We start from the raw sequence: 56,018 nt of genomic DNA on the forward strand, positions 1-56,018 counted from the left end.
GCGCCTTCGAGGATGGGCTGCACAAGCAGACGGGCGACGTCGTGATTGCTCCGGCCAAGGCGACGCTGCATCTGGGCGACCGCTATTATTTCCTGCCCGCCGAGGATGCCAAGAAGGTGCTGACCCAGGTCTGGGGCAACCCGGCCGACGCGGTCAGCGACGTGCTGGGCCTGGTGCTGCCCAAGGGAACGACGGCGTCGGACAATGTCTGGGGCGCGGTCGTGACCTATGAAGACACCGGCTATGTCAGCGACAAGGACGCAGCCGATCAGGATTACGACAAGGTCCTGTCCGATATGCGCGATGCCGCCAAGGAGCGGAACGAGGAGCGCAGGAAGCAGGGCTTTTCCGCCGTCCAGATCATCGGCTGGGCGCAGCCGCCCTCTTATGATGCGAAGGACCATTCGCTGGTCTGGGCACGCCAGTTGAAGTTCGACGGCAGCAAGGGGCCGGATTCGCTCAACTATGATGTGCGCCTGCTCGGGCGGCGCGGGGTGCTGAGCCTCAACATGGTGTCGGACATGACGCATCTGGCCGAGGTGCGCGCGGCGGCGGCCGAGTTCGGGCGGGCGGCCAGCTTCGATCGGGGCGAGACCTATGCCGATTACGACGCGTCGACCGACAAGACTGCCGAATATGGGCTTGCGGGGCTGGTCGCGGCGGGAGTCGGAGTGGCGGCGGCCAAGAAGCTGGGGCTGCTGGCGATCGTCCTGGGCTTCGGCAAGAAGTTCCTCGTCCTGATCGTGGCCGGGGGCATGGCCGTGATGCGCTGGGGCCGGAAGCTGTTCGGCCGCAAGGATACCGAGCCGGAGGCCGCGCCCGCGCCCGCCCATGCCGCCGAAGCCGAGCATGTGGCCGAGCGCGTCTCGGACGCGCCGGTCATGGCAAAGCCAGCCGAGGATCAGCCGCCAGTCGGCTGATGCACCTCGACCGGCTGGACCTGCGGATAGGGCATGACCAGCGTTCCGTCCGGTGCGGCGGTATAGGTGGTCTGGGTGGGGTAGGGGATGGAAATCCCTTCTTCGGCAAACCGCTTCATAAGCGTCACCAGCACCCGGTTGCGCGTGTCGTGCGCCGTCGGCCAGTCGTCGCCCGGCACGTCGAATTGCAGCACGAAGTCCAGGCTCGACGCGCCGAAACTCTCGAAGCTGGCGCGCGCGACCTTGCTGCCCTCGCCCTCGACGATCTCGGTCAGCATCTGCGGCACGCGGGCCAGAGTCTCGGGCGGGGTTTCATAGGCGACGCCGATGGTCAGCGACAGGCGGACATGATGGCGAACCGTCTGGTTCTGGATTTCCTTGTCGAGCAACTGGCGGTTGGAGATGATCCGCAACTCGCCAGAAAAGGCGCGGATGCGGGTGGATTTTAGGCCGATCGCCTCGATGATGCCGGTGGTATTGTCATAGGCGATCTTGTCGCCGCGCCGGAAAGGGCGGTCGAAGATGATCGCGAGCGCGGCGAACAGGTCGCCAAAAATTCCTTGCGCGGCCAGACCGATGGCGATGCCGCCGACGCCCAGACCGGCGACCAGGCCGGTGACGTTGACGCCTAGATTGTCGAGCACCACGACCAGCGCGACCGCGAACAGCACCGCCGTCACCAGCAGCCGGATCAGCCCCATCGCCGAGAGCAGTGCCTCGCCCGAATAATGTTCGGACTGGGTGCGATGCTCGATGGTGCCCAGGATCAGTTCACGCGCCCAGATCGCAGCCTGGAAGGCGCTGGCGATGGTGAAGAAGAACTTGATCGTCTTGGCCACTTCGCCCGGTGCACCGGCATAGCCCGCCACCAGTTGGGCCGCGAGTGTGACGATGAAGAACATGTTCGTGCGCGCAATGGCATGGCCGAGGACCGCGCCCCATCCGCCCGCGAAGCCGGGGCGGTTGCACAGGCGATCGCCGAGCTTGCGCACCCAGAGCAGCGCCAGCACGATGATCGCGCCGAAGCCGATCGCGATCAGGACCTTCAGCCAATAATGCTGTATCCACCAGGATGTCGCATTGACGATGCCGCCAACCTGGTCGGGGATGCGGGAGCCGTCGAAGATCGGCGCCTTGGGCGAGGAATTCGCCATGGGGACTCCTTGAATTCGGGGCGGTCAGGCCGCCTTGCTGGCCGGGGTTCCAGCCTCCAGAAATGCGATCAGCCCGCATTCGACGCGGGACAGTCCGGCACGCGCGCGGGGCAGGCGCAGGGTCTTGCGAAACGCGTCCTGGCCGTCCTTGACGAGCGCGATCAGCGCGGGGTGGACATAGGATTTGCGCGCGATGGCGGGCGTGTTGCCGAGCTTTTCAACGACCGGCTCCAGCATCGCCTTCAGGCTTAGGTCCGCCTCGGCGAGCGCCAGCGCCTCGAACGCGGCAACGCTGGCCGCCCAGGTACGGAAATGCTTGGCGGTGAAATCACACCCCGTCGCCTCGCGGATATAGGCGTTGACGTCGGAGGAGGAGACGGGGTTCGCCTCGCCATCCTCGTCCACCCAGGCGAAGAGATGCTGTTCGTCCAGGTCCTGGCACCGCTTCACGAAGCTGGCGAGCGAACGGTCGGTCAGCGTCAGGTCGCGCATCTTTCCCGACTTGCCACGATAGCGCAGGCGCAGCGTCGTACCCTTCACCTGCCCATGGCGCTTGCGCAGGGTGGTCGCGCCGAAACTCTTGTTGGTGGCGGCATAGGCCTCGTTGCCGACGCGCAAATGCCCGTTGTCGAGCAGCCGGACGACGGCGGCGACGGCGCGCTCCTTGCACAGGCCGCGCTTCTTCAGGTCGGCCTCCACCTGCTTGCGCAGCGCGGGGAGCGCATGGCCGAACTCGGCGCAGCGTTCATATTTGGCGGCTTCCTGCGCCTCGCGGAAATCGGCGTGGTAGCGATATTGCTTGCGACCCTTCTCGTCCCAGCCGACCGCCTGGATATGGCCATTGGCGCGCGGACAGAACCAGGCGTCCTTATAGGCGGGGGGCAGGCCGATCTTGTTCAGCCGATCGATCTCGTCGGCGTCGGTGATCCGCTCGCCCTTGGTCGTCCAATAGGCCCATTTCCCCCGCACCTTGGTTCGGGTGATGCCGGGCTTGCTGTCGTCGCAATAGACTAATCGGGTGGCCATCGCTCTCTCTCGGGTCATCTTTGCAAATGCGTCGCTGGTCGCTTCGTTCCGGAACGGCCGATGCGGTCGGTGGTTCTGGTTCCGGCATCCCCAAGCCATCCCCCCGATAGGAGTTTTCCATCATGGCCGATCTTTCCCAGGCACGCGTCCTGATGCTCGCCGCCGACGGCTTCGAAACCGTCGAGCTGTTCGAACCACGTAAGGCATTGGAAGCCGCAGGCGCCAAGGTTCAGCTCGCCTCGCTCAAGGCCGACCCGATCCAGGGCATGGAAGGCGACATCAACAAGGCCGAGACCGCGACCCCCGACCTGACCGTCGATGAGGTCGACACCGACGATTACGACGCACTGGTCATCCCCGGCGGCACCTGCAACCCCGACAAGCTGCGCCTGAACGAGCGCGCGGTGGAGATCGTCACCGAGTTCATGGAGGACGACAAGATCGTCGCCGCCATCTGCCACGGCCCCTGGCTGCTCGCCGAGGCGGACGTGATCGATGGTCGCCGCCTGACCAGCTATCCCTCGATCCGCACCGACCTGTCCAATGCGGGCGCGGATGTGGTGGATGAGGAGGTCGTGGTCGACGGCAACCTTATCACCAGCCGCAAGCCGGACGACATCCCCGCCTTCAACAAGGCCATCCTGACCGCGCTGGAAGAAGAGCTGGCCGACGAGGAAGAAACCGAAGAGGCGTAACGCCGGAATCCTCCCCAAGCGAGGTTGGGGAGGATTTAGGTCGCATCCCGTCACGGGACGATCACGGGCGTCGCATCCTGGCCCCATGCGTGGCAGGATGCGACGCCCGCTTGCTATTTCAGGATATGTTGATGCGTCTGCTTCCGCTGCTGCTGATCGGTTTGACCTCCGGCGTCGCCCTGGCGCAGGCCAGTGTGCAGCCCTTCATGGTCGGTAGCCGCGGCTTTGCCACGCTTCAGGAGGCGGTCAACGCGATCGGCGATGGCGAGGGCACGATCCGCATCGCACCGGGCACGTACCGCGAATGCGCGGTCCAGGGGGCGGGACGTATCGCCTATGTCGCGACCGAGCCGGGCAAGGTGATCTTCACCCGCATCGCCTGCGAGGGCAAGGCGGCCCTGGTGTTGCGCGGGCGGGGAGCCTCGGTCCAAGGCATCGTCTTCAGCCATATCGAGGTCGGCGACGGCAACGGCGCTGGCATCCGCATCGAAAAGGGGCCGCTCAGCGTCAGCAACGCGATGTTCCTCGACAGCCAGTCGGGCATCCTATCCGCCGAAGACCCCAATGGCACCGTGACCGTCGACCATTCGACCTTTTCGGGCCTGGGCCATGATCCGACCGGCAATGGCGCGCATGGCATCTATATGGGCCGTTACAAGTCCTTGCGCGTCACCGCCTGCCGCTTCGAGCGGGGGCAGGGCGGGCATTACGTCAAGACGCGCGCACCCTATGTCGAGATACTCGACAGCAGCTTCGACGACAGCCACGGTCACATGAGCAACTATATGATCGACCTGTCCAACGGCGCGAAGGGGCGGATTGCGGGCAACGAGTTCGTCTTCGGTCGCGACAAGGACAATCACTCGACGCTGATTACCGTCGCGCCGGAGGGGGCCAAGAACGACTCATCGGGGCTGGTGGTCGAGAACAACCGGGCTCGCCTGGCCCCCGGTGTCGACTTCAAGCCGGTCTTCGTCGGCAACTGGTCGGGCGAGCCGCTGGTGATCCGGGGCAATATCCTGGGCGCCGGGATCACGCCGACGGCGCGGAGGTTCTGAATAGCAAAGACCGGGACGGATTCACCCCTCTGCTCCAGGGGTACCTTTGCGAAACTCTCTCTCCACCATCACGGCCAAGGCCGGGATCCAGTTACGGGGCGATTGTAAGCTACTCTGACGGTTGCCCAACTGGACCCCGGCCTCCGCCGGGGTGAAACATGTTCTTAAGGCTACGTGCCGACTTTCGCAGAGGAATCCTGAAGGGGAGGGGCTTGCTTGGATGAAAGTCCAAGGCGGTCGGGCACCTGTTTCACCCGCGCCTCGCGCGAGCGCCGCGATAGGTAGGTATCCAGCCCGATCTGGGCGGCGATCATCTGGTACAGGAAGGGGTTGTAGGCGATTCCGACAAAGGCCGCGCCAAGCAGATAGATCAGATGCCCGTGTTGCAGCGCCCCCGCCAGTTGCCCACCCCAGTGCAGCGGGTCGTCAGGCTGGCGATAGCGTCGTCGCAATGCCTCCATCCGCACCAGCCCCGCGATATTGATGCCCAGCCACAGGAACAGTCCCGGCCAGCCCTGTTCGCCCAGCATCTCGAAATAGCTGGAGTGATAGGCCCGGGCGCGGTCGGTCGTGACCTTCTGCTGGATCCTGCTGTCATGGGCGGAGCCCTCGACGAGCGTCAGGTCGTAGCGGAAGCTGTTCTGCAGATAGGCATTGAACCCGCCGCCGAACGGATTGGACGCGACATAGCCCAGCGTCCATTTCCACACTGCCAGCCGGGTCGAGGCGGACTCGTCGCCCTTATAGCCGCGAATGGTCTCCATCCGCTGGGTGTAGGATGAGGGTAGCAGCGGTACGACCGCCACGCCCGCCACCGCCAGCATCCCGATATAGAGCAACCGCCGCTTCACATCGCGCAGCATCAGGACCGCGAGCAGGCCGATGCACAGCAACCCCGTCCGCGCCGAGGTGCCGACCGGAATCAGCAGGCAGGCAAAGATCAGCCCGATCCCGAACACGCGCACCCGCCAGTCGGGGGGATAGATGGTACCGAAGCGCATGAACCACAGGATGATCGGTATCACCGCGATCGAAACCGTCGAGATGATGCTGCCTTCGTAAAGCCCGGCATTGTTGCTGACCATCAGGTTCAGCTCGCCATAGCCGCCGCCCGAGAACAGCGTCTTGATCCCGCCGATGATGACGATCGATGAAACCGACAGCGTCATGAACAGCAGCAGTGCCTCGACCCGTAATTTCGTGCGCAGGGTCAACGGCAGGAACACCGCAAAGGCCAGCGCCTTCCACACCCAGTCCCATTTCTCCTTCGCTTCGGTCGGAAAATCGGCGCCGAAAAAGGTGGTGAGCGCGCAATAGGCCAGCAGCAGCAGGATCGCGCCCTGCCGCACGGTGAACCGGCTGTCGCGCTTGTCGTCGAAAAAGGCCCATCCGCCGACCGCCGCGATGACCGCGATCAGCGAGATCGGCACCGTGTTGAGCAGATGATAGGTCAGCCGCTGCGGCGCGACGATATCGATATAGATATAGGCGAGGACCATCAGGAACGGCCGCCGCATCCCCAGGGCGAACAGGCTGAACAGGAATCCGATCAGGAACAGGTCACGCATCGTCGCGCCGCCTGCCGATGCCGGACCTGGCCCGGGACGTCATGGGGCCGGGGGCGGCGTCGCCCTCCTGGTCGAGCTCGCGTCGGCCGAACAGCCGCCATGCCGCGACCAGCATCAGGCCATGGCTGAGGAGAAGGGCAAAACTGTCGATCATCGCCCGTTTCCTCAAACCCTTAACGCCGCTTGCCTGCCCTGCTTATAAACCGGCGGTTGACGCGGCGTTAAGGGCTGGCATGACAGACCTTCTCCCGATGCGTATCCTGCATATCCTCGACCATGGTCTGCCCCTGCAAAGCGGCTACACCTTTCGCACTCGCGCCATCCTGAAGGCGCAGGAGGGGGCGGGGCATGTGGTCGCGGCGGTGACCGGGCCCCGGCAGGGCACCGGACAGGCCGAGGTCGAGACGGTCGACGGCCTGACCTTCCATCGCACTCCCATTTCCTTGCGGCAGGGGTTGCTCGGGGAAGCCGCCGGGCTTGCCGCGCATATCCGTGCGATCGACCGGGCGGTGGCGGCGTTCCGGCCCGACATCCTGCACGCGCATTCCCCGGTTCTCGACGCGCTGGCCGGGCTGGCCGTGGCACGGCGGCGGCGGTTGCCGCTGGTCTATGAGATTCGCGCCTTCTGGGAGGATGCGGCGGTCGGCAACGGCACGGGCACGGCGGGAAGCGCCCGATACCGGGCGACCCGCGCGTTGGAAAGCTGGGCGTGTCGGCGGGCCGATGCGATCGCCGTCATCTGCGAAGGGCTGCGCGGCGACCTGATCGCGCGGGGGCTGCCGCGGGACAAGATCACCGTCTCGCCCAACGGCGTCGACCTCGGGCTGTTCGGACAGCCGTTGGCCCGCGATTCGGCGCTGGCCGAGGAACTGGGGTTGGCGGAGGCCGAGGTGATCGGCTTCATCGGCAGCTTTTACGATTATGAGGGGCTGGACGACCTGATCGCCGCGATGGCGCGTCTGGTTGCGGCACGACCGAAGGCGCGGCTGCTGTTGGTCGGCGGCGGGCCGATGGAGGTGGCGTTGCGCGCGCAGGCGGAGCGCTCGCCCGTGGCGGCGGCGATCCGCTTCGTCGGACGGGTGCCGCACCAGCAGGTCGAGCGCTATTACAGTTTGGTCGATATCCTGGCCTATCCCCGCAAGAGGATGCGACTGACCGATCTCGTCACGCCGTTGAAGCCCCTGGAGGCGATGGCGCAGGGCAAGCTGGTCGCCGCGTCCGATGTCGGCGGGCACCGCGAATTGATCGAGGACGGCCGAACCGGCACCCTCTTCGCGCCGGACGATCCGGTCGCGATCGCCGATGCACTGGCCGGCTTGCTGGCCGATCGAGGCGGCTGGGAAGCGCGACGGGCGGCGGGCCGGGATTTTGTTGAAACGGAACGGAATTGGGCGTCGAACATCCGACGTTACGAACCTGTTTACCAACGATTGCTAGATCGGGCGAAGACATAGACCCATGACCTTCACCGCCACGCCCTCTCGCCGACGCTTCGGACCCGCCTGGATCGGCGGGGCCGTCGGGCTGCTTTTCGCCCTTTTGATGATGATCGTGCCCGATTGGCGGCTGAACGCGCTCGTCGCCAGCCTGAGCCTGGGCGATATCCTGGCCGCCGCACGACCGCCGCTGGGCATGAAGGCGCGGCTCCTGCTCGCGTTGGTCGCGGGGCTCGGGGCAGGGGCGGTAACATGGGCGACCGCATATCTCCTCTGGGGGCCGGGCGGTCTGCTCGCCCGGCGGGCCAGGCCCGTGACGGAGGACGACGAGGATTATGTGCCGGTGGTCCGCCGGTCGGATCGCCACCCGGACGCGCCCCCGCGCCGCCCGCTCAACGCCGCCGAACTCGGCGCCCCGCCGCCGCCGGTCGACGAAGAGGCGGTCGAGCGCACGCTGCCCGCCGATCTCGACCAGCCGCTTTCGGCCTATGACCCGGATGCGATCCTGTCGGCGCCGCGCGAACCGCTGCGCCCCGCGCCGCCCCAGCCCATGCCGATCCCGCCGATGCGTGAGCCCGAGCCTGAGGATCGGGGCGCCGCGCTGCCGCTGCCGGATCGGCAGGACGAGTCGATAGAGGCCCTGCTCGCCCGACTGGAACGCGAGACGGCCCTGCGTAAGGCTCAGCAGCGCAAGATTTGATGCGGGGGGAGGGGATTGCCCCTCCACCACTCGCTGACGCGAGCGGTCCCCCTCCCCGTGCTCCGCACAGGGAGGAATAGGGACATGCCAAATCCTCCCCGAGCTCGCTTGGGGAGGGGAACCGCCGCGAAGCGGTGGTGGAGGGGCCATCGCCCGCGCGATCCAAACAAAAAGGGCCCGCCCGGATCGCTCCGGACGGGCCCTTTTGCTTGACCGTAAGGGCGGACATTTCGGCCCGCCCTCATGGGTGACTTACGCCGCCAGGTTGCGCAGCACGTACTGCAGGATGCCGCCGTTCAGGAAATATTCCAGCTCGTTGACGGTATCGATGCGGCACTTGGTCAGGAAGGTCTCGGTCGAGCCGTCCTTGCGGGTCAGGATCACTTCGACGTCCTGACGCGGGCGAAGGTTCGCCACGCCCTGGATGGTGAAGCTCTCGGAGCCGTCCAGCTTCAGCGTCTCGCGGGTCACGCCCTCGGCGAACTGCAGCGGCAGGACGCCCATGCCGACCAGGTTCGAACGGTGGATACGTTCGAAGCTCTCGGTGATGACCGCGCGCACGCCGAGCAGGTTGGTACCCTTCGCCGCCCAGTCGCGCGACGAACCCGTACCATACTCCTTGCCCGCCACGATGACGAGGGGCGTGCCGTCGGCCTTGTGACGCATCGCGGCGTCATAGATCGGCATCACTTCGCCCTCATATTGGGTCATGCCGCCTTCGACGCCGGGCACCATCTCGTTCTTGATGCGGATGTTGGCGAAGGTGCCGCGCATCATCACGTCATGGTTGCCACGACGCGCGCCGTACGAGTTGAAGTCCTTCTTGGCGACCTGATGCTCCTGCAGGAAGGTGCCTGCCGGGCTGTCGGCCTTGATCGAACCGGCCGGGCTGATGTGGTCGGTGGTGATCGAGTCGCCCAGGATGGCGAGCGGCTTGGCCTCGATGATGTCGGTGACGGGCTTCGGCGTCATCTCCATGCCCTCGAAATAGGGCGGGTTGGCGACATAGGTCGAAGCGGCGGGCCAGGCATAGGTGTCCGAGCCGGTGACGTCGATCGCCGACCACTTGGCATCGCCCGCATAGACGTTGCCGTAGCGCGAACGGAACATTTCGTCGTCGATGTTCGCATCCATCAGGCTGCGGACTTCCTCGTTCGAGGGCCAGATGTCCTTCAGATAAACGTCCTGGCCGTCCTTGCCCTGGCCGATCGGGGTTTCACGCATGTCCTGCGTGACCGTGCCCTTCAGCGCATAGGCCACCACGAGCGGCGGCGAGGCGAGGAAGTTGGCGCGCACGTCCGGCGACACGCGGCCTTCGAAGTTGCGGTTGCCCGACAGGACCGAGGCGGCGACGATGTCGTTGCCGTTGATCGCCTTCGAGATCGGCTCGGCGAGCGGACCCGAATTGCCGATGCAGGTGGTGCAGCCATAGCCGACCAGGTTGAAGCCGATCGCGTCGAGATCGGCGGTCAGGCCCGCCTTGTCGAGATAATCGGTGACGACCTGCGAACCCGGGGCGAGCGAGGTCTTGACCCAGGGCTTGGGCTTCAGGCCCAGCGCGTTCGCCTTGCGGGCGACCAGACCGGCGGCGACCAGCACGCTCGGGTTCGAGGTGTTGGTGCAGCTGGTGATCGCGGCGATCACGACGTCGCCGTCGCCGATGTCATGGCCACGATCGTCGACCGAGACGCGGGCGGGGGCGTCCTTCTTGTACACCTTGGCGAGGTCGGCGTTGAACACGTCGTCGACTTCGGTGAGCACGACCTTGTCCTGCGGACGCTTCGGACCCGCCAGCGACGGCACGACCGTCGACATGTCGAGTTCCAGCGTGTCGGTGAAGACGGGGTCGGCGGCATCGTCGTGACGCCAGAAGCCGTTCGCCTTGGCATAAGCCTCGACCAGGGCGACATTCTCGTCCGAACGCGCGGTCAGGCGCATATAGTCGAGCGTCTTGTCGTCGATCGGGAAGAAGCCGCAGGTCGCGCCGTACTCGGGCGCCATGTTGGCGATCGTCGCACGGTCGGCGAGCGTCATCGACGACAGGCCCGGGCCATAGAACTCGACGAAGCGGCCGACCACGCCCTTGGCGCGCAGCATCTGGGTGATGGTCAGCACCAAGTCGGTGGCGGTGATGCCTTCCTGGAGCTTGCCGGTCAGCTTGAAGCCGACGACCTCGGGGATCAGCATCGACACCGGCTGGCCGAGCATCGCGGCTTCCGCCTCGATCCCGCCGACGCCCCAGCCGAGCACGCCCAGGCCGTTAATCATGGTCGTGTGGCTGTCGGTGCCGACCAGCGTATCCGGGTATGCGATCGTCGCGCCGCCCTTGGCATGCTCGCCGCTTTCGGTCGAGGACCAGATGGCCTGGCCGATATATTCCAGGTTCACCTGGTGGCAGATGCCGGTGCCCGGCGGAACCACCGAGAAATTGTCGAGCGCCTTGGAGCCCCACTTCAGGAACTCGTAGCGTTCCATGTTGCGCTGATATTCGAGGTCGACGTTATCCTCGAAGGCCTGCGGCGTACCGAATTCGTCGACCATGACCGAGTGGTCGATGACGAGGTGGACGGGGACCTGCGGGTTGATCTTGGCCGCATCGCCGCCCAGCTTGGTGATCGCGTCGCGCATCGCGGCGAGGTCGACCACGCAGGGAACGCCGGTGAAGTCCTGCATCAGCACGCGGGCCGGGCGATACTGGATCTCGCGATCCGAACGCTGCGTCTTCTGCCAGTCGACGATCGCCTGGATATCCTCGCGCGTAACGGTCTTGCCGTCCTCGAAGCGCAGCAGATTCTCGAGCAGCACCTTCATCGAGAAGGGCAGGCGGCTGATGTCGCCGAGCTGCTCGGAAGCCTTGGCGAGGCTGTAATAATCATAGGTCTTGCCGTCGACGTCGAGCGTCGAGCGGGTGTTCAGGCTGTCCTGGCCTATCGCAGTCATGGGCGTCCCTTCATGGTCGAGCCGGGCACGCCCAGTGGGACACGGCAGCATGCAGCCGCGAGCAGGCGCGCCGGGGAAATCTCCGGTTGACGCCAGCGGCCTTAGCAAGGGGTTGCCCGACAGGGAAGGGTGCAGCGCAGTGAAAGCGGTTCGCAACTACGCGGTGATGCCGGACTTGTCTCACCGCACGGAGGACACGGCAGGCCACTGGTCGCAAGCGTGGAAAATACGTGGAACAGCCATGGTCGATAGCGGGTTCAGACGGTCATGATTGGAGTTCGGACCATGCGTGCCCTGAAGAATGACCGGCCAGCCCCCTTTTGCGTCCCGCGGGGACGGCCAGGATCGGCGGTCGGGCACGCGCTTCCCGTTCCTGGCCTGGGGTGGCGGCGATGACCGGGGTGTCGGGCAAGGATCGCCGCCGTCCCGATGCGATCGTAGCCGTCGGCCTGCTGACCCAGCGCGATCTCGACGTGCTCGGTTCCGGCTTTCGCCGGTCCTTTCCGGTTCAGGAGGATACCGCCTTCGACGACCTGCTTCAGGCGCTCGATTCGATAGAGGCGATTCACGTTCCACACCGCAAGGATTGAGCATTAAGGCCCGTTAACCTTGTTTATTAATGACTCATCGCCCCCGGATTGGAGACGGAACGGCTTGGCGAGCCCCCATCGACCCGGCTAGGGCTGTCGGCATGGCTGGACGGATCATCCGGCGCGACCGGAAAATGAGATGACGCCCGAACGTTTCGCCCTGCTTACCCGCCGTCATCGCGAATGTCTTCGCGGGGTCAAGGCGCTCAAGGGCTCCAAGGAAATCGCCATCGAACTCGGCTTGGGAAAGTCGACCGTCGACAGCTATCTGGCGGAGGCCGTTCGGCTGCTCGGCGCACGCAATCGGCGCGAGGCGGCGATGGCCCTGGCCGAATACGAAGCCCAATCGATCATCGAGCCGAACTACCAAGTCGTTGAAGAACAACAGGAAGATACCCCCAATAAAATCATACCCGATTCTTCGGGGCTGGTTCCCGAGCCGTCGGCCATGCCACTTCCGATGGCACCGGATGGGAGTACGGTCGGTGGGGCGGTGCAGGACGGCCATGTCCACGCATCGCCCCGCTTGTCCCTCCCGGTTCGGCGGCAAGGGCAGACCCGTAACGACATGAGCGTGGCCGAAAGGCTGCTTTGGGTTCCCACGATCGCCGTCGCGCTGGCCATCGGCTTCGGCATGCTGGCCACGGGACTCGACGTGATGACTCGCGTGATCGGACGATTGTCGAACCTTGCCGGTTGACCATCTTCATGCCGCCCGGCGCGCATGGAAGACACATCAGGGGGCACAGGCGATGACGACGGAACATGAGGCGGCACTTCAGGTGACCCAGCTCCTCTGGAAGCTGGAGAACGAACTCGACTCGGCCTTCGCCACGGCGGGCGAACTGGCGATGGCGCTGCCCCGTGCGCGGGCGGAAGCGCGTCTGTCGGCAGTGGTCGGGCAGCATGCTTTCGAAATGCTGGGCCAGGCGATGATGGCGATCGGCCAGGCGCGCGGCCATGCGGTGCAGAGCCACCGTATCCTGGAAAAGGTCGGCCAGACGATCGGCTTCGACGCGGACAATTATGGCGACAACCGCCCCAAGCCGCCCGAGGTGACCGGCACCGTGGCCACCATGCCGCTGCGCGCGGCGGCCTGATCGCGGGGCGGCGCGGCGTGTCTATGCCATCCTTCATAGCGCGGGGCACGCCGTGACGCATGTTTACATCTTCAACCTGATCCAGGCGCTGGTCTGTCTCTACGCCCTTACCATGGGGGGCTGGCCCGAGCGGGCGACGGCCGTGATCCTGCTCTTTGCATCGGTGGCGACCATCGTCCTGCCGTTCGATCCCTCGACCAGCTTCCATAGCGTCGAGACGCTGGAGCTGGTCATCGATCTGACATTGATGTTCGGGTTGATGGCGATCGCCCTGCTGGCCAACCGATTCTGGCCCTTATGGCTGGCCGCGCTGCATCTGCTGGCCGTCGGCATTCACGGGGTCAAAGGACTCGACCCCATGTTGGTGCCGTGGATGTATGCGGCCGCCGGGGGCAAGCTGGCCTATCCCATGCTGCTGCTGCTGGCGGGGGGCGTCATGCGGCATCGCTGGCGCCTGGCACGATATGGCAGCGATCCCGACTGGACCTTGCCCTGGCGGGATATCCGATGACCAGCGAAATCCGCCTTCTGCACTGGCCTGCCGAGGACCGGGCGAGCTTCGGCCGTTTCACCGCGGTCATGGCGGATGTGCAGGCGCGTATCCACGCCATTTCGGGGGAGAGCAGCGGCGTGCCGGTGCCGCGCCCGCCCCGCGTACCGACGCCGCAGGAATGCGCCGCGATGATCCTGAAGCATCGCCGTGACATGCGGGCCATCGCAGGCCCTGACGGCGACTTGTTCGGCGACCCCGCCTGGGAAATCGCGCTGGCGGTCTTCCAGACCGACGGCAGGGAAAGCGATGCCGCCTTGCTGGACAAGGCCGGGCTGTCGGCGACCGGGATCGTGGGGGCGCGCTGGATCAGGTTGCTGCTGGCGCGGGGCTGGGTCGAGCGGGACGAAGATGGTTATCTGCGCGCGACCGAAAAGATGGTCGCGGCGCTGAACCGCTATTTCAACGGTCTCTGATCGCCCTGCTCACGGCGACAACGCCGTGCAACTCCTCAGGCCCCCAGGGGTTCAATGGTCAAGGCACAACCACAGGAGAAGACGGACATGGCCGAGGATATCGGAACGGGCGGCGGTGCGGGTGCGATCGGCGGCGACATGGGCGCGGGCGCTTTTGCCGATCGCATGAAGGGCGCGGGCGAGGCGATGCAGGCCTCGGGCCAGAAGATGGCCGAGGGCGGTTCGCAGGTCACCCTCAAGATGCTGGAACAGGCCGAGACCAACACACGTGAAGCCTTTGCCGCGATGCGTTCGGCCGCGTCCGCCAAGGATCTGGGCGACGTCATGCGTATCCAGAGCGAATTCCTGCGTGAACAGGGCAACCGCTCCATGTCGCAAGCGCGCGAGATCGGCGAGATGATCGTCCAGTTCGGTCGCGACGCGGTCGGCGTGGCGCGTGGGGCCAAGCAGGACTGACGGGTTTTTCCGTTCCAGAGCATGATGACATGAGATGAACTCACCCCTCCCCTTCAGGGGAGGGGCCGGGGGCGGGGCGCCTCCGCAAGCGTACAGCCCGTGGCGAGGCCCCACCCCAACCCCTCCCCTGAAGGGGAGGGGCTCTCCTTGGTTCAACGCAACGCCATCACGGTCTAATTACCAGGGCTGAGCGCCACCGGGCCGCTCGGCGCGGCCTCCAGCAGCGAATCACCCCCCAGCACGCGGTATAGCGTGACCCGGTTGGTCGCCGCCGTCAGCTGGGTCGCGATCACCGTCCGCTGCGCCGAATAGAGCGAGCGCTGCGCATCCAGCGTATTGAGGAATGGCGTCACCCCGCCGCGATAGCTGGCCTCGGTCAGGCGATAGGTGTCGGTGGCGGCATTCAGGAAGCGGCGATTGGCGCCGAGCTGATCGGCGATCGTGCCCTGCCGCGCCAATGCGTCGGCGGTTTCCTGAAACGCGGTCTGGATCGTCTTTTCATAGGTCGCGAGAGCGGCGTCGCGCTGCGCCTTGGAATATTCGACATTCGCCACGCCCGCGCCCGCCTGGAAGATCGGATAGCTGACCGACGGCGCGACCGAGTAATTGAAGCTGCCGCCCGAGAAGAGTGACGACAGCGCGGTGCTGGCGAACCCGACCAGCCCGGTCAGCGAGATGCGCGGGAACAGTGCCGCACGCGCCGCGCCGATCTGGCCATTGGCGGCGCGCAACAGATATTCGGCCTGCACCACGTCCGGACGACGCAGGAGGATGCCGGAATCGAGTCCGGCGGGCAGCGTCGCGACGGTGGGGGCGGCTTCCTCGATCGAGCGGGGCAGGAGTGCGGTGTCGATCGGCGCACCGACGAGCAGTTGCAGCGCGTTGACGTCCTGCGCCACCGCCGTCTTCTGCTGTGCCAGATCGGCCTGGGCGGTCGCCAGCACCTGTTCGGCCTGCCGCAGATCGGTACGCGGCGAAATTCCACCCTGCAGCCGCGCGCGGGTCAGCGCGACGCTGCGCTCGGCATTGGCGGCGGTCTGCTGCGCGATGGCGAGCAGGCTCTGGTCCGCACCATAGTTCAGCCACGCCTCGGCGATGTCGCCGACCAGCGTCAGTCGGGTCGCGCGCGCCGCCGCCTCGGTCGCGAAATAGCGGTCGAGCGCGGAGCCGGTCAGTGAGCGAATGCGCCCGAACAGGTCCAGCTCGAACGCGTTGACGCCCAGATTGACCGACCAGGCGCTGCCGCTGCCACCGGCACCCGTAACGATGCCCCCGGCTCCACCGCCGGTGTCGACACCGCCATTGCCGACGCCGGTACCCGTGCCGCCACCGATGGTGCCGTTGCCGGTCCCGGTGCCACCGTTATTGCCGGTGTTGGTGCCCGTGCCACCTCCCCCGACCGCGCTCGATCCGGCGCCGCCCGATCCGCGATCGGTGTAGCTGTACCGGCCCGTGGCGCTGACATTGGGAAGCAGATTGGCCCGCTGGATGCGATATTGCGCGCGGGTGGAGGCAATGTTGGCCGCCGCGATCCGCAGATCGCGATTGTTGGCCAGCGCCTGCACGATCAGCTGCTGCAACCGCGCATCGCGGAAGATGTCGCTGTAACGCACCGTGGGCAGCGCCGCCTCCGACTGGCGGAGATAGGCGTCGCCGACCGGCCAGGAGGGCGGCACCGGCGTTGCGGGCCGTTCATATTTCGGATTCATCGAGCAGGCCGAAAGCGCGGTCGCGCCGAGCAGCAGCGCGAGGGCCAGCGAGCGAGAGGGGGACTGGATACGCATCAGGCCTTCTCCGCTTCGCCTTCGGGGGCCGGGCGATGCCCCGCGCCGTGTTCGCTCATCGGCTTGCCGCGCAAGCGGGCCAGGCCGTTGCGCACCGACCGGCGCACCAGCACGAAGAACAGCGGGATGTAGAAGATCGCCAGCACGGTGGCGGTCAGCATGCCCCCGATCACGGCGGTGCCGATCGCGATGCGGCTGTTGGCGCCCGCACCCGTCGAGATGGCGAGCGGCAACACGCCGAAGATGAAGGCGAAGCTGGTCATCAGGATCGGGCGCAGACGGATCTTGGCGGCCTCCAGCGCGGCGTCGATCACGCGCTTGCCCTGTTTCTCCGCCTGTTCGGCGAACTCGATCATCAGGATGGCGTTCTTCGCCGCCAGCCCCATCGTCGTCAGCAGGCCGATCTGGAGATAGACGTCGTTGGTCAGCCCGCGCAGCGTCACGAAGGCGACCGCGCCGATCAGGCCCAGCGGAATGACGAGCAGCACCGCGAACGGGATCGACCAGCTTTCATAAAGCGCGGCCAGGCACAGGAACACGACCAGGATCGACAGGCCGTAGAGGATCGGCGCCTGTCCGCCCGACAGCCGTTCTTGATAGGACAGACCCGCCCAGGCGATCGAGGTGCCGGGGATTTGCGAGGCGAGCTCGGTCATCCGCTGCATGGCATCGCCCGAGCTGTAGCCCGGCGCGGCCGATCCCTGAAATTCATAGGAGGAAATGCCGTTGAACCGCGACAGGGTGGTCGGCGCCACGCCCCAGTTGATCGTCGAGAAGGACGAGAAGGGCGCCATCTGGCCGCTCGAGCCACGCACGAACCATTGCTTCAGGTCCTCGGGCTCGGCGCGATAGGGCGCATCGCCCTGGACGAACACGCGCTTGACGCGGCCGCGATCGATGAAGTCGTTGACATATTGCCCGCCCCAGGCGGTCGACAGGGTCGAGTTCACCTGTTGCTGGGTCAGCCCCAGCGCCGCCAGCTTCTGCTGGTCGAGGTCGACGCGCAGCGTGGCGATGTCGGGCAGCTCGGTCAGGCGAACCGAAGCCAGCATCGGGTCGGCATTGGCCTTGGCGAGCAGCTCGTCGCGTACCGCCTCGAACTTCTCCAGCGGCATGCCGGAGATGTTCTGAAGCTCCATGGTGAAGCCGTCCGACTGGCCCAGGCCGCGAATGGCGGGGGGCACCAGCGCGAAGACCTGCGCATCGCGAAGCCCCCGGAACGCGGCGGAGGCGCGGCCGGTGATGGCGTCGGCGCTGTTCTCCTTGCCCTTGCGATCGGCCCAGTCGGTGAAGTTGATGAAGCCCTGGCCGGTATTCTGGCCGCTGGTGCCGCCCCCGCCGCCCCCGGCGACCGAGAACAGCACCTTGACGTTCTTGCCCTCATGCTGGGCGAAATACTGCTCGACCTGGCGCTGCACCTCCATGGTGCGCCCCTGGGTCGCACCGGCGGGCAGGCGGAACTGGACGATTGCCGATCCCTGATCCTCGGTCGGCAGGAAGCCGGTCGGCAGGCGCAGGAAGAGGATGGCCAGCAGCGCGACCACGCCCGCATAGATCAGCAGGAACAGCCATTTGCGGTCGACCACCGTGCGTACGGCCGAGGTGTATTTCTCGACCGTCCACTCGAAGCGCGTGTTGAAGCCATCCTTGGCACGCTGGAGCCCGTGCGCGACGCGCGGGAACTTGCGGTCGAGCCAGCCGCCTTCTTCCCCTTCGCGTGCCTTCTGCTTCAACAGCGTCGCGGTCAGGGCGGGGCTGAGGATCAGAGCGACCGCGACGGACAGGATCATCGCCGAGACGATGGTGATCGAGAACTGGCGATAGATGACGCCCGTCGACCCCCCGAAGAACGCCATCGGCAGGAACACCGCCGACAGGACGAGTGCGATGGCGATCAGCGCTACGCTGATCTCCTTCATCGACTCGATCGTCGCCTCGCGCGGCGTCATGTCGGGATTTTCCTCGAGCAGACGCTCGACATTCTCGACGACCACGATGGCGTCGTCGACCAGCAGGCCGATCGCCAGCACCAGCCCGAACAGCGTCAGCGTGTTGATCGAGAATCCCGCGATATAGAAGATGGCGAAGGTGCCCAGCAGCACCACCGGCACCGCGATCGTCGGGACCAGTGTCGCGCGCCAGCTTTGCAGGAAGACGAACATGACGATGACGACGAGGATGATCGCCTCGATCAGCGTCTTGACCACCTCGTCGATCGACAGCTTGATGAAGGCGGTCGTGTCGTTGGCATAGGCGACCTTCAGACCGGGCGGGAAGGTCTTGGCGACGCGGTTGACCTCGGCTTTGACCAGTTCGGCGGTCTTCAGCGCGTCCGCGCCAGGGGCCATCAGCACGGCGATACCGGCGCCGGGATGCTGGTTGATCCGGCTGACCGCGGCATAGCTTTCCGCGCCGAGTTCGATCCGCGCCACGTCGGACAGCTTGACCGTCGCGCCGTTGTTCAGCGTCTTGACGATGATCTCGCGGAACTGCTCGGGCGTCTGGAGCCGCGACATGGAGGTCACGGTCGCATTCAGCATCTGCGTCGTCGGCGACGGCGTGCCGCCGACCTCACCGGCCGCGACCTCGGTATTCTGGTTCTGGATCGCAGTGACGACGTCCGACGGCATCAGCTGATAAGAGGACAGCTTTTCCGGATTCAGCCAGATACGCATCGCATATTGCGAACCGAAGACGTTGGTGTCGCCGACGCCCTGGATACGGCCCAGCGGGTCCTGGAGGTTGGAGACGAGGTAATCGGCGACGTCCTGGTTCGTCATCCGGTTCGTCTCGTCATAGACGCCCGCGATGAGGAGGAAGTCGGGGTTCGACTTGCGGACGACCAGCCCCTGTTGCTGCACCTGCTGCGGCAGGCGGGCGACCGATTGCTGGACTTGGTTTTGAACCTGCACCTGCGCGATGTCGGGGTCGGTGCCCTTGGCGAAGGTGGCGGTGATCGTCACCGAGCCGCGGCTGGACGAGGACGACTGGAAATAGAGCAGGCCGTCGATGCCGGTCAGCTGCTGTTCGATGACCTGGGTGACCGAGTTCTGCAGCGTCTGCGCGGACGCGCCGGGGAAGGTGGCGCGGATCGACACCTGGGGCGGTGCGACGTCCGGATATTGCGCGATGGGCAGACCCATGATCGCGCCGACGCCCGCCAGCATGACGATGATGGCCAGAACCCAGGCGAAGATGGGACGATCGATGAAGACGCGGCTGATCATGGTCTGGTCAGCCCGCCTTGCCCTTGGCGGCCTGCATCTTCTTCAGCTGTTCGGGCGAGGGCGGCTGGACCTTTTGCGGGGTGTCGGCCGGCACCGCACGCACGCTCTGGCCGGGGCGCAGCGTGCCCAGGCCCTGGGTCACGATCTTGTCGCCGGGCTTCAGGCCGTCGGTGACGACCCAAAAGGCACCCTGCGTCCGCTCGGCCTTGACCTTGCGTTCCTGAACCTTGTCGTTCGGGCCGACGATGAACACCGTCGCATTGCCCTTCGGATCGCGCGACACCGCCTGCTGCGGCACCATATAGGCGCTGGTGTCGATCGCCTGCGCGAAGCGGGCACGGACGAACATGCCGGGCAGCAACAGGCCTTGCGGATTGGGGAAGCGCGCGCGCAGTGTCACGGTGCCGGTCTGCGGATCGACCACGGCCTCGGCAAATTCGACCGTGCCGGTCTGGCCGTAATCGGTGCCGTCTTCCAGCCGCAGCGTCACGCGCGCGCTGGCGGGGATCACGCCGTCCCGCGCCGACAGGCTGCGCCGCAGCGACAGCAGGTTGGTGGCGGACTGCTGGATGTCGACGAAGATCGGGTCGAGCCGCTGAATCTGTGCCAGCGGATCGGTCTGCCCGCTGCTGACCAGGGCGCCGACGGTGAACAGCGATCGGCCGATGCGGCCCGAGATGGGGGCGGGGACGGTGGTGAATTGCAGGTTGACGCGCGCGGTTTCCAAGGCGGCGCGGGTCTGTGCGACCTGTGCGGCGGCCTGGCGCGCGCTGGCCTGGGCGTTGGTGTAATCCTGCTTCGAGATCGCTTCGATCTGCGCCAGCGGGCGGTAGCGTTCGGCCAGCGTACGGGTGGCCTCGGCATTGGCCTGTGCGCTTTGCAGATTGGCGGCGGCCTGGTTGGCGGCGGCGCGATAGAGGCGGGGGTCGATTTCGTAGAGCGGCTGGCCACGCTTGACGAGGCTACCCTCGGTGAACAGGCGGCGGCGGATCACGCCAGTGACCTGCGGCCGCACGTCCGAGCTTTCAAAGGCGCTGGTCCGCGCGGCGAGTTCGGTGACGATCGGTGCGTTCGTCGGCTGGACGGTCACGAAACCGACGGTCGGCGTCGCTTGCGCCCCGCCGCGTCCCTTGGTCGCGCCGCCACCCTTTTCACCGCCGCATCCCGAAAGGGTCGCAAGTGCCAGGACCATAGCCGAACCTGCGAGCATGCCGCGCCCGCGAAAGCCTGCAAAATTCAAATCGTTCACCTGCCTGAAGTGCCAGCCGCGCGCCCGGCCCGCACGATAATGCCCGAGTATGACTTAACGTTTCCGTTCGACAACAAAATGCACGATGCGGCTTCGAAAAGGCAAGCGACCATGGCCTAATTCGCCGCCTTTAATTGTCGCAAATTGTCGCACTGCGACAAATTCCGGAAGCCGGGGAGCCTTTGCGGTTTTGATGCATTTTCAAAGGGACATGATCGATCGGGATGCCGATAAACGCCTCGCCGCGGCCGCTGCGGTAGAAGAGGTTTGCGACGATATGCTGGTGGGGCTGGGGACCGGCTCGACCGCAGCCCATGCCATTATCGCATTGGCGGACAGGCGCCTGAAGATCCAGGCCGTGGCGACCTCACAAGCCAGCGCCGATCTGGCCCGGTCACTGGGCATCGCGGTGCGCGATTTCGCGGATGCGGTGCGGGTGGATCTGGCAATAGACGGTGCCGACGCCATCGACGCCCGGTTGCGTGCGGTGAAGGGGGCGGGTGGAGCGATGGTGCGGGAAAAGATCGTCGCCGCCTCGGCCGACCGGATGATCGTCATCGCTGATGCCGCCAAGCGGGTGGACCGACTGGGCGGGGTCAAGCTGCCGGTCGAAATCCTTCCCTTCGCGCGGGCCTTTGCGGCGGCCCGGCTTTCGGCGCTGTTCGAACGGCTTGAGGAGCGTACCGACTATCGTACCGACAACGGCAATATCGTGGTCGACGGATATGGCTGGGACGACGCCGACCTGCCGGGACTGGCGGGCGCGCTGATGGCGATTCCCGGCGTCGTCGGGCACGGCCTGTTCCTGACCGAGATCGATGCCGCCTATATTGCCGGGGAGGGGATCGTTACCCGGCTGGAACGGGGGCGTCAGGCACGCTAAGGCCGCCCACGCATGGCAACCAGAGCGAGCGCGGATGCGTTCGATCGCAAATACAGAGGATGAGGCCAGTTTCATGACCGATGCCACCACCAATGCCGTGGCCGACAGCCATCTCCACGAGGACGGGTCGATCGAGCGCCTGACCATCGACACCATCCGCACCCTGTCGATGGACGCGGTGCAGCAGGCCAATTCGGGCCATCCGGGCACGCCGATGGCGCTGGCGCCGGTCGGTCACACTGTCTGGTCCAAGTTCCTGCGTTACGATCCCGCGCACGCCGACTGGCCCAATCGCGACCGCTTCGTGCTGTCGGTCGGCCATGCCTCGATGCTGCTCTATTCACTGATCCACCTGGCGGGCATCGAAGAGATTGATGCGGAAGGCAAAAAGTCGGGCAAGCCCGCGTTGAGCCTGGACGACCTGAAGGGCTTCCGCCAGCTCAACTCGAAGACGCCGGGCCATCCCGAATATCGTCACACCACCGGCGTCGAGACGACGACCGGCCCGCTGGGTGCCGGTTGCGGCAACTCGGTCGGCATGGCGATCGCCGAGCGCTGGCTGGCCGCGCATTTCAACCGCGAGGGTTTCCCGATCTTCGACCATGACGTGTACGTCGTGTGCGGCGACGGCGACATGATGGAGGGCGTCGCGTCGGAGGCGGCCTCGACCGCCGGGCATCTGAAGCTGTCCAACCTCTGCTGGATCTACGACTCGAACCACATTTCGATCGAAGGCGGCACCGACCTGGCGTTCGACGAGGATGTGGGTAAGCGCTTCGAGGCCTATGGCTGGAACGTCCTGCATGTCGACGACGCCAACGACGTCGCCGCGCTGACCGCCGCGCTCGACACGTTCAAGGCGACCACCGACAAGCCGACCTTTATCGTCGTGAAGTCGGTCATTGGCTATGGCAGCCCCAAGGCGGGCAGCGAAAAGGCGCATGGCGAGCCGCTGGGCGACGACGCCATCCGCGCGACCAAGAAGGCCTATGGCTGGCCCGAGGACGCCAAGTTCCTGGTCCCCGACGGCGTATGCGACGCGTTCCGCAAGGCGATCGAAAGCCGTGGCAAGCCGCTGCGCGACGCATGGGTTGCGATGGTCGACAAGTACCGCGCTGAATATCCCGGCCTCGCCACCGAACTGGACGCGATGCTGGCCGACAAGCTGCCCGAGGGCTGGGATGCCGACATCCCTGTCTTTGAGGCGGATGCCAAGGGCATCGCCAGCCGCGACTCGGGCGGCAAGGTGCAGAACGCCATCGCCGCCAAGGTGCCGTGGCTGATCGGCGGTTCGGCCGACCTCGCGCCCTCAACCAAGACGCTCATCAAGGACGGCGGCTCGTTCCAGGCGGGCAGCTATGGCGGGCGCAACATGCACTTCGGCGTGCGTGAGCATTCGATGGGCGCGATCGTCGACGGCATGGCGCTGTCGCACCTGCGGTCCTACGGTGCGACCTTCCTGGTCTTCTCCGACTATATGCGCGCGCCGATCCGCCTCGCCGCGATCATGGAACTGGGCGCGACCTTCGTCTTCACGCACGACTCGATCGGCGTGGGCGAGGACGGCCCGACCCACCAGCCGATCGAGCATCTGGCGACACTGCGCGCGATCCCCGGCCTCGACACCATCCGCCCCGGCGATGCGAACGAAGTGGCTGAGGCATGGCGCTGCGCCGTTGAATCGGCCAACCACCCGACCGCGCTGATCTTCTCGCGTCAGGCGCTGCCGACGCTGGATCGCAGCAAGTACGCGCCTGCTTCGGGCGTGAAGAAGGGCGGTTACGTGCTCGCCGATTGCGACGGCACGCCCGACCTGATCCTGATCGCGACGGGCTCGGAACTGTCGCTAGTCGCCGATGCCTATGAGACGTTGAAGGCGGACGGCGTGAAGGTCCGTGTCGTCTCGCTGCCCAGCTGGTTCCGGTTCGAGATGCAGGACGCCGCCTATAAGGAGAGCGTTCTGCCCAAGGCCGTCACCAAGCGTCTGGCGGTCGAGCAGGCCGGGTCGATCGGCTGGGACCGCTATGTCGGGTTCGGCGGTCGCACGATCACCATGTCGACCTTCGGTGCCTCGGCCCCGCTCGCCAAGTTGCAGGACAAGTTCGGCTTCACCCACGACAATGTCGTGAAGGTGGCCCGCGAAATGCTGGAGACCAAGTGATGAGCAAGCTGTCGGAACTGGGCGCCAAGGGCTGCGCCCCCTGGCTCGATTTCGTCGATCGCAAGTTCCTGGAGGCGAAGGGGCTGGAAAAGCTCGTCGCCGAGGACGGGCTGACCGGCGTCACCTCCAACCCTTCGATCTTCGAAAAGGCGATGGGGCATGGCGACGCCTATGACGCGACGCTCGCCGCCTTCGACAAGGAAAACCCCGGCGCGGCGACCATCGACCGCTACGAGCATCTGGCGATCCAGGACATCAAGGCGGCGGCGGAGACGTTGAAGCCGGTCTATGACCGGCTCGACGCCAAGGACGGCTATGTCAGCTTGGAGGTGTCGCCCTACATCGCCGACGATACCGACGCGACCACCGCCGAGGCCGAGAAGCTGTGGCATGCGGTCGATCGCCCGAATCTGATGATCAAGATTCCGGGCACCGATGCGGGCGCACCGGCTATCTCGGCGACCATCGCCAAGGGGATCAACGTCAACGTGACGCTGCTCTTCTCGGTCGATGCGTATATCAAGGTGGCCGAAGCCTATGCCGCCGGGCTCGAAGAGCGGGTGAAGGCCGGGCAGCCGATCGACCGGATCGCCAGCGTCGCCAGCTTCTTCATCAGCCGCATCGACTCGGCGATCGACAAGAAGATTGACGAACGCGTCGCCGCCGGTGACGCCGAAGCCGATGCGCTGAAGGCCGTGCGCGGCAAGGTCGCCATCGCCAACGCCAAGATGGCGTATCAATGGTATCTGGACTTCCTGAAGTCCGACCGCTGGCAGGCGCTGGCGGCCAAGGGCGCGCAGCCGCAGCGGCTGCTCTGGGCGTCGACGGGGACCAAGGACCCGGCCTACCCGGACACGCTCTATGTCGACACGCTGATCGGGCCGGACACGGTCAACACCATGCCGCCCAAGACGATGGACGCCTTCCGCGACCATGGCACGGTGGCCGAGACGCTGACCGCCGATATCGACGACGCCAAGCATGTGCTCGCCGAGGCCGACCGTCTGGGCCTGGACCTGAACGGCGTGACCGACACGCTGGTCGCCGAGGGGGTCGCCTCCTTCGTCAAGGCGTTCGACGATCTGCTCGGCGCCATCGGCCAGAAGCAGCCGGCGGCCTGATGCCCCGGCAGGCCCCCTCCCCAGACACGGGGAGGGGGCCTTTCTCTTTTTCACGACAGTAACGGAGTTCCCGCATGAAGATCGGTCTGGTCGGCCTCGGCCGCATGGGAGGCAATATCGCACGCCGCCTGATGCAGGCTGGGCATCAGGTGGTGGCCTGGGATCGCAGCGACGAGGCGGTGCAGACGCTCGCCAAGGACGGCGCGGAAGCCGCCACCGGGCTGGAGGACATGGCTGCCAAGCTCGCCGATAAGGCGATCTGGTGGGTGATGCTGCCCGCTGGTGGTCCGACCGAGGACACGATCGCGGAGATCGCCAAGCTGGCCAAGGACGGCGACGTCGTCATCGATGGCGGCAACAGCTTCTACAAGGACGACATCCGCCGCGCCAAGATGCTGGCCGAGCAGGGCATCCACTATGTCGATGTCGGCACCTCGGGTGGCGTCTGGGGCCTGGAGCGCGGCTATTGCATGATGATCGGCGGCGACAAGGAAACCGTCGATCACCTCGACCCGATCTTCGAGGCGCTGGCACCCGGCCTGGGCGACATCGTCCGCACGCCGGGCCGCATCGCCGACAAGGTCGATCAGCGCGCCGAAAAGGGCTATATCCATGCCGGGCCTGCGGGTGCGGGCCACTTCGTCAAGATGATCCACAACGGCATCGAGTACGGCCTGATGCAGGCCTATGCCGAGGGCTTCGACATTCTGAAGTCGAAGAACAGCGACAAGCTGCCCGAGGACGAGCGGTTCGACCTGAACCTGACCGACATCGCCGAAGTGTGGCGGCGCGGCAGCGTGATCTCGTCCTGGCTGCTCGACCTGACCGCGATCGCGCTGGCCAAGGATGAGATGCTCGAGCAGTTCTCGGGCCATGTCGCCGATTCGGGCGAGGGCCAGTGGACGATCGACGCGGCGATGGAGGAGAAGGTTCCGGCCAACGTCCTGACCGCCTCGCTCTTCGCGCGCTATCGCAGCCGTATCGAGCATACCTATGGCGACAAGGTGCTGTCGGCGATGCGCTTCGGCTTTGGCGGCCACACCGAAATCCCGCAATGAGCGATCCGGTTCGGAGGCCCATCCGGCTGGTGGTGTCGGACGTCGACGGCACGCTCGTCGACCCCGACAAGAAGCTGCGCGCCGCCACCGTTGCCGCCGTCAAGCGGCTGGAGGCGGCGGGCGTCGGCTTCACCATCATCAGCGCCCGGCCGCGATCGGGGCTGGGCTGGCTGGCCGACGAACTGGCGATCGACGCGCCGATCGGGGCGTTCAACGGCGGCACCGTCTTCCGCCGCGACGGCTCGGTCGATGCGCAGTTTCGCGTGCCGGTCGCGGTGGTTAACGATGTGCTGGCGATGGCGGCGGACAAGCCGCTCGCCATCTGGGTCTTCGCGGACGATCGCTGGTACGCCAGCAGCGGCGATGGCACCCATGTCGAGCATGAGCGCAAGGCGTCCTCGCAGGAGCCGGTGATTACGCAGGACTTCACCGCGCTGGTCGACAAGGTCGACAAGATCACCCTGGTCAGCGACGATGCCGAGCTGCTGCGCGGCCTGCACGACAAGGCCAATGCGGCGCATGGGGAAGCGGCAACCATCGCCCAGTCGCAGACCTATTATCTCGACGTGACCGCGCTGAAGGCCAACAAGGGCGACGGCGTGGCGACGCTGGCCCAGGCGTTCGGCGTCTCGCTGGAGGAAGTGGCGGTGCTGGGCGACCAGGCCAACGACCTTCCCATGTTGACACGCGCCGGGCTGCCGATCGTGATGGCGAATGCGCCGGATGCCGTTAGGGAACAGATCTCGGTACACACCCGTTCCAATGCCGAGGATGGCGTAGCCTATGCCATCGACACCATCATCATGCCCAGAATCGGAGTGCCTTCATGAAGCAACTGGTTGCGTTCGACCTCGACGGTACGCTGGCCGAAAGCAAGCAGCCTTTGGGCGAGCCGATGGGGGAGGCGCTGGCCGACCTGCTCGACGTCGCGCATGTCGCGGTGATTTCGGGCGGCGACTGGCCGCAGTTCGACAAGCAGGTCGCCAGCCGCCTGCCAGAGCGCGCCGACCGCACCAAGCTGTGGCTGATGCCGACCACCGGCACCAAGCTCTACACGTACAAGGACGGTAGCTGGACCCCGGTCTATGCCGAGCTGTTCGACGACGCGACCAAGGCCAAGATCCTGGAGGCGTTCGACGCCTCGCTGGAGGCGACCGGCTTCGTCCCCGAACAGACCTGGGGCGAGCGGATCGAGGATCGCGGCAGCCAGATCACCTTCTCCGCGCTCGGCCAGCAGGCGCCGATCGACGCCAAGGAACATTGGGACCCCAAGTTCGAGAAGCGCAAGGTCATCCAGGCGGACCTCAAGCAGCGCCTGCCGGGCCTGTCGATCAACATGGGCGGCGCGACCTCGATCGACATCACCCGCGAGGGCGTCGACAAGGCATACGGCCTGAAGAAGCTGCGCGACGCCAGCGGCATCGCGCTCGATGCGATGATGTTCATCGGCGATGCGATCTTCCCGGGCGGCAACGACTATCCCGCCAAGGAACTCGGCCTCGACACGGTGCGCGTGCGTGATCCGGAAGAGACGCTGGCGGTCATCGCGGGGATCGTCGCCTGCCTGAAGAAGTAAGCTCCGGCGCGTCCGCTGCCCTACGCGCCCGCACAGGTCCGGCGCATGAGGCGGTGGACGCGGCTTACGGCGCCTATCGGCTGGACGATCGGGAAAGCTACACCGCTTTCCTGATCGCCCATGCCCGCGCGCTCCCGGCGGTCGAGGCCTGGCTGGCCGGGCGGCACATCGGTTTTCCCTGGCGTTCTCGGCGCGAGGCGCTGGCGGCGGACTTGACCGCGCTAGGAGAGGCTATTCCCGAACCCCTACCGTTCGATCTTCCCGATGACGAGGCGGCACGTTGGGGTGCGCTTTACGTGACCGAAGGCTCGCGACTGGGTGGCGTGATGCTCGCCCGGCAGGTAGGCGAGGGGTTGCCGCGCGCGTATCTAGAATCCGGTTTCGGGCCCGGCGAGTGGCGGGCGTTTCGCCATGCCTTGGACGAGGCGGCGGCGGATGCAGCGTGGATCGATCGCGCGCTGGCGGCGGCAGAAGAGGTCTTCGCGCTGTACGGGCGAGCGGCGTAATCCTACCCTCCGTTCAGCCTGAGCGAAGTCGAAGGCCACGGGTATCTTCGACCAAGCTACCCTCACCCTTCCGACGCTTCGCGCCTCCCTCCCTCTCTTACTGGGAGAGGGAAGGGGCCCGCCCGCTTTAGACCGTGCTGACGTTGCGGTGAACCAAGGCGAGCTCCTCCCCTTCAGGGGAGGGGTTGGGGTGGGGCCTCGCCACGGGCTGCACACTTGCGGAGGCGCCCCACCCCCGGCCCCTCCCCTGAAGGGGAGGGGTGAGTTAATCTCATGTCATCATGCTCTAGCGGGTGGGAACGGTGAGGGCAGTACAGACACTCTCATGGCCTTCGACTTCGCTCAGGCTGAACGGAGCGTGGGGAGAAAGGGGCCGTCTGGTGACCGCCCTCAATCCGTGATCGGCGCGATCACGATCGCTCGCAGGCCGGGCTGGTTGTCGTCATATTCGATCGACCCCGACAGCCGCTGCATCATCGCCGCCATCATCCGGCTGCCGAACCCCCGGCCATCGCCCGGTGCGTTGTCCTGATCCGCCCTTCCACGGCCCTGGTCCGCAACGATCAGGCGCAGGCGGTTGCCATATTGCTCCAGCGTGATCGTCACCGGACCGACCGCACCGTCATAGGCATATTTGGTCGCGTTGATGATGAGTTCGGTCGTCACCAGTCCCAGATTGATCGCCCGGTCGGTCGGCATCAGCACGGGGGCGAGGTCTAGCCGCATCATCGCCGCCCAGTCCCGGCCCATGGACTGCTTCATGTCGCCGACCAGATCCTCGAGGTAGCGCGCCAGGTCGACCGTCTGGATCTGGTCGTCGCGGTAGAGGCGACGATGGACCAGCGCGACGGCGGACAGCCGCGCCTTGGCTTCGTTCAGCTGTTCGCGCACGCGGGGATCGTCGGCCGCCTTGGCCTGGAGCGACAGGAAGGACGAGACGAGCTGGAGGCTGTTCTGGACCCGGTGGTCCACCTCCTTCATCAGCACGTCCTTCTGGAGAAGCAGCGCCTCCTTGTCGTCCAGCGTGCGCTGGAGCGCGGTGTTCAGCCCGCGCAGCCGGTGGTTTTGCGCCGCGTCGTGCAGCGCCCGGCGCAGGCGATGCCCGGCCTCCACCTCTTCCATCGTCCAACGGCGCGAACGGCCGCGCACCGTCTCGCGCCAGCTTTCGAACGAGGTACGCGGGTTGAGCGTGGCGTCCGGGGTCAGCGCGACCGATTTGTGCGGATTGCCCGCCCATTCGACCTCCTCGACATGCTCTGCACGGAACCAGAGGAGGGTGACGCCGCCATCGACCAGCGGCAGGGCCAGCACACCCGCCGCCGCAGCGGCCAGCGGGGCGGTATCCGGCATCAGCGCGGGCAGCTCATGGGTGAAGAACAGGTCACCGCCGCCGCGGATCGCGGCCCAGCTGGCGATGTCGGGAATCGCCAGATCGTGCGGACAGGTGCCGTGGCTATGGACCTTCTTCTGGTCGACGACGGCAAAGCCCGTCGCGCACATCATCGCCATCATTTCCGGCATCAGGCGGCGGATGGCCGGGACCAGGTCGCCCATGCCGATGATACGCGGCAACAGGCTGTCCTCCGCCGCGCGCAGGCGCAGCCGCTCGCGGTATAGCTCGGCCTCTTCCTTGGCGCGGATCTGTCGCGCCAGCGCACTCGCCAGGCCGGCGGCGGCGGCGCGCAGTTCGGGCGACAGGCGGCGCGGGGTGTAATGATGGCATGCCATCATGCCCCAGAGCAGCCCATCCTTGACGATCGAGATCGACGCCGATGCCGCCACGCCCATGTTCTTCAGATATCGGACATGGATCGGCGACACGCTGCGCAGGCCGACATCGCTGAGGTCCAGCGTCTCGAAGCCCTCGGGTCGGATGGGGGCTGGCACATAGTCCACATCCGGGATGCTGCGCGTCCGGTTGCGGACATAAAGCGCGCGCGCTTGTTTCGGAATGTCGGAGGCGGGGAAATGATGATGGAGGAAGGAGGGCAGGTCGGCCGACCGCGCCTCGGCGACGACGCGACCCGCATCCTCGTCGAGAAAGCGGTAGAGCATGACCCGATCAAACCCGGTCAGCTGCTGGAAGGTGGCGGCCGCCCGCTCGAACAACATGGGCAGGTCGGCGGTTCGCTCGAAGCCGGTGACGGCGGCATCGATCCAGCTGAGCGGGCTTCCCTTGCCCCAGGGGGCATCGGTCATCCCGGCTTCCAGCTCGATCAGCACGCGCTCGCCCGCGACCCGGTGCGCGGTCACCGAAAAGCGTTCGGAAACCCCATCGACCGGCACGGCGGCAACGGCGCTACCCGGCCCGATCGGCATGTCCGCGACCATCTGCGCCACATCGCGTCCCAGCAGCGTGTCCAGCGGCAGGCCCAGCCATGCAGCGGCCAGCCGATCCTCGATCGGTCCTGCACCCGCGATGACGGTCAATGTCGGGGCATCCACCACCAGCAACAGCCCATGCGGCTGGATCGCGCCAGGGATATGGATCGGTTCCCGGTCGCAAGCCGTGATATCCTGGCTTGGATCGGTGACGATGGGACGCGTGGCCATCAGGGTCGGAATTCCTCTCTATCCGCCACATGCCGGGTTTTCCGCGGGGTTGCAAACACATGGGCGCTGCAATCGATCCGATTTTGGAGCATCCCAGTCGGCGGCGGAACGAAGATTGCGCGTTTGGGTAATATACGGTTAAAGCGGCCTACGGACTCAAAGAGCCGTTTGGAGAGGACATGATCGACGATTTCGATTTCGCACTGGGCGAAAGCGCGGACATGATCCGTGAAGCGACGCGCCGTTTCGCGACCGACCGGATCGCGCCGCTCGCCGCCCGGATGGACGCGGAAGACTGGTTTCCCCGTCATATATGGCCTGACATGGGCGCGCTGGGCCTGCACGGTATCACCGTGGCCGAAGCCGATGGCGGGCTGGGCCTGGGCTATCTGGAGCATGTCGTCGCGATCGAGGAAGTGTCACGGGCCTCGGCTTCACTGGGCCTGTCCTACGGCGCGCATTCCAACCTGTGCGTCAACCAGATCAGTCGCTGGGGCAATGCGGAGCAGAAGGCGAAATATCTGCCCGGCCTGATCTCGGGCGAGCATGTCGGCAGCCTGGCCATGTCCGAAGTCTCGGCGGGGTCGGATGTCGTGTCGATGAAGCTGCGCGCGGTGAAGGCCGATGGCGGCTGGGTGTTGAACGGCACGAAATTCTGGATCACCAACGCGGCCTATGCAGAGACGCTCGTCGTCTATGCCAAGACGGGCGAGGGCAGCCGGGGCATTACCGCCTTCCTGATCGAGAAGGACATGGCAGGCTTTGCGATCGGCCAGAAGATCGACAAGATGGGCATGCGCGGCAGCCCGACCGCAGAGCTGGTCTTTAACGACTGTTTCGTCGGCGATGCGCAGGTCATGGGGCCGGTCAATGGCGGCGTCGGCGTGTTGATGAGCGGGCTGGACTATGAGCGCGCGGTGCTGGCGGGGATTCAACTGGGCATCATGCAGGCGTGCCTCGACGTGGTGGTGCCGTACGTCCGCGAACGCCGTCAGTTCGGCCGCGCGATCGGCGAGTTCCAGCTGATCCAGGCCAAGATCGCCGACATGTATGTCGCGCTCAACTCGGCGCGGGCTTATGTCTATGCGGTGGCGCGCAGTTGCGACGCAGGCCGGACGACGCGTTTCGACGCGGCGGGCGCGATTCTGCTGGCGAGCGAGAATGCGGTGAAGGTCTCGCTGGAGGCGATCCAGGCGTTGGGTGGGGCGGGCTATACCAAGGACTGGCCGGCCGAACGCTTCGCGCGCGATGCCAAGCTGCTCGACATCGGGGCGGGGACGAACGAGATTCGCCGGATGCTGATTGGCCGCGAATTGATCGGCAAGCTCGAAAAGGTGGCGCAATGACGGCTGACGCATTCCTCCCCATCGCAGATGGGGAGGGGGACCACCGCGAAGCGGTGGTGGAGGGGCGTGCGCCCCTTGCCCCTCCACCACTCGCTGCGCGAGCGGTCCCCCTCCCCAAGCAAAGCTTGGGGAGGATTTGATGGGAGCGGTTCTTTCCTCGCGTCTCTCGCGTGACGATGCGGCGTTCCATAGCAATGCCAATCACAACCGGGCGCTGGCCGAACGTCTCCACAGCGATGTGGCGAAGGCGGGACTCGGCGGCAGCGAAGCCTCGCGCGAGCGCCATGTCGCGCGCGGCAAGCTGCTCCCCCGCGACCGGGTGGAACAGCTGCTCGACGCGGGTTCGCCCTTCCTCGAAATCGGCCAGCTCGCCGCCAACGGCCTGTACGACGATGCGGTCCCCGGCGCGGGCCTGATCGCCGGGATCGGCCGCGTCCATGGCCGACAGGTCATGATCGTCGCCAATGACGCGACGGTGAAGGGCGGCACCTATTTCCCGCTGACCGTCAAGAAGCACCTGCGCGCGCAGGAGATCGCGCTCGAGAACCATCTCCCTTGCATCTATCTGGTCGACAGCGGCGGCGCGAACCTGCCGCATCAGGCGGAGGTGTTCCCCGACCGCGATCATTTCGGCCGCATCTTCTTCAACCAGGCGCAGATGTCGGCGGCGGGCATTCCGCAGATCGCCTGCGTCATGGGCAGCTGTACGGCGGGCGGCGCGTACGTCCCCGCCATGTCGGACGAGACGGTGATCGTGCGCGGGCAGGGGACGATCTTCCTCGCCGGGCCACCGCTGGTGAAGGCCGCGACCGGCGAGGTCATCTCGGCCGAGGAACTGGGCGGCGCGGACACGCATGGCCGCAAATCGGGCGTGGTCGATCATGTCGCCGAGAATGACGACCATGCGCTGTCGATCGTCCGCGACATCGTGGAAACCCTGCCGCCGCAGTTCATGCCGGACGTCAACCTAGCCGAGCCGGACGAGCCGCTTTACCCGGCCGAGGAGCTGTACGGCCTGATCCCGCAGGACGTGCGCGCACCCTATGATGTGCATGAGGTGATCGCCCGGCTGGTCGATGGATCACGCTTCCATGAATTCAAGGCGCTGTACGGCGCCTCGCTGGTCTGCGGCTTTGCGCATATCCATGGCAAGCCGGTCGCGATCCTCGCCAACAACGGCGTACTGTTCTCCGAGAGTGCGCAGAAGGGCGCGCACTTCATCGAACTGGCGTGCCAGCGGCGGATCCCTTTGCTGTTCCTCCAGAACATTTCCGGCTTCATGGTCGGCGGCCGCTATGAGGCCGAGGGGATCGCCAAGCACGGTGCCAAGCTGGTGACCGCGGTCGCGACGGCGCAGGTGCCTAAGATCACCGTGCTGATCGGCGGCAGCTTCGGCGCGGGCAATTACGGCATGTGCGGGCGCGCCTATTCGCCGCGCTTCCTGTTCACCTGGCCCAATGCGCGGATCAGCGTGATGGGCGGCGAGCAGGCGGCGAGCGTCCTGGCGACCGTCCACCGCGATGCGGAGAGTTGGACGCCCGACGAGGCGGAGGCGTTCAAGGCCCCGATCCGCCAGCGTTACGAGGATGAGGGCAATCCCTGGTACGCGACCGCGCGGCTGTGGGACGACGGCATCGTCGATCCGGCGCAGACGCGGGATGTCCTGGGTCTGGCGCTGGATGCGTGCCTCAACGCGCCGATCGCGGAGGCACCCCGGTTCGGGGTGTTCCGGATGTGATGGGAATGGACCTGACGATCGACGGCGCGACCGTCAAGGACGAGGCCGATTTCCATGCCCGTATCCGCGAAGCCTCCGGCGTCGAATGGTATGGCGGCAGTCTCGACGCCTTGTTCGACCTGCTCATCGCGGTCGTCGAGCCGCCGATCGCGCTGACCCTCGCCAACGCGGCGGCGGCACGCAAGGTGATCGGTGAGCGGTTCGATCGCATCCTGACCGTAATATTTGACGCCATCGCCGAACGACCGGGAGCCATCACGTTGAAGCTGGAATCCTGATGATGAAGAGCCTCCTCATCGCCAATCGCGGCGAGATCGCCTGCCGCATCATCCGTACCGCGCGCGAGATGGGCCTGCGCACCATCGCGGTCTATTCCGAGGCCGATGCGCAGGCGCTGCACGTCCGCATGGCCGACGAGGCCATTCTGATCGGCCCGGCCCCGGCGCGGGAGAGCTATCTGGATGCCGCGCGCATCCTCAGCGCCGCGCGCGACAGCGGGGCCGAGGCGATCCACCCCGGCTATGGCTTCCTGTCGGAAAATGCCGAGTTCGCCGAAAGCGTGATCGCCGCCGGGCTGGTCTGGGTCGGCCCCAACCCCGACAGCATCCGCGCCATGGGGCTGAAGGACGCGGCCAAGGCGCAGATGATCGCCGCCGGTGTGCCCGTTACCCCCGGCTATCTGGGCGAGGACCAGTCGCCCAACCGCCTCGCCGCCGAGGCCGAAAAAGTCGGCTATCCCGTCCTCATCAAGGCGGTCGCGGGCGGCGGCGGCAAGGGGATGCGCCGCGTCGACGATCCCGCCGCCTTCGCCGAGGCGCTCGCTTCCTGCCGTCGCGAGGCGGCGGCGTCGTTCGGCGACGACCGGGTGCTGATCGAGAAATACATCCTCTCGCCGCGCCATATCGAGGTGCAGGTCTTCGGCGACCGCCATGGGCAGGTGGTTCATCTGTTCGAGCGCGACTGTTCGCTGCAACGCCGCCACCAGAAGGTGATCGAGGAAGCCCCCGCGCCGGGCATGGACGATGCGACCCGTGAAGCCGTCTGCGGTGCCGCCGTCCGCGCGGCGCAGGCGGTGGACTATGTCGGGGCGGGCACGATCGAGTTCATCGCCGACGCCTCGGAAGGGCTTCGCGCCGACCGGGTGTGGTTCATGGAGATGAACACCCGGCTCCAGGTCGAGCACCCGGTGACCGAGGCGATCACCGGCGTCGATCTGGTCGAGTGGCAGCTGCGCGTCGCGGCGGGCGAGCCCTTGCCGATGGCGCAGGGCGACCTGTCCATCCATGGCCACGCGATCGAGGCCCGCCTTTATGCCGAAGACCCGGCCAAGGGCTTCCTGCCCGCGATCGGCACGCTGGAGGTGTTCGACCTGGGTGACGACCCGGCGATCCGCATCGACACCGGGGGCGAGGAAGGCGCGGAGATCACCCCCTGGTACGACCCGATGATCGCCAAGGTCATCGCGCATGGCGAAACCCGCGACGAGGCGCGCGAGGCGCTGGCCGATGCGCTGGACGAGGCGGTGATCTGGCCGGTGCGCACCAATGCCGGGTTCCTGGTCCAGGCGCTCGACCATCCCGACTTCGCGAGCGGTCAGGTCGACACCGGCCTGATCGCGCGCGAGGGCGAGGCGCTGATGCCGCCGACCGAGCCGTCCGAAGAGGCTTTGGCCGAGGCGGCGGCGGCGCTTATCGGGCAGGACGAACTGTCAGGTTTTCGCCTGAACGCCGCGCCGCGCCGGAGCGCGCGCTTCCTGCTAAACGGGCAACCGATCACCGTCGATTTTGCGCACGCGGGCGAGGTGCCCCCGGCGCCGTCCGACGAAGTGCTGATCTCCGAGGGCGGGCAGAGCTGGTCCTTCACCCGCTGGCGCGCCGACGGGCTGGCGGCGGGCGGGGCGGGGGACGGCGCGATCCTGTCGCCCATGCCCGGCCGGATCATCGCGGTCGCCGTGACCGAGGGGCAGGCGGTGAGCGCGGGCCAGCCGCTCGTCACGCTGGAGGCGATGAAGATGGAGCATGTCCTGACCGCGCCCTTCGACGGCACCGTTACCGACCTGAAGGCCGAGACCGGCGGGCAGGTGGCCGAGGGGGTCGCGCTGGTCCGCATCGTCGCGGAGGATGCGGCATGAGCGGACGCTTCTTCGACGACTGGACGATCGGCGACCGGATCGACCATCCCATCCGCCGCACCGTGACCGAGACGGACAATCTGCTCTTCTCGACCATGACCCACAATCCGCAGCCGCTGCACATCGACGCGGAGGCGGCGAAGGCGAGCGAGTTCGGGCAGATCCTCGTCAACGGCACCTTCACTTTCTCGTTGATGGTCGGGCTGTCGGTGGGGGAGACGACGCTGGGGACGCTGGTGGCGAATCTGGGCTATGACGAACTGGTCATGCCCGCGCCGGTGTTCCTGGGCGACACGCTGCGCGCGACGAGCGAGGTGACGGCTCTGCGCGAGAGCAAGTCCCGGCCGGGCGCGGGGCTGGTGACGTTCCGGCACGAGGCGCTGAACCAGCGGGGTGAGGTGGTGTGCCGGTGCCTGCGGATCGCTTTGGTCAAGAAGCGGGGGTAGCGTGGCCTTCGACTTCGCTCAGGCTGAATGGAGGCTGGGCTTCAATGCCAAATCCCGTTCGCACTGAGCGAAGTCGAAGTGCACGTCCCATCGCTTACAACCGCGTCCGAACCCCGATCCAAAGCGTTCGCGGCGTCGCCCGCTCGATCAGCCCCGCGCCGCTATATGCCGCCTCGACCCGCGCATCGGCGAGGTTCTCGGCCCGCGCTTCGATCAGCCAGCCGCGCACGACCGGCACCGCCGCATAGGCATCCAGCGTCGTCGCAGGCGCCAGCGAGCGGATATTCTGGTCGTCTTCATATTGTCGCCCGACATGGCGCAGCGTGCCGCTCAACACCGCCCCGCGGCGCTCGACCGCCAGGGTCCCTGAAAACTGGTCGCGCGGTGTCTGGGCCGGACGCAGGCCGTCGAGCGGGGCGGCATTGCCCGATGCCTCGACTCGCGCACTGACATGCGACCAGGATGCGCGGGCGCTGAACGGCCCGGCGGCGGCATTGGCCTCCAGTTCGAACCCCTGAGATCGGATCGCGTCGAGATTCTGCCGCATCCGGTACACGCCGTTCGCCGCGACGAAGCCGACGCCGGGGAACATCCCCGGCCCACGACCCAGCGTCACATTGGCGATGGCATCGGTCAGCCGGTTGAAGAAATAGGTGCCCGACAGTCGAACCCCGGCCGCCGGGGTCAGGTCGAACCCGCCCTCGACCCCCTCGACCGGTTCGGGGTTCAGCGCGGCATTGGCGGCGGTCGCGTCCGCTCCCGCGCGGAACGGCCGGTAGAGTTCGTTGAGCGTCGGCAGCCGCCACCCGCGATAGGCCGCCGTGCGCAGGATCAGCGGCTGGACGACCCGCAGCGCGGCACCGAGTCGCCCGGTAAATTCCTGCCCCGAGCGGTTCGGAAAATCGGTATCGGTCAGCACCGCGCCGGTCGCCAGCAGGCCCTCGTCCAGCCGTCCGTTGCGGATACGCCAGTCATCCACGCGTGCAGCGGCGGTGATGGTCAGCCCGCCCGCCTCGACACTGCCGTCGGCGAACAGCCCCATGGTCCGCGTCGCGCCGCCCGCCTCGCGCCGCCGGGTGGGGAGCCCCGCGACATAGGTATAGCGCTCCTGCGTCCGCCCGCTGGTGTCGCGAATGTCGCCGCCCAGCCGCAACGTGATGCTGTCGCCGAGCGGCGGCGACACCTCCACCCGTCCGCCCAGGCCGGTGGCGGGAACATTATACTGGTCGAGCGTCAGCGTGGCCGCCGTCCGAGCGGCATTCACGCTCGCATAGCGCGAGGCGAATTGCCGCGTCTGGACATAGGCCAGCGCCGACCAGCCCCAAGCGCCGCGCCCGACCAGCCGCACGCTGGCATCCGCGCCGTCCGAACGATTGTCGGTGAAGTCGGTCCCCCGGTCGCGCGCGTCGTGAAAGGCGGCCAGCGTCATCTGCAACTCGGTGGCGGGCGCGATTCCGACGACCCCGCGCGCAGCACCGGAATATTGTTCGTAAGGCGCGGGCCGGTCTGCGGGGCCCCGCTGGCCCTCGACGACAGGAATGAAGCCGTCGCCACGGGCATAGGCGCCGGACATCGTCAGGAGGCCGCCGTCCCGCACCAGCGACGCGGACCCTTGCGCATCGATCGAATTGCGGCTGCCATAGGAAAGGGCCATGTCCAGCGGGGAGAGCTGGTCGGGCGTGGCGCTGTCCATCTCGATCGTGCCCGCCAGCGCACCCGGCCCCCAAAAGCCCGAGCCGCCGCCGCGCGTCACCCGGATGCGCCCCAGCCGTCCGGTCGCATAGGCGGGAAACACCACCCAGCCGCCGAACGGGTCGGCCTGTGGCACGCCGTCCAGCACCAGCAGCGCCCGGCTCGACGCATTGCCGCCCAGCCCGCGCAAGGTGATGCCCTGCGACGTCGGATGCGCCGAACGGCTGTCCGAGCGGCGGAACTGCTGGAGCCCGGCGACGTCGGCGAGGACATTCTCCAGCCGCTGCGAGGCATTCTGCGCGATCCGGTCGCGGTCGATCGTCACCACGTCGAGCGCGCGGTCGCCGGGTTGGTCGCTCAGGCCCCGGCCGGTGACGACGATGGTTTCGGGCTCGGTCGTTTGCGCGGAGAGGGTGGCGGGCGCGAGCGCGATGGCGAGCAGAGGCAGGCGATGGAATACAGGCATGATGATGTGAAGGTCCCCTTTGCTCCCCTGATAGGGATGTCATGGAGTGAAGACGAGTCACGGGAGAAGCAGGTCCGCAGCTGATGAGCCTCACGCCCCTCCCACAAGCGGGAGGGGATGGGGGAGGGCATGCCGCAAGCGATGGTCTCTACGAGACCCCATGCCCTCCCCAAATCCCTCCCGTTTACGGGAGGGGCTTAAGAAGAGGGGTAAGCCGGGCCGGAAACACGGATGACGCGTCCGAAAAACCGCCTTACAGTCCGGTCATCGTGGCCACTCTACACACCCTTGCGAATCCTGCGCGTTTCCTGAAGATCGCTCGTCCGCTGACCGGGATTTTCCTGGGGCTGGGGATCGCGCTGATCGTGGTCGCGGTCTGGGCCGGGCTCGTCATGACGCCGCCCGATTATCTTCAGGGCGAGACGGTGCGCATCCTCTATATCCACGTCCCCGCCGCCTGGCTGGGCATGGGCGGATGGAGCGGGATCGCGCTGGCCAGCCTTTCGCTGATCGTGTGGCGGCATCCGCTCGCGCAGGTCGCGGGGCGGGCCATCGCCTGGCCGGGGGCGGTCTTCACCGCCTTGTGTCTGGCGACGGGGTCGATCTGGGGGCGGCCGACCTGGGGGACATGGTGGCAATGGGACGGGCGACTGACCTCGATGCTGCTCCTCCTGTTCGTCTATCTGGGCTATATCACGCTGGCTCGGGCCGATGCCGATCGGGGCGGCGACGGTCGGATACCGGCGTTGTACGGCCTGGCGGGCACGGCGTTGTTGCCGGTTATCCGTTACTCGGTGGTATGGTGGAACACGCTGCACCAAGGCCAGTCGATCGGGCTGACCGGCTCCAGCATCGACAAATCCCTGCTGTGGCCGCTGCCCATCGCATTGGGCGGCTTCACCTTCCTGTTTGGGGCCATCGTGCTGATGCGGATGCGGACCCTGTTGGCCAGAGCCAAGGCCGAGGCGCGGATGCGGCGGATGGCGCGCGCATGAACCAGATGGCGTTCGTCGCGGCCGCCTATGCGGTGATGCTGGGCGGCGCGGGCGCGCTGACGCTCATCAGCTATCTGGCGATGAAGCGCGCCGAGAAATGACGCCCAAATCGCAACGCCTTACGCTGGTGCTGCTGGCGCTGGCCGCGATCGTCGCGGCGGTGCTGCTCGCCATGTCGGCGATGAAGGACCAGGCGGCGTTCTTCTACACCCCCTCCGACGCGCAGAGACAGGGCTTGCCGCTGGGCAAGGCGGTGCGGCTGGGCGGCATGGTCGAGGCGGGATCGGTCCACCGCGCGCCCGACGGGGTGACGGTGCGCTTCGTCGTGACCGACGGCAAGGCGACGACGCCCGTCACCTTCGCCGGGATCACCCCAGACCTGTTCCGCGAGAAATCGGGGGTGGTGGCCGAGGGGCAGTTCCAGCCCGATGGCCGCTTCGTCGCGACCAACCTGCTCGCCAAGCATGACGAGAAATACATGCCCCCCGAAATGGCGGGCCAGATGCACGAGAGCCGGAGCCTGCGCCCATGATCGCGGAAGGCGGCCTTGCCGCGCTCTGGTTCGCCGCGATGCTGGCGGGGTTGCAATTGCTGCTCGGCATGCTGGCCCTGCGTCGCAAGGATGCGGCGGGCGAGCAGGCGATGGCGGCGATCGGGCCGGTCGCGATCGTGCAGGGCGCGCTGGTCGCCATCGCCATGGCGGCGCTGATCGCGGTGTTCCTGAACACCGATCTGTCGGTCAAGCTGGTCGCCGAGAACAGCCACTCGGCCAAGCCCTGGATCTACAAATTCGCCGGGGCCTGGGGCAATCACGAAGGCTCGATGCTGCTCTGGGTGACGATCCTGGGGGCGGGCGGCGCGCTGGTCGCGTGGAAGGAGCGGACGCTCGACCGGCCGACCCATGTCGCGACATTGGCCGCGCAGGGGGCGATTGCGCTGGGCTTCTATGCCTTCCTGCTGTTCGCCTCCAACCCGTTCGGGCGACTGAATCCGGCGCCGATCGAGGGGCAGGGGCTCAATCCGCTGTTGCAGGACCCCGGCCTCGCCTTCCACCCGCCGACGCTTTACGCGGGCTATGTCGGGCTGTCGGTCGCCTTTTCCTTCGCGGTCGGCGCGCTGGTCACGGGGCAGGTCGGCCCGGCCTTTGCCCGTGCGATGCGGCCCTGGGTGCTGGGGGCCTGGGTGCTGCTGACCATCGGCATCACGGCAGGGTCCTATTGGGCCTATTATGAGCTGGGCTGGGGCGGCTGGTGGTTCTGGGACCCGGTCGAGAATGCCTCGCTGATGCCGTGGCTGGCGGCGACCGCGTTGCTCCATTCGGTCAATGTGCTGGCGGCGCGCGACGGCCTTCGGGCGTGGACGGTGATGCTGGCGGTGGTCGCCTTCTCCATGTCGATGATCGGCACCTTCCTGGTCCGCTCGGGTATCCTGACCAGCGTCCATGCCTTTGCCGTCGATCCCCGGCGCGGAGCATTCATCCTGGCGCTGCTGGGTGTCTATATCGGCGGGGCGCTGGCGCTGTTCGGCGCGCGGATCGGGCAGGTGCGGGCGGGGCGGAGCTTCGCGTTCGTCAGCCGCGAGGGCGGGCTGGTCGTCAACAATCTGCTGCTCTCGGTGATCCTGGGCATCGTGCTGATCGGTACGCTCTATCCGCTGGTCGCGGCAGGCTTCGGTGTGCGGCTGTCGGTCGGGCCGCCCTTCTTCCACGCCGCCGCCGGGCCGATCGCGCTGGTTCTGGTCGCGGTGATGGCGGTCGGGCCCGCCTTGCGCTGGCGGAGTGACGAGGCCGAGGCGGTGCTGATCCGCATGTTGTGGCCGATGGTCGCGGCGGCGGGGATCTTTGCGCTGATGCTGACCCTGACCGGGGGCATGGGCGTGCTGTCGCTGCTCGGCCTGTCCTTCGGCGTCGGGCTGATCGTCGCCAGCATATTGCCGATCACCCGGCGCAACTGGCGGCGCACGCCCCTGCCGATCTGGGGCATGGTGGTCGCGCATGTCGGCTTGGGCGTCAGCATGATCGGCATGGCGTGCGACAGCGCCTTTACCGCCGAGCGGCTGGTCGCGCTGTATCCGGGGCAGGCGACGATCGTCGGCCCGTGGCGCGTGAAGCTCGACCGCATCTATCCCAATGTCGGGGCGAACTGGTCGGCGCTGGAGGCGAGGCTGACGGCAACGCGCGACGGCGACGGAGAGACCCTGCGCCCGCAGCAGCGCTTCTTCACCGATCCGCCGACTACGACCAGCGAAAGCGCCATCGCGACCCGCTGGGACGGGCAGCTCTACACCGTCCTGGGGCAACAGGATGCCGCGACCGGCCGCTGGCAGTTGCGGCTGTGGTGGAAGCCGTTCGTGACGCTGATCTGGCTGGGCGGCGTGCTGATCGCGCTGGGCGGCGTGCTGGCGCTGGTCGGGCGGTGGTTCAAGGCGTGGCAACAGCGGCGGCGGGAGGCTCTGTGGGGATGAAGCGTGCGCTGATCTGGTTGCCGCTGGGGCTGTTCGGGGTGTTCTTCGCGGTGGTCGCGGTCGGGCTGATGCGGCCCGCCGACACGACGGTGCATTCGACCTTGGTTGACAAGCCGCTTCCCGCTTTCAAGCTGGAGCCGATGGTGTCGGGCAAGCCGGGACTGGCGAGCAGCGATTTCGGCACCGGCAAACCGCGTCTGCTCAACGTCTTTGCCAGCTGGTGCATCCCCTGCATCGCCGAGGCGCCGCAGCTGATGGCGCTGAAGGCGCGCGGGGTGCCGATCGATGCGATCGCGATCCATGACAAGGGGCCCGCCATCGCCGCCTTCCTGCGTCGCAATGGCGATCCTTATGGCGCGATCGGCGACGACAGCCGCAGCCGGGTGCAGATGGCGCTCGGTTCGTCGGGCGTGCCGGAGACGTTCCTGATCGACGGACGCGGGCGGATCGTGCGGCAATATATCGGCGACATCCGCGCCGATCAGGTGGACCAGATCGTCCGCGATATGGCTGCGGCGCGATGAGCCTGTCGCTCGCCCTGCTGCTGGCCGCCGCGCCGCCTTCGGTCGATTACGGCAATATCCAGCTGCCCGATCCCCGTGCGGAGGCGCAGGCCCGCGCGCTGATGGGCGAACTGCGCTGCGTCGTGTGCCAGGGACAGTCGATCGCGGACAGCGACGCCGACATGGCCGCCGATATGCGCGGGCTGGTCCGCCAGCGGATCGCGCGCGGCGAGCAACCCGAGGCGATCCGCAAATGGCTGATCGAGCGGTACGGCGATTATGTCAGCTATGATCCGCCCCTGTCGGGCGCGACCGCGCTGCTCTGGGCAACGCCGATCCTGCTTCTGGCGATTGGCGCGTGGATCGCGCGGTCCAGCTTTCGGAAGCGGCGCTGATGGGCTGGCTGATCCTGCTGCTGATCGCCGCTGCGGCGATGGGCGCCGCCTTGTGGCTGCGTTTTCCGCGAGCGCTCTGGACGATGCTGGGCGCCGCGCTGGCGCTGGGCGGGGTGGGCTATGCATGGCAGGGGCGGCCGACCCTGGCGGCCAGCGCGCCCGCGCCGCGTCCCGATCCGCTGCTCGACAATGATGCGATTTCCGAACTGCGCGGACAGCTGATCGGGCGTTACGGCGGCGAGGCCGCGATGTTCACTGCGGCCGACGCCCTGTCGCGATCGGGCAACAAGCGGACGGCGGTGCAGGTCATGCTGGGCGCGGTCGGCGGCGATCGGGGCAGCGTGCCGTACTGGACCGAGCTGGGCAACGTGCTGTTCGCGCATGACGGCTATCAGATGTCGCCCGCCGCCCGCTTTGCCTTTCGCCGTGCCCGCACCTTGGGGCCCAGGGATCCTGCGCCCTTCTTCTTCGAGGGGCTGGCGTGGATGCGGGTGGGCGATTTCCGCAAGGCACGGATGTTCTGGGGCCGCGCACTGGAGCTGTCCCCCGCCGATGCCGCCTATCGCCCGGCGATCGAGCAGCGGGTGATGCTGCTCGATCAGGCGATTCGGATGATGGGGCAATAAGGGCTTACTGGCCCCGGCCGGTCTTGGCCTGAAGCGCGTCGATCCGCTTGGAGGCATCCGCCTTGGTCAGCGTATCGTCGAACTCTTCGCCCGCCTCTTCGGACAGGGTCTTCAGATAACTGGCCTGCGCGCCGGTCATCTTCTCGTCGCCGGTGGTCCAGTCATCGGGATCCTTCTCGGCGTTCGAGAAGGGTTCGGTCTTGGGGTTGTCGGTCATCGGTTGATCCTTTCGACGGGATCAACGGCGATGTTCCAGTTTTGTTTCTTTTGGTTCGCGCGAACTTGCTCGGGCCCTTGTGGGAGAGGGAAGAGCGTGCGCTTCGACCTCGCTCAGCGTGAACGGAGCGGGGGATCAAATCCTGAAACCCGTTCAGCCTGAGCGAAGTCGAAGGCCACGGACCAGCCTTGCGGCCAAGTCCGTGGCGCGCACCTCGACTTCGCTCAGTGCGAACGGCTGAAGGGCTTTAGCCCGCCCAGGCCTCGAACGGCAGATCGAGCGCTTCGGCGACCGCGGCATGGCGAATCTTGCCGCCCGAGACGTTCAGGCCCCCCGCCAGGTGCGGATCGGCCTTCATCGCGGCCTCGGCGCCCATGTTCGCGAGCTTCACCGCAAACGGCAGCGTCGCGTTGTTCAGTGCGAAGGTCGAGGTGCGGGCGACCGCGCCAGGCATGTTGGCGACGCAGTAATGGATCACGCCGTCGACCTCGAACACCGGGTCCTGGTGGGTGGTGGCATGGCTGGTCTCGAAGCAGCCGCCCTGGTCGATCGCGATGTCGACCATCACCGAGCCGCGCTTCATGGTCTTCAGCATGTCGCGGGTGACCAGCTTGGGCGCCGCCGCACCGGGGACCAGCACCGCGCCGATGACGAGATGGGCGTTCTTCACCGCTGCCGCGATCGCCGCCTTGGACGCATAGGCCGTCTTGATCTGGCTGGAGAAGAACATGTCCAGCTCGGCCAGACGGTCGTTGTTGATGTCATAGATGGTGACGTCGGCGCGCAGGCCGACCGCCATTTGCGCCGCGTTCACGCCCGAGACGCCGCCGCCCAGGATCGCGACCTTGGCGGGCGCCACGCCGGGCACGCCGCCGAGCAGGATGCCACGACCGCCCTGCTGCTTTTCCAGATAATGCGCGCCGACCTGCACCGCCATGCGGCCCGCGACTTCCGACATCGGCTTGAGAAGCGGCACGCCGCCGCGCGGGGAGGTGACCGTCTCATAGGCGATGCAGGTCGCGCCCGACTTCATCAGGCCTTCGGCCTGCGGCTTGTCGGCGGCGAGGTGGAGATAGGTGAACAGGACATGGTGCGGACGCAGCATGGCGACCTCGACCGCCTGCGGCTCCTTGACCTTCACGATCATCTCGGCCTGGTCGAAGACCTCGGCGGCGGTGGCGACGATGCGCGCGCCCGCGTCGATATAGTCCTGATCCTCGAAATCGATGCCGCTGCCGGCCTTGGTCTCGACGATCACCTCATGACCGGCGGCGACCAGTTCGGCGACCGACGGCGGGGTCAGGCCGACACGATATTCGTGATTCTTGATTTCCTTGGGCACACCGACGCGCATGAGACTCTCCATTAGAATATTGCGACGATAGTAGCGCCGATAGGGTAGGAGAGGTGTGCAAAGCGGTCCTGCACTGATGGTTCAAACAGGATTTTCTTGCGCGGACAGGCGATGTATCGGGATGAAATGTCCGACACGATCGACCGCCGCATTCTGGCCCAGCTGGCCCGCGATTCCGACCTGACCAGCGCCGCGCTGGGCGAGAAGGTCGGCCTGTCCGCCAGCGCCGCGCATCGCCGGGTGGCACAGTTGCGCGAGAGCGGCGTCATCACCGGCTATCGCGCGATCCTGAGCCATGAGGCGCGCGGGCGGCCCTCGACCGTGATGGTCAACGTCACGCTGAAGGATCAGCGACAGGATACGATGGCGGCGTTCGAGCGTGAAATCCTTCGCTGTCCCGAGATCGTCGAATGCTTCCTGATGAGCGGCGAGGCGGATTACATGATCCAGGTCGAGGTGCGCCGCGACGACAGCTACGAACGCATTCACCGCGAGACGCTGGCCCGCCTGCCGGGGGTGACCCGGCTGGCCTCGCACTTCGTGATTCGCGAGGTGGTGCGGCGGTCCTAAAATCCTCCCCGTGCCGAGGAGGATCGTTACCCCGCTTCCCACTCCCCCATTCACCCGATAGGGAACGGCCATGGCAAAGCAGGCTTCCTTCCCCCGCATCCTCCGCACCGCCCTGACCGCGCTGGCGATCGCATTGACCCCCGCCGCCGCCTTCGCCGATGCGCTGGTCGACAATGTGACCGGCCTGACGCTCGACAAGGACGGCAAGGTCGTCCGCTTCACCGGCCTGCTGCTGACCCCGGACGGCAAGGTGGTCAAGCTGCTGGGCGCGAAGGACAAGCGTCCCGAAAAGCTCGACTGGCGTGCCGATATGAAGGGGCGGGTGATGCTGCCCGGCTTCGTCGACTCGCATGGCCATGTGATGGCGCTGGGCTTCCGCCAGATCGAGCTGGACCTGGCCTCCACCAAGTCGCTGGACGAGGCGCGCAGCCGGATCGCGGCCTATGTCGCGGCCAACCCGGAACGGAAATGGATTCTGGGTGGCGGCTGGAACCAGGAAAGCTGGGCGCTGGGCCGCTTTCCGACCGCCGCCGACATGGATGCGGTGGTGTCGGATCGGCCGGTGGTGATGGAGCGTGCCGACGGCCATGCGCTCTGGGCGAACAGCGCGGCGATGAAGGCGGCGGGGATCACCGGCAAGACCGTCTCGCCCGCCGGTGGCCGGATCGAGAAGGTCGGCGGCCAGCCCTCCGGCGTGTTCGTCGATGCCGCGATGCAGCTGATCCAGAAGGCGGTGCCCCAGCCGCTGGCCAAGGACCGCAACGCCGCCTTTCTGAAGGCGCAGAACGAGCTGCTGAGCCACGGTATCACCGCGACTGCCGATATGGGCACCACGCTGGACGAATGGATGACCTATCGCCGGATGGGCGATGCCGGAAACCTGCGCGTCCGCATCATGAGTTATGGCGGCGGCGTCGACGACACCGTGCGCATCGGCGGCACCGGGCCGACGCCGTGGCTCTACAACAACAAGCTGCGGCTGGTCGGCGTGAAGCTGTACGGCGACGGCGCGCTGGGGTCGCGGGGCGCGTGGCTCAAACAGCCCTATGCCGATGCGCCGGGCCAGACCGGGCTGGGCTTCATGTCGGACGACGTGATCCGCAACCTGATGAGCCGTGCGGCGATGGACAAATATCAGATAGCCGTCCACGCGATCGGCGACAAGGCCAATGCCCAGGTGCTCGACGCGATCGACGAACTGGCAGAGACCTATAAGGGCGACCGGCGCTGGCGGATCGAACATGCGCAAGTGGTCGATCCGGCCGACCTGCCGCGTTTCGGCAGGCACGGCATCATAGCCTCGATGCAGCCGGTGCACGAGACCAGCGACCGCCAGATGGCCGAAGCCCGTCTCGGCCCGGCGCGGCTGTCGGGGGCCTATGCCTGGAATTCCATGCTGAAGAACGGTGCGAAGCTGGTGTTCGGGTCGGACTATCCGGTCGAGAGCCCCGATCCCTTTGCGGGCTGGGCGGCGGCGATCACCCGGCAGGGCCCCGACGGCCAGCCCTATGGCGGGTGGCAGCCGCAGGAGATCGTCGGGCGCGAGGCGGCTTGGCGTGCCTTCACCATGGACGGTGCCTATGCCGGGTTCGCCGAGGATCTCTTCGGGCGACTGGGGCAGGGGCAGCAGGCGGACTTCATCATCGTCGACCGCAATCCCCTGGACATCAACCCCAGCGAATTGCGCGGCACCCAGGTCGAGGAAACGTGGATCGGCGGGCAGAAGGTGTGGGAGCGGCGCTGACATTACGCCCGAAACCGGGACAGAAAATGGCCGACAGGCTAATGATTCGGCAGGGCTTTTTGTCTATCATTCCTGTCATGAAGCACCGACTCCTCGCCATCGGCCTGATGGCCGCCGCCATTCCGTCGCTCGCCGCCGCGTCGCCCGTCGTCGGAATCGACGCGCTGAAGGAATGGAACCTCATCGTGCTGGGCGACCTGACGTCCAGTTCGGAGGTCGAGGGGCGGACCTTTGTCGGCGGCAACCTGAACGGCAATTCCTCCAACTATCAGATTCGCTCCGTCCCGGCGTCGAGCTATGCGGTGCCGGGGCTGACCGTGGTCGGCAATGTGCTGGGGGGCACGAAGAACCTCAACAACGGTTCGGGCGCGCTGATCGGCGGCAATGTGGCGAGCGGTTTCAACCTGAACGGCGGCGTCCAGACGGTGAAGGTGGGCGGGCTGTTGTCCAACACCAACATCAACCAGAATGTCGTGCTGTCGGGGCTGGGGCTGACCGATCCGGGCTTCGTGGCCGGGCTGAACCAGCAGAAGACGCTGCTGGCGAGCAGCATGACCGACCTGTCGAACAGCTATGCCGCGCTGTCCGCCACCGCGCAGGTGTCGATCAGCGGCAATCGCGCGACGTTCAACGCGGTGGCCGGGCCCAATGGCGTCGGCGTGTTCAACCTGACCGCCGCCGACCTGTCCCGCTTCGGCGAGATCGCGTTCAACACGAACGGCGCGGACACGGTGATCGTCAATGTCAGCGGCAGCGCGGTGCGGCTGGACGACAATTTCCTGAACAACGCGACCGGCCTCGGCGAGCATGTCATCTGGAACTTCCCCGACGCGACCAATCTGGAGCTGACGACCGCCTGGAAGGGATCGATCCTCGCGCCCAAGGCGGCGGCGACCACCGGCAATTATATCGAGGGCTCGGCCGTGTTCGGCAGCCTCATCCAGAATGGCGAGTTCCATCTGGGGACCTATATCGGGACCTATGTCCCAGGGACGTCGAATCCGCCGAGCAGTTCGGGCGGAACCGGAAGCAGCGGCGGCACGCCCGCGCCGGTGCCGGAGCCTGCCAGTGTGGCGTTGATGGCGGGGGGATTGGCGCTGCTGGTCCTGGCGTTGCGGCGGCGGCGCATTTTGGCCTAAGGGGATCGGCTCGGGCGTTGCCTTCGATTTCGCTTGGGTTCAACGGATGTTGTTGTCCAGATAGGTCCTCCCACTCCGTTCAGCCTGAGTGAAATCGAAGGCCAAGGGAATCTCGCTCAAGAAAAAGGCCGATCCGCGCCCCCGCGAACCGGCCTAACCCATAACGATCGGCAAGAGATCAGGCGACTTCGGCCTGCTCCACCTCGTCCGGCTCGCGCAGGACATAGCCGCGGCCCCAGACCGTCTCGATATAATTCTCGCCGTCGCAGGCCAGGCTGAGCTTCTTGCGCAGCTTGCAGATGAAGACGTCGATGATCTTCAGTTCCGGCTCGTCCATCCCGCCGTACAGGTGGTTGAGGAACATTTCCTTCGTCAGCGTGGTGCCCTTGCGGAGCGAAAGCAGCTCCAGCATGGCATATTCCTTGCCGGTCAGGTGGACGCGGGCATTGTCGACCTCGACCGTCTTGGCGTCGAGATTGACCGCCAGCTTGCCGGTGCGGATGATCGACTGCGAATGGCCCTTGGACCGGCGGACGACCGCATGGATGCGGGCGATCAGTTCCTCGCGGTGGAAGGGCTTGGTGACATAATCGTCGGCGCCGAAGCCGAAGCTGCGCACCTTCGAATCCATCTCGTTGATGCCCGACAGGATCAGTACCGGGGTCGAGACGCGGGCGACACGCAGGCGCTTGAGCACGTCATAGCCGTGCATGTCGGGCAGGTTCAGGTCGAGCAGGATGATGTCGTAATCATACAGCTTGCCCAGATCGAGACCTTCTTCACCCAGGTCGGTCGTGTAGACGTTGAAACCTTCGCTGCCGAGCATCAGCTCGATCGCCTTGGCCGTTGTCGGTTCATCCTCGATCAGCAATACGCGCATCGACAGTCCCCATTTGCGAGTGATCGCCCCCCTTGCCCCGGCGACCTGACACTCCAATCATTAACCAATGCGGATGTGAACGTAAAAGGTTAATTCGTCCCTAACCCCGATCATGATTCTCTTGTTTCATGCGGGCGCCGGGGCCGAGCAAGCTTTGGTGTTCGACGACTGGGATATCCTCGCCCAGCACTTCGCGCAGGTAGAGGCTGCGGACCAAGGTGAAGACGACGATCAACAGGGCGGCCGAGAAGAACAGGCCGAACAGGCCGAAGATCGTGCCGATGCCGATGATCGCGAACAGGGTGACGGCGGGCGGGATGGCGACGACCCGGCTGGTGACGAAGGGGGTGATCGCGTTGGTCTGCACCAGGCGGACGACCGCGAAGGTGATGAGCGTGCCGATGATCGCGCCGTTCCCGCCCTGCGCGGCCAGCCCCAGCGCAGGCAGCATCGCGGCGATCGGCCCGACATAGGGGACGAACTCGCTCAATCCGGTCAGCAATCCCAGCGCCGCCGCCGAGGGCACGCCCGCGATCGCCAGGCCGACGCCGACCAGCACGCCCATCGTCGTCATCTGGATCAGCTGCGCGCGCAGCCACAGCCGGAGGGTCGATCCGGTATCGAACAGCGCGTCTTCCACGGCGGGGCGCATCGACCGGGGGATGAGGAGCAGGAAACCACGCTCATAGATCTTCGGATCAGCGGCGAAGAACAGCGCGCCAACCAGCAGCAACAGGCAGTTGAGGACGAACTCGCCCGCGCCCGACACGATGCCGCTGATGTCGCGCGCCACCCGGCTGCCCGCATAGGCGGCCCGCACCGCATCGACCACCTTGGCCCCGACCGGCGATTGCGAGGCCCAGGCCGCAAGCTGATCGATGAGGTTCGGCAGCTGCGTGACCAGCGTATTGAGCTGCTGGCGAAAGGCGACGCCGAATAGCCACGCCAGGAACCCCAGCACGGCGAGTACGGTCGCGACCGACAGGGTTAGCGAACGCTTCGGCCCGATCGGCAGATGGTCGCCATAAAGGTCGGCGATCGCATGGATGACGATCGCGCCCAGGATCGAGCCGAAGGCCAGGATCAGCAGGTCGCCCGCGCGGAACAGCGCGGCGGTGATGGCCAGGATCAGCAGGGTCAGGATGATGCGGCGGATAAAGCGCGCATCGCTGTCGTCGGGACGCAGCCGGTTCATCGCTTGGCCTCCGTTCCTTGCGCGGCGACGCACGGATCGCGCACCCGGTCGGCCAGCCACGTAATCAACGCCTCGACCCGCGCAGGACGCAGCGGGCTGGGCGGCGTGAGCAGGTGAAGCCCGATCGGTGGCGGCGTCCACTCCTCCAGGATCGCGACCGCCCGGCCCGAGGCCAAATGCGGCCCGATGATGAAGCCCGGCAACCGCGCGATGCCCAGCCCGGCCACGACGGCGGGAACCAGCGCATCGCCGCTATTGGCGGTCAGCGGTCCTTGGGGCCGCACCGAGACTTCCGCGCCGCCGGGATGGCGGAAGCGCCACGGGCCGGTGATGTTGGCATAGCCCAGCAGCCGATGCTCGCCCAGTTCGTTGGGATGGGTGGGCGTGCCATGTGCGGCCAGATAGGCGGGCGAGGCGACGACATGGGTCGAAATCCCGCACAAGCGTCGTGCGCGCAGCGAACTGTCGGGCAGGTCGGCAATGCGCAGCGCGATGTCATAACCTTCCGCGACGATATCGACTCGCGCGTCGGACAGGCTGAGTTCGATCTCGATGCCGGGATGCGCGGCCAGGAAGTCGGCGATGACGGGGGCGATATTGGTGACGCCGAACGACATGGGTGCGGCCAGCCGGATGCGGCCTGCGGGCGCGCTGGCGGCGTCGCGCGCGGCTTCCTCGGCGGCGCGGGCCTCGGCCAGGATGCGCGCGGCGTGATCGGCGAGCGGCTTGCCCGCCTCGGTCAGCGCCAGGCGGCGCGAGGTGCGGTGGAACAGCGACTGATTGAGCTGCGCCTCCAGGCGGGTGATCGCCTTGGACACGGTGGCCTTGGACAGGCCGATCGCATCGGCGGCGGCGCTGAACGATCGATGCTCGACCACGGCGGCGAAGATCGCCCAGGCTTCCAGATCCGGCAGACGCATCGACACCCCTCATGCCTCTCGCGCGACCCGGTCAGGGCTCGGCTTCGCGCTACAATGAACGTGGAAACGATCGGTTTCCAGCGTTTCCGTTTACGCGCTCATAATCGGCCCTATCTTGTCGGCAACCAAGGGAGAAATTCCATGACTGCCATTACCGCCGAAAAGGGCATCGACCGCCGCAGCTTCGAAAGCCTGGGCCATGCCAATCATGGCTGGCTGGACGCGCGGCACCATTTCTCGTTCGCCAATTATTATGATCCCGCCCGCATGGGCTGGGGCGCGATCCGGGTGTGGAACGACGACGTCATCGCCCCCAATGCGGGCTTTCCGCCGCATCCCCATGCCGACATGGAGATCATCACCTATGTCCGCACCGGCGCGATCACGCACCAGGACTCGATGGGCAATGTCGGCCGCACCGCGGCGGGCGACGTGCAGGTGATGAGCGCGGGCTCGGGCGTGCGCCATGCCGAATATAATCTCGAATCCGAACCGACGACGCTGTTCCAGATCTGGATCGAGCCGCGCAGCCGGGGCGGCCAGCCCAGCTGGGGCGCCAAGCCTTTCCCCAAGGGCGAACGCTCGGGCAAGTTCGTGACGCTGGCCAGCGGCTTCGACGAGGACGGCGATACGCTTCGCATCCGCGCCGATGCCCGTGTGCTGGGCGCGACGCTGCGCACCGGGGAAAGCCTGGAGCACAATGTGGGCGAGGGGCGTCACGCCTATCTCGTACCTGCTACCGGGCGGATCGAAATCGACGGTGTGCCGTTCGCGGCTCGGGACGGTGCGGCGCTGTCTGGCGGCCGAACCGTGACGATCACCGCCATTGAGGATGCCGAGATCGTTCTGGTCGATTCGGAATAATTTCGTTTTTCTTGGAAGGGAGTTACTGACATGGCCAAGGTTCTGGTCCTTTATTATTCGTCCTACGGCCATATCGAGCAGATGGCCGACGCCATCGCCGAGGGCGCCCGTGCCGGTGGCGCCGAGGTGGACATCCGCCGCGTCGCCGAGACCGCGCCCGCAGAGGTGATCGCCGCCGCGCACTTCAAGACCGACACCGCGCACCCGGAAATCGAAGGTCCCGACGCGCTGATGAACTATGACGCGATCATCGTCGGCACGCCGACCCGTTATGGCCGGATGGCGAGCCAGATGGCGGCGTTCTGGGACACGACCGGCGGCGTCTGGATGAAGGGTGGTCTGGTCGGCAAGGTCGGCGGCGCCTTCACCTCGACCGCCAGCCAGCATGGTGGGCAGGAAACCACGCTGTTCTCGGTGCTGACCAACCTGATCCACCACGGCATGACCATCGTCGGGCTGGATTACGGCTTCCAGGGCCAGATGGGCGTGAAGGAAGTCCATGGCGGCACGCCTTACGGCGCCTCGACCCTGGCGGATGGCGATGGCAGCCGCCAGCCGAGCCAGGTCGATCTGGACGGGGCCCGCTATCAGGGCAAGCGCATCGCCGAGACGGCCGCCAAGCTGTTCGGGTGATGTGAGGACGGGGGCGCTGTGAGGGTGCCCCCGTTTTCCCATTGGGCCGACGTTGGGCGTGGCCTTCGACTTCGCTCAGGCTGAACGGCGGTCGGGATGATCCCAATACCCAAACTCCGTTCAGCCTGAGCGAAGTCGAAGGCCAAGGGAAACCCTATCGCCGCCGCCCCTTCTTCACCGGCGCAGGCGGAGGCGCCACCGGAACCACCGGCACCGGCGGCTGGCTCGTCACCACGACTTTCAACGGGTCGCGTATTCCAGGCTCCGCCGGAAACTGCGCCCGCGCCTTGGCGAAGATCGCCCGCGCCTGCGCCGCGCCCGGTTCGCTGGGGCTGGTGCCGACCCAGCGCCAGTGCCAGGGCTCCCACTTCACCCGCTGCTTGTTGCCGGCCGGAAAACTCATCTCGAAGCCGAAGCGCCGTGCATTTGCGATCAGCCAGAGCGCCGCCGGAGAGGCCGCCATGCACGCCTCAGCATCCGGGCAACCGTGCGCCGGGCGCACCGCGAAGTCGATCGCATAGCCGGTCGCATGCTCACTATGCCCGGCCGGTGCGACCGAGATGGCGCGCTCGGCAGCGGAGACGCCCCGGTCGCGGCAGAAGATGTTGCGCTGGCGGGCGACCTCGCGGTGGCAGGACAGGCCGCGCAAGGTTCCGCCCACTGACGGATCGGCCTTCGCCGCATCGAGCAGCCGCTGCAGATCGCCCAGCATCGCCCGGTGAACCCGGCAATAGGGTTTCAGTCCGAACCCGGCGGGCGCAGGCACGATGTCCTGGGGCGGGGCATCGCCATAGGGAAAATGCCCCGCGACCCGACCATCGGGCCCGGGCGGCGGTAGCGCACCGTCGCAGGATTGCGCCTGCACCGCGACGGGCAGCGCGGCGAAGATCAGCAGCGCCAGAAAGCGCAGGAAAGCGGCAGGAGCGGACGGCATGACGCGCGCGCCTCTGGCATGTCGGCGCTGGCGGTGGCAAGGGAGCGCGATGCACGGAGATCGCGTTCTATTCATCGACGGCGAAGCGCTGGTAATCGACAAACCGGCGGGCTTGCCCGTGGATCGGCCCCGCAACGGGTCGATCAGCCTCGAAAACCATCTGGAATCATTGAAGTTCGGCTTCAAGCGCTGGCCGCATGCAGTCCATCGGCTGGACCGCGACACCAGCGGCTGCCTGCTGTTGTCGCGCAACCCCAAGGCCCATGCGCGTTTCCAGCAGGCGTTCGAGGCGGGGCTGGTCGAAAAACGCTACCTCGCGGTGCTGAACGGTCTGGTCGAGGGGGAGGGCATGATCGACCTGGCGCTGGCCAAGGTGTCGACGATCGAGGAAGGCTGGCGGATGGTCGCCGATCTCTCGGGCAAGACGGCGCGGACCGGCTGGCGCGCGCTGCGCCATGAGGACGGTCGCACGCTGGTCGAGTTCCGGCCCGAGACCGGACGCACGCACCAGATCCGCGTCCATGCCGCCACGGGCCTGGGCGCGCCGGTCGTCGGCGATCCGGTGTACGGCGCGGGCGAGCCGGGGGGTATGTTGCTGCACGCCGCCAGCCTGACCGTGCCGCGCGGCGAGAAGGACCCGATCGTCGCCGAAGCGCCGACGCCGGAACGCTTCGGCATCTTCCAGAATTAGGCGACCCGGCGATGGCGCTGATCCCCGTCACCCGCGCCATCGCGATCGACGAGCGCGAGATCGCCGAGAGCTTTACCCGCGCCTCCGGGCCGGGTGGGCAGCATGTCAACACGACCGACAGCGCGGTGCTGCTGCGCTTCGACGTGGGCGGCTCGCCCAGCCTGCCCGAGGCGGTGAAGCTGCGTCTGGCGGTGCTGGCGGGACAGCGGTTGAGCAAGGATGGGGTCCTGACCCTGCGTGCGGATGCCAGTCGGTCGCAGGAAATGAACCGGCGCGAGGTGCGCGAGCGGCTGATCGACCTGATCCGCGAAGCGACGATCGTGCCGAAGAAGCGGCGGCCGACCAAGCCGACGCGCGCATCGCAGACGCGGCGGGTCGATGCCAAGAAGGGGCGGGCTCAGGTCAAGGCGGGCAGGGGGAAGGTTCGGTTCGACTGACGTTCGGGGTGTCGGGGCGTGGGTCGTGGCCTTCGACTTCGCTCAGGCTGAACGGCGTGAGTGGTTTTGGGCCTCCTTACCCCACCTCCGTTCAGCCTGAGCGAAGTCGAAGGCCACGCGCAAACCTCGCCCAAAGAAAAACGGGCCGACGATCCCTCGTCGACCCGCTTCCAAAATCCCGAAGGACAAAGCCCTTAGCGGCGGACATCCTCGCCCGCGCGGACCAGCGCGTTGCCGGTCGCTTCGCGAGCCTTGGCCGTACCGTTTTCGATCTTGTCGCCTGCGCGGTCCAGGCCACGGTCGATATTGTCGCCTGCACGATCCGCCTGGGCGGCGGCACGATCCCCGGCGCGGTCGAGCTTGGCGCCCGCCTTGTCCATGGCGTTCTCGGCGGAGTTCAGTGCCTTGGCGGTCGCCGCCTCGACATCGTCCGAGGCGTTCTGCGTCGTCGCCTTCACGTCCGAGCCGATGGCGTCGGCGGCTTCCTTGGTCTGCTGTTGGCTGTTCTGGCTGCATGCGGCCAGCGAGATCGCGGCGGCGCCGGTCAGGGCGAGGATCAGGGCCTTCTTCATGGCAAACACTCCCGTTTCAAATCTATGATCGGCGTGCCAACGCAGATTATCCGTTTCGGGTCCGTGTCGGCTGAAATGAGTTCGCTCCGTTGACCGCATATAAAGATATCTTTATATCGTAATCCATGGCGAACGCGCTCGAAATCTTTCGCGCTCTGGGCGATCCGACGCGGCTGCGCATCCTGGCGCTGCTCCGCTCGATGGAGCTGTCGGTGGGCGAGCTGGCACAGGTGCTGGGCCAGAGCCAGCCGCGCGTCAGCCGCCATGTGAAGATTTTGGTCGATGCCGAACTGGCCGAACGCCGCAAGGAAGGCAGCTGGGTCTTCGTGGCGCTGGGCGA

Annotated in this window: 54 protein-coding genes (2 of these 54 only partly in view); 37 read left to right on the forward strand and 17 right to left on the reverse strand. The window is 66.6% G+C overall.

The features are described 5' to 3' along the window. A protein-coding gene (locus AC1GI4_RS15225; RefSeq protein ID WP_479630060.1) for a DUF2167 domain-containing protein crosses the window boundary here: on the forward strand, positions 1-920 show its 3' portion. It extends 121 nt beyond the left edge of the window; only the last 920 of its 1,041 coding nucleotides appear in the window; its start codon lies off the left edge, out of view; its stop codon occupies positions 918-920. Here the strand turns inward: AC1GI4_RS15225 and AC1GI4_RS15230 are convergent. Then, on the reverse strand, positions 902-2,074 hold the full coding sequence (locus tag AC1GI4_RS15230; protein WP_479630061.1) for a mechanosensitive ion channel family protein: 1,173 nt from the start codon (positions 2,072-2,074) through the stop codon (positions 902-904). The two genes, AC1GI4_RS15225 and AC1GI4_RS15230, sit on opposite strands and share 19 nt — an antisense overlap. 24 nt (positions 2,075-2,098) lie before the next feature. After that, positions 2,099-3,100: a DNA topoisomerase IB gene (locus tag AC1GI4_RS15235; protein WP_479630062.1), complete on the reverse strand. Its 1,002-nt coding sequence runs from the start codon at positions 3,098-3,100 to the stop codon at positions 2,099-2,101. Between the two features lie 122 nt (positions 3,101-3,222). On the opposite strand from AC1GI4_RS15235, the gene AC1GI4_RS15240 reads away from it, so the two are divergent. Beyond that, positions 3,223-3,795, forward strand: a complete 573-nt coding sequence (locus AC1GI4_RS15240) for a type 1 glutamine amidotransferase domain-containing protein (protein ID WP_294274852.1) — start codon at positions 3,223-3,225, stop codon at positions 3,793-3,795. 131 nt (positions 3,796-3,926) lie between these two features. Then, the gene (locus AC1GI4_RS15245) at positions 3,927-4,853 is read left to right on the forward strand and encodes a right-handed parallel beta-helix repeat-containing protein (RefSeq protein WP_479630063.1); all 927 of its coding nucleotides are present in this window, start codon (positions 3,927-3,929) and stop codon (positions 4,851-4,853) included. A 170-nt stretch (positions 4,854-5,023) separates the two neighbouring features. On the opposite strand, the gene AC1GI4_RS15250 is transcribed toward AC1GI4_RS15245, so the two are convergent. Both AC1GI4_RS15250 and AC1GI4_RS15255 read right to left on the reverse strand, forming a co-directional pair. Then, on the reverse strand, positions 5,024-6,421 hold the full coding sequence (locus AC1GI4_RS15250) for a putative O-glycosylation ligase, exosortase A system-associated (RefSeq protein WP_294274849.1): 1,398 nt from the start codon (positions 6,419-6,421) through the stop codon (positions 5,024-5,026). Then, positions 6,414-6,575 carry a hypothetical protein gene (locus tag AC1GI4_RS15255; protein WP_294274847.1) on the reverse strand — a complete coding sequence of 54 codons (162 nt, stop codon included), beginning with the start codon at positions 6,573-6,575 and terminating at the stop codon, positions 6,414-6,416. The genes AC1GI4_RS15250 and AC1GI4_RS15255 overlap by 8 nt, the downstream gene beginning before the upstream one ends. Before the next feature lie 97 nt (positions 6,576-6,672). Here AC1GI4_RS15255 and AC1GI4_RS15260 point away from each other — a divergent pair, with 97 nt between their 5' ends. Both AC1GI4_RS15260 and AC1GI4_RS15265 read left to right on the forward strand, forming a co-directional pair. Then, positions 6,673-7,875 carry a TIGR04063 family PEP-CTERM/XrtA system glycosyltransferase gene (locus AC1GI4_RS15260; protein ID WP_479630432.1) on the forward strand — a complete coding sequence of 401 codons (1,203 nt, stop codon included), beginning with the start codon at positions 6,673-6,675 and terminating at the stop codon, positions 7,873-7,875. 88 nt (positions 7,876-7,963) lie between these two features. Beyond that, complete coding sequence (locus AC1GI4_RS15265; protein WP_479630064.1) at positions 7,964-8,557, forward strand: hypothetical protein; 594 nt, start codon at positions 7,964-7,966, stop codon at positions 8,555-8,557. A gap of 252 nt (positions 8,558-8,809) precedes the next feature. Here the strand turns inward: AC1GI4_RS15265 and acnA are convergent, their stop codons facing one another. Continuing rightward, positions 8,810-11,497: an aconitate hydratase AcnA gene (gene acnA / locus AC1GI4_RS15270; RefSeq protein ID WP_479630065.1), complete on the reverse strand. Its 2,688-nt coding sequence runs from the start codon at positions 11,495-11,497 to the stop codon at positions 8,810-8,812. A 392-nt stretch (positions 11,498-11,889) separates the two neighbouring features. Here acnA and AC1GI4_RS15275 point away from each other — a divergent pair, with 392 nt between their 5' ends. From AC1GI4_RS15275 to AC1GI4_RS15300, 6 genes are all read left to right on the forward strand, one after another. After that, positions 11,890-12,087 (forward strand): hypothetical protein, encoded by a 198-nt coding sequence (locus AC1GI4_RS15275; RefSeq protein ID WP_479630066.1) that lies wholly within the window; start codon positions 11,890-11,892, stop codon positions 12,085-12,087. Positions 12,088-12,226: 139 nt separating this feature from the next. Then, complete coding sequence (locus AC1GI4_RS15280) at positions 12,227-12,787, forward strand: helix-turn-helix domain-containing protein (RefSeq protein ID WP_433911162.1); 561 nt, start codon at positions 12,227-12,229, stop codon at positions 12,785-12,787. 52 nt (positions 12,788-12,839) lie between these two features. Next, entirely contained in the window at positions 12,840-13,187 is a 348-nt protein-coding gene (locus tag AC1GI4_RS15285; protein WP_479630067.1) for a hypothetical protein, read from the forward strand. Positions 13,188-13,239: 52 nt separating this feature from the next. Next, positions 13,240-13,698: a hypothetical protein gene (locus AC1GI4_RS15290; RefSeq protein WP_479630068.1), complete on the forward strand. Its 459-nt coding sequence runs from the start codon at positions 13,240-13,242 to the stop codon at positions 13,696-13,698. Then, positions 13,695-14,153, forward strand: coding sequence for a hypothetical protein (locus tag AC1GI4_RS15295; RefSeq protein ID WP_479630069.1), 459 nt, complete (start codon positions 13,695-13,697; stop codon positions 14,151-14,153). Before AC1GI4_RS15290 ends, AC1GI4_RS15295 begins: the two co-directional genes overlap by 4 nt. Before the next feature lie 87 nt (positions 14,154-14,240). Next, positions 14,241-14,609, forward strand: a complete 369-nt coding sequence (locus AC1GI4_RS15300; protein WP_367113913.1) for a phasin family protein — start codon at positions 14,241-14,243, stop codon at positions 14,607-14,609. 173 nt (positions 14,610-14,782) lie between these two features. On the opposite strand, the gene AC1GI4_RS15305 is transcribed toward AC1GI4_RS15300, so the two are convergent. Genes AC1GI4_RS15305 through AC1GI4_RS15315 form a run of 3 tightly spaced genes read right to left on the reverse strand, consistent with a single transcriptional unit; the run spans position 14,783 to position 20,812 of the window. Beyond that, positions 14,783-16,393 (reverse strand): efflux transporter outer membrane subunit, encoded by a 1,611-nt coding sequence (locus AC1GI4_RS15305; RefSeq protein WP_479630070.1) that lies wholly within the window; start codon positions 16,391-16,393, stop codon positions 14,783-14,785. Beyond that, complete coding sequence (locus AC1GI4_RS15310) at positions 16,393-19,620, reverse strand: multidrug efflux RND transporter permease subunit (RefSeq protein ID WP_479630071.1); 3,228 nt, start codon at positions 19,618-19,620, stop codon at positions 16,393-16,395. The genes AC1GI4_RS15305 and AC1GI4_RS15310 overlap by 1 nt, the downstream gene beginning before the upstream one ends. Positions 19,621-19,627: 7 nt before the next feature. Beyond that, entirely contained in the window at positions 19,628-20,812 is a 1,185-nt protein-coding gene (locus tag AC1GI4_RS15315; protein WP_433911158.1) for an efflux RND transporter periplasmic adaptor subunit, read from the reverse strand. 268 nt (positions 20,813-21,080) lie between these two features. Between AC1GI4_RS15315 and rpiA the strand changes: the two genes are divergently transcribed. From rpiA to AC1GI4_RS15350, 7 genes are all read left to right on the forward strand, one after another. After that, positions 21,081-21,752 carry a ribose-5-phosphate isomerase RpiA gene (gene rpiA, locus AC1GI4_RS15320; RefSeq protein WP_479630072.1) on the forward strand — a complete coding sequence of 224 codons (672 nt, stop codon included), beginning with the start codon at positions 21,081-21,083 and terminating at the stop codon, positions 21,750-21,752. A gap of 73 nt (positions 21,753-21,825) precedes the next feature. Next, a complete protein-coding gene (tkt, locus tag AC1GI4_RS15325; protein ID WP_479630073.1) occupies positions 21,826-23,913 on the forward strand; it encodes a transketolase in 2,088 nt (695 codons plus the stop codon). Then, positions 23,913-25,034, forward strand: coding sequence for a transaldolase (gene tal, locus AC1GI4_RS15330; protein ID WP_479630074.1), 1,122 nt, complete (start codon positions 23,913-23,915; stop codon positions 25,032-25,034). Before tkt ends, tal begins: the two co-directional genes overlap by 1 nt. 74 nt (positions 25,035-25,108) lie before the next feature. Beyond that, entirely contained in the window at positions 25,109-26,092 is a 984-nt protein-coding gene (gene gnd, locus AC1GI4_RS15335; protein WP_479630075.1) for a phosphogluconate dehydrogenase (NAD(+)-dependent, decarboxylating), read from the forward strand. Continuing rightward, a complete protein-coding gene (locus AC1GI4_RS15340) occupies positions 26,089-26,922 on the forward strand; it encodes a Cof-type HAD-IIB family hydrolase (RefSeq protein ID WP_479630076.1) in 834 nt (277 codons plus the stop codon). The genes gnd and AC1GI4_RS15340 overlap by 4 nt, the downstream gene beginning before the upstream one ends. Beyond that, complete coding sequence (locus AC1GI4_RS15345) at positions 26,919-27,668, forward strand: HAD-IIB family hydrolase (RefSeq protein WP_479630077.1); 750 nt, start codon at positions 26,919-26,921, stop codon at positions 27,666-27,668. Before AC1GI4_RS15340 ends, AC1GI4_RS15345 begins: the two co-directional genes overlap by 4 nt. 53 nt (positions 27,669-27,721) lie before the next feature. Further along, the gene (locus AC1GI4_RS15350; protein ID WP_479630078.1) at positions 27,722-28,174 is read left to right on the forward strand and encodes a biliverdin-producing heme oxygenase; all 453 of its coding nucleotides are present in this window, start codon (positions 27,722-27,724) and stop codon (positions 28,172-28,174) included. A gap of 390 nt (positions 28,175-28,564) precedes the next feature. Here the strand turns inward: AC1GI4_RS15350 and AC1GI4_RS15355 are convergent, their stop codons facing one another. Further along, complete coding sequence (locus AC1GI4_RS15355; protein WP_479630079.1) at positions 28,565-30,727, reverse strand: histidine kinase dimerization/phosphoacceptor domain -containing protein; 2,163 nt, start codon at positions 30,725-30,727, stop codon at positions 28,565-28,567. A 179-nt stretch (positions 30,728-30,906) separates the two neighbouring features. On the opposite strand from AC1GI4_RS15355, the gene AC1GI4_RS15360 reads away from it, so the two are divergent. The 5 genes from AC1GI4_RS15360 (at position 30,907) to AC1GI4_RS15380 (ending at position 36,388) form a co-directional block, all read left to right on the forward strand. Next, entirely contained in the window at positions 30,907-32,073 is a 1,167-nt protein-coding gene (locus AC1GI4_RS15360; RefSeq protein WP_479630080.1) for an acyl-CoA dehydrogenase family protein, read from the forward strand. Between the two features lie 139 nt (positions 32,074-32,212). Continuing rightward, positions 32,213-33,811, forward strand: a complete 1,599-nt coding sequence (locus AC1GI4_RS15365) for a carboxyl transferase domain-containing protein (protein WP_479630081.1) — start codon at positions 32,213-32,215, stop codon at positions 33,809-33,811. Positions 33,812-33,816: 5 nt separating this feature from the next. Beyond that, positions 33,817-34,089 (forward strand): barstar family protein, encoded by a 273-nt coding sequence (locus AC1GI4_RS15370; RefSeq protein ID WP_479630082.1) that lies wholly within the window; start codon positions 33,817-33,819, stop codon positions 34,087-34,089. Next, positions 34,089-35,942, forward strand: a complete 1,854-nt coding sequence (locus AC1GI4_RS15375) for an acetyl/propionyl/methylcrotonyl-CoA carboxylase subunit alpha (RefSeq protein WP_479630083.1) — start codon at positions 34,089-34,091, stop codon at positions 35,940-35,942. The genes AC1GI4_RS15370 and AC1GI4_RS15375 overlap by 1 nt, the downstream gene beginning before the upstream one ends. Then, positions 35,939-36,388 (forward strand): MaoC family dehydratase, encoded by a 450-nt coding sequence (locus tag AC1GI4_RS15380; RefSeq protein WP_479630084.1) that lies wholly within the window; start codon positions 35,939-35,941, stop codon positions 36,386-36,388. The genes AC1GI4_RS15375 and AC1GI4_RS15380 overlap by 4 nt, the downstream gene beginning before the upstream one ends. 94 nt (positions 36,389-36,482) lie before the next feature. Here AC1GI4_RS15380 and AC1GI4_RS15385 read toward each other — a convergent pair whose 3' ends face one another. Further along, entirely contained in the window at positions 36,483-38,546 is a 2,064-nt protein-coding gene (locus tag AC1GI4_RS15385; protein ID WP_479630085.1) for a TonB-dependent receptor, read from the reverse strand. Positions 38,547-38,815: 269 nt separating this feature from the next. On the opposite strand from AC1GI4_RS15385, the gene ccmC reads away from it, so the two are divergent. The 6 genes from ccmC to AC1GI4_RS15415 all read left to right on the forward strand — a co-directional run bounded on the left by ccmC (position 38,816) and on the right by AC1GI4_RS15415 (position 43,528). Then, the gene (gene ccmC / locus AC1GI4_RS15390; protein WP_479630086.1) at positions 38,816-39,541 is read left to right on the forward strand and encodes a heme ABC transporter permease CcmC; all 726 of its coding nucleotides are present in this window, start codon (positions 38,816-38,818) and stop codon (positions 39,539-39,541) included. Positions 39,542-39,638: 97 nt separating this feature from the next. After that, positions 39,639-40,073, forward strand: coding sequence for a cytochrome c maturation protein CcmE (ccmE, locus tag AC1GI4_RS15395; RefSeq protein ID WP_479630087.1), 435 nt, complete (start codon positions 39,639-39,641; stop codon positions 40,071-40,073). Beyond that, the gene (locus AC1GI4_RS15400; protein ID WP_479630088.1) at positions 40,070-42,004 is read left to right on the forward strand and encodes a heme lyase CcmF/NrfE family subunit; all 1,935 of its coding nucleotides are present in this window, start codon (positions 40,070-40,072) and stop codon (positions 42,002-42,004) included. Before ccmE ends, AC1GI4_RS15400 begins: the two co-directional genes overlap by 4 nt. Next, a complete protein-coding gene (locus tag AC1GI4_RS15405; RefSeq protein ID WP_479630089.1) occupies positions 42,001-42,528 on the forward strand; it encodes a redoxin family protein in 528 nt (175 codons plus the stop codon). The genes AC1GI4_RS15400 and AC1GI4_RS15405 overlap by 4 nt, the downstream gene beginning before the upstream one ends. Further along, positions 42,525-42,902, forward strand: coding sequence for a cytochrome c-type biogenesis protein (locus tag AC1GI4_RS15410; protein ID WP_433911140.1), 378 nt, complete (start codon positions 42,525-42,527; stop codon positions 42,900-42,902). The genes AC1GI4_RS15405 and AC1GI4_RS15410 overlap by 4 nt, the downstream gene beginning before the upstream one ends. Continuing rightward, positions 42,866-43,528, forward strand: a complete 663-nt coding sequence (locus AC1GI4_RS15415) for a tetratricopeptide repeat protein (protein ID WP_479630090.1) — start codon at positions 42,866-42,868, stop codon at positions 43,526-43,528. The genes AC1GI4_RS15410 and AC1GI4_RS15415 overlap by 37 nt, the downstream gene beginning before the upstream one ends. A gap of 4 nt (positions 43,529-43,532) precedes the next feature. Here AC1GI4_RS15415 and AC1GI4_RS15420 read toward each other — a convergent pair whose 3' ends face one another. Together AC1GI4_RS15420 and ald are read right to left on the reverse strand one after the other, a co-directional pair. After that, entirely contained in the window at positions 43,533-43,745 is a 213-nt protein-coding gene (locus AC1GI4_RS15420) for a DUF3072 domain-containing protein (RefSeq protein ID WP_294271258.1), read from the reverse strand. A 247-nt stretch (positions 43,746-43,992) separates the two neighbouring features. Continuing rightward, the gene (gene ald, locus AC1GI4_RS15425) at positions 43,993-45,099 is read right to left on the reverse strand and encodes an alanine dehydrogenase (protein WP_042484875.1); all 1,107 of its coding nucleotides are present in this window, start codon (positions 45,097-45,099) and stop codon (positions 43,993-43,995) included. Between the two features lie 126 nt (positions 45,100-45,225). On the opposite strand from ald, the gene AC1GI4_RS15430 reads away from it, so the two are divergent. The 3 genes from AC1GI4_RS15430 (at position 45,226) to AC1GI4_RS15440 (ending at position 48,552) form a co-directional block, all read left to right on the forward strand. Further along, complete coding sequence (locus AC1GI4_RS15430; RefSeq protein ID WP_479630091.1) at positions 45,226-45,669, forward strand: Lrp/AsnC family transcriptional regulator; 444 nt, start codon at positions 45,226-45,228, stop codon at positions 45,667-45,669. 70 nt (positions 45,670-45,739) lie between these two features. Continuing rightward, complete coding sequence (locus AC1GI4_RS15435) at positions 45,740-47,413, forward strand: amidohydrolase (RefSeq protein ID WP_479630092.1); 1,674 nt, start codon at positions 45,740-45,742, stop codon at positions 47,411-47,413. 77 nt (positions 47,414-47,490) lie between these two features. Continuing rightward, complete coding sequence (locus AC1GI4_RS15440) at positions 47,491-48,552, forward strand: choice-of-anchor A family protein (RefSeq protein ID WP_294271264.1); 1,062 nt, start codon at positions 47,491-47,493, stop codon at positions 48,550-48,552. A gap of 178 nt (positions 48,553-48,730) precedes the next feature. Here the strand turns inward: AC1GI4_RS15440 and ctrA are convergent, their stop codons facing one another. From ctrA to AC1GI4_RS15455, 3 genes are all read right to left on the reverse strand, one after another. Further along, positions 48,731-49,432, reverse strand: a complete 702-nt coding sequence (ctrA, locus tag AC1GI4_RS15445; protein ID WP_219020554.1) for a response regulator transcription factor CtrA — start codon at positions 49,430-49,432, stop codon at positions 48,731-48,733. 100 nt (positions 49,433-49,532) lie between these two features. Continuing rightward, positions 49,533-50,627 carry an AI-2E family transporter gene (locus tag AC1GI4_RS15450; RefSeq protein WP_294271268.1) on the reverse strand — a complete coding sequence of 365 codons (1,095 nt, stop codon included), beginning with the start codon at positions 50,625-50,627 and terminating at the stop codon, positions 49,533-49,535. Continuing rightward, positions 50,624-51,547 (reverse strand): LysR family transcriptional regulator, encoded by a 924-nt coding sequence (locus AC1GI4_RS15455; protein ID WP_294271271.1) that lies wholly within the window; start codon positions 51,545-51,547, stop codon positions 50,624-50,626. The genes AC1GI4_RS15450 and AC1GI4_RS15455 overlap by 4 nt, the downstream gene beginning before the upstream one ends. Before the next feature lie 141 nt (positions 51,548-51,688). On the opposite strand from AC1GI4_RS15455, the gene AC1GI4_RS15460 reads away from it, so the two are divergent. Both AC1GI4_RS15460 and wrbA read left to right on the forward strand, forming a co-directional pair. Further along, a complete protein-coding gene (locus AC1GI4_RS15460; protein ID WP_479630093.1) occupies positions 51,689-52,411 on the forward strand; it encodes a pirin family protein in 723 nt (240 codons plus the stop codon). A 30-nt stretch (positions 52,412-52,441) separates the two neighbouring features. After that, positions 52,442-53,044, forward strand: coding sequence for an NAD(P)H:quinone oxidoreductase (gene wrbA / locus AC1GI4_RS15465; RefSeq protein WP_479630094.1), 603 nt, complete (start codon positions 52,442-52,444; stop codon positions 53,042-53,044). Positions 53,045-53,198: 154 nt separating this feature from the next. Here the strand turns inward: wrbA and AC1GI4_RS15470 are convergent, their stop codons facing one another. Then, positions 53,199-53,978: a M15 family metallopeptidase gene (locus tag AC1GI4_RS15470; RefSeq protein WP_479630095.1), complete on the reverse strand. Its 780-nt coding sequence runs from the start codon at positions 53,976-53,978 to the stop codon at positions 53,199-53,201. A 49-nt stretch (positions 53,979-54,027) separates the two neighbouring features. Here AC1GI4_RS15470 and AC1GI4_RS15475 point away from each other — a divergent pair, with 49 nt between their 5' ends. Continuing rightward, a complete protein-coding gene (locus AC1GI4_RS15475; RefSeq protein ID WP_479630096.1) occupies positions 54,028-54,669 on the forward strand; it encodes an RluA family pseudouridine synthase in 642 nt (213 codons plus the stop codon). Between the two features lie 11 nt (positions 54,670-54,680). Further along, positions 54,681-55,106 (forward strand): alternative ribosome rescue aminoacyl-tRNA hydrolase ArfB, encoded by a 426-nt coding sequence (gene arfB / locus AC1GI4_RS15480; protein ID WP_294271284.1) that lies wholly within the window; start codon positions 54,681-54,683, stop codon positions 55,104-55,106. A 194-nt stretch (positions 55,107-55,300) separates the two neighbouring features. Here arfB and AC1GI4_RS15485 read toward each other — a convergent pair whose 3' ends face one another. Next, positions 55,301-55,678, reverse strand: a complete 378-nt coding sequence (locus AC1GI4_RS15485; protein ID WP_294271288.1) for a hypothetical protein — start codon at positions 55,676-55,678, stop codon at positions 55,301-55,303. 125 nt (positions 55,679-55,803) lie between these two features. Here AC1GI4_RS15485 and AC1GI4_RS15490 point away from each other — a divergent pair, with 125 nt between their 5' ends. Further along, on the forward strand, positions 55,804-56,018 hold the 5' end (the start) of the coding sequence (locus AC1GI4_RS15490) for an ArsR/SmtB family transcription factor (RefSeq protein ID WP_479630097.1). 748 nt of this gene lie beyond the right edge of the window; the window shows 215 of its 963 coding nt (coding positions 1-215); its start codon is at positions 55,804-55,806; its stop codon lies beyond the right edge, outside the window.

The organism is Sphingomonas sp. 77B, assembly GCF_056497825.1.

Coding starts and splice junctions, on each gene's coding strand:
- AC1GI4_RS15355 (WP_479630079.1), bottom strand. CDS start 30,727: ATGGCCACGCGTCCCATCGTCACCGATCCAAGCCAGGATATCACGGCT.
- AC1GI4_RS15360 (WP_479630080.1), top strand. CDS start 30,907: ATGATCGACGATTTCGATTTCGCACTGGGCGAAAGCGCGGACATGATC.
- AC1GI4_RS15455 (WP_294271271.1), bottom strand. CDS start 51,547: ATGCGTCTGCCGGATCTGGAAGCCTGGGCGATCTTCGCCGCCGTGGTC.
- ctrA (WP_219020554.1), bottom strand. CDS start 49,432: ATGCGCGTATTGCTGATCGAGGATGAACCGACAACGGCCAAGGCGATC.
- AC1GI4_RS15430 (WP_479630091.1), top strand. CDS start 45,226: ATGTCCGACACGATCGACCGCCGCATTCTGGCCCAGCTGGCCCGCGAT.
- AC1GI4_RS15450 (WP_294271268.1), bottom strand. CDS start 50,627: ATGAACCGGCTGCGTCCCGACGACAGCGATGCGCGCTTTATCCGCCGC.
- AC1GI4_RS15300 (WP_367113913.1), top strand. CDS start 14,241: ATGGCCGAGGATATCGGAACGGGCGGCGGTGCGGGTGCGATCGGCGGC.
- AC1GI4_RS15405 (WP_479630089.1), top strand. CDS start 42,001: ATGAAGCGTGCGCTGATCTGGTTGCCGCTGGGGCTGTTCGGGGTGTTC.
- AC1GI4_RS15265 (WP_479630064.1), top strand. CDS start 7,964: ATGATGATCGTGCCCGATTGGCGGCTGAACGCGCTCGTCGCCAGCCTG.
- AC1GI4_RS15380 (WP_479630084.1), top strand. CDS start 35,939: ATGAGCGGACGCTTCTTCGACGACTGGACGATCGGCGACCGGATCGAC.
- AC1GI4_RS15295 (WP_479630069.1), top strand. CDS start 13,695: ATGACCAGCGAAATCCGCCTTCTGCACTGGCCTGCCGAGGACCGGGCG.
- tal (WP_479630074.1), top strand. CDS start 23,913: ATGAGCAAGCTGTCGGAACTGGGCGCCAAGGGCTGCGCCCCCTGGCTC.
- wrbA (WP_479630094.1), top strand. CDS start 52,442: ATGGCCAAGGTTCTGGTCCTTTATTATTCGTCCTACGGCCATATCGAG.
- AC1GI4_RS15475 (WP_479630096.1), top strand. CDS start 54,028: ATGCACGGAGATCGCGTTCTATTCATCGACGGCGAAGCGCTGGTAATC.
- AC1GI4_RS15435 (WP_479630092.1), top strand. CDS start 45,740: ATGGCAAAGCAGGCTTCCTTCCCCCGCATCCTCCGCACCGCCCTGACC.
- AC1GI4_RS15310 (WP_479630071.1), bottom strand. CDS start 19,620: ATGATCAGCCGCGTCTTCATCGATCGTCCCATCTTCGCCTGGGTTCTG.
- AC1GI4_RS15305 (WP_479630070.1), bottom strand. CDS start 16,393: ATGCGTATCCAGTCCCCCTCTCGCTCGCTGGCCCTCGCGCTGCTGCTC.
- AC1GI4_RS15420 (WP_294271258.1), bottom strand. CDS start 43,745: ATGACCGACAACCCCAAGACCGAACCCTTCTCGAACGCCGAGAAGGAT.
- arfB (WP_294271284.1), top strand. CDS start 54,681: ATGGCGCTGATCCCCGTCACCCGCGCCATCGCGATCGACGAGCGCGAG.
- AC1GI4_RS15275 (WP_479630066.1), top strand. CDS start 11,890: ATGACCGGGGTGTCGGGCAAGGATCGCCGCCGTCCCGATGCGATCGTA.
- AC1GI4_RS15345 (WP_479630077.1), top strand. CDS start 26,919: ATGAAGCAACTGGTTGCGTTCGACCTCGACGGTACGCTGGCCGAAAGC.
- acnA (WP_479630065.1), bottom strand. CDS start 11,497: ATGACTGCGATAGGCCAGGACAGCCTGAACACCCGCTCGACGCTCGAC.
- AC1GI4_RS15385 (WP_479630085.1), bottom strand. CDS start 38,546: ATGCCTGTATTCCATCGCCTGCCTCTGCTCGCCATCGCGCTCGCGCCC.
- AC1GI4_RS15485 (WP_294271288.1), bottom strand. CDS start 55,678: ATGAAGAAGGCCCTGATCCTCGCCCTGACCGGCGCCGCCGCGATCTCG.
- AC1GI4_RS15230 (WP_479630061.1), bottom strand. CDS start 2,074: ATGGCGAATTCCTCGCCCAAGGCGCCGATCTTCGACGGCTCCCGCATC.
- AC1GI4_RS15370 (WP_479630082.1), top strand. CDS start 33,817: ATGGACCTGACGATCGACGGCGCGACCGTCAAGGACGAGGCCGATTTC.
- AC1GI4_RS15410 (WP_433911140.1), top strand. CDS start 42,525: ATGAGCCTGTCGCTCGCCCTGCTGCTGGCCGCCGCGCCGCCTTCGGTC.
- AC1GI4_RS15285 (WP_479630067.1), top strand. CDS start 12,840: ATGACGACGGAACATGAGGCGGCACTTCAGGTGACCCAGCTCCTCTGG.
- AC1GI4_RS15400 (WP_479630088.1), top strand. CDS start 40,070: ATGATCGCGGAAGGCGGCCTTGCCGCGCTCTGGTTCGCCGCGATGCTG.
- AC1GI4_RS15240 (WP_294274852.1), top strand. CDS start 3,223: ATGGCCGATCTTTCCCAGGCACGCGTCCTGATGCTCGCCGCCGACGGC.
- AC1GI4_RS15315 (WP_433911158.1), bottom strand. CDS start 20,812: ATGGTCCTGGCACTTGCGACCCTTTCGGGATGCGGCGGTGAAAAGGGT.
- AC1GI4_RS15470 (WP_479630095.1), bottom strand. CDS start 53,978: ATGCCGTCCGCTCCTGCCGCTTTCCTGCGCTTTCTGGCGCTGCTGATC.
- AC1GI4_RS15460 (WP_479630093.1), top strand. CDS start 51,689: ATGACTGCCATTACCGCCGAAAAGGGCATCGACCGCCGCAGCTTCGAA.
- gnd (WP_479630075.1), top strand. CDS start 25,109: ATGAAGATCGGTCTGGTCGGCCTCGGCCGCATGGGAGGCAATATCGCA.
- AC1GI4_RS15375 (WP_479630083.1), top strand. CDS start 34,089: ATGATGAAGAGCCTCCTCATCGCCAATCGCGGCGAGATCGCCTGCCGC.
- ald (WP_042484875.1), bottom strand. CDS start 45,099: ATGCGCGTCGGTGTGCCCAAGGAAATCAAGAATCACGAATATCGTGTC.
- tkt (WP_479630073.1), top strand. CDS start 21,826: ATGACCGATGCCACCACCAATGCCGTGGCCGACAGCCATCTCCACGAG.
- AC1GI4_RS15280 (WP_433911162.1), top strand. CDS start 12,227: ATGACGCCCGAACGTTTCGCCCTGCTTACCCGCCGTCATCGCGAATGT.
- AC1GI4_RS15235 (WP_479630062.1), bottom strand. CDS start 3,100: ATGGCCACCCGATTAGTCTATTGCGACGACAGCAAGCCCGGCATCACC.
- AC1GI4_RS15440 (WP_294271264.1), top strand. CDS start 47,491: ATGAAGCACCGACTCCTCGCCATCGGCCTGATGGCCGCCGCCATTCCG.
- AC1GI4_RS15260 (WP_479630432.1), top strand. CDS start 6,673: ATGCGTATCCTGCATATCCTCGACCATGGTCTGCCCCTGCAAAGCGGC.
- AC1GI4_RS15245 (WP_479630063.1), top strand. CDS start 3,927: ATGCGTCTGCTTCCGCTGCTGCTGATCGGTTTGACCTCCGGCGTCGCC.
- AC1GI4_RS15255 (WP_294274847.1), bottom strand. CDS start 6,575: ATGATCGACAGTTTTGCCCTTCTCCTCAGCCATGGCCTGATGCTGGTC.
- AC1GI4_RS15250 (WP_294274849.1), bottom strand. CDS start 6,421: ATGCGTGACCTGTTCCTGATCGGATTCCTGTTCAGCCTGTTCGCCCTG.
- rpiA (WP_479630072.1), top strand. CDS start 21,081: ATGATCGATCGGGATGCCGATAAACGCCTCGCCGCGGCCGCTGCGGTA.
- AC1GI4_RS15340 (WP_479630076.1), top strand. CDS start 26,089: ATGAGCGATCCGGTTCGGAGGCCCATCCGGCTGGTGGTGTCGGACGTC.
- ccmE (WP_479630087.1), top strand. CDS start 39,639: ATGACGCCCAAATCGCAACGCCTTACGCTGGTGCTGCTGGCGCTGGCC.
- AC1GI4_RS15365 (WP_479630081.1), top strand. CDS start 32,213: ATGGGAGCGGTTCTTTCCTCGCGTCTCTCGCGTGACGATGCGGCGTTC.